Genomic DNA, 55,305 nt, shown 5'->3' on the forward strand with positions numbered 1-55,305 from the left:
GCGGGCTGCCCCGGCCTTCCGGGAACGTCTCAGCGATTTTGAGGCCACCAACACCAGCAGTTTCAGCCAGCGTGGTGAATAAATAAAAGGCAGGTCGCTCGGACCGTAGCCCGGGTAAGGCGCAGCCGCTACCCGGGAAAACTCGCGCCAACTCCCCTCTCTCCTCTGAATGCAGAAAACCCCACGATTGACAAGTGAACCGCATCACAGCGGCGAACTTTATTGATTCCTGAAAGGAAAGAACCTGCGCCAATTCACCTTTTATTATTTCCGTTCCGTGTTTTATTGCTTCACGAATCGGCCAATTGTTTAATTCATGTAACGAAGAAATAATCCAATTGTTAATAGCATTTTGCTACGAACCCTGACCCTACAGCGTGATAACAACGACAGGCTAAAGCCACCGACGGGCAACCGTGCCCAGGAGATCACTCATGTTGAGCAACGTAAAGAAAAAAGATGTGCCGCTGATTGTCATCAGCCTGGCGGCCATTGTTTTCATCGCCGCTACATTAAGTCTCTTCCCCCAACAAACCGCCCAGGCGGCTAATTCGATTTTTAACGGCGTCACCCGCCTGCTGGGTTCCGCGGTACAGGTGCTGGTGCTGCTGGCGCTGGGACTGGTGTTATATCTGGCCACCAGTAAATACGGCAATATCCGGCTCGGCGAAGGCAAAGCCGAATACAGCACTCTCTCATGGCTGTTTATGTTTATTTGCGCCGGACTCGGCTCCTCTACGCTGTACTGGGGTGTTGCCGAGTGGGCTTATTACTACCAGACCCCTGGCCTGAATATTGCGCCGCATTCAGCAAAAGCGCTGGAATACAGCATCCCCTACTCTTTCTTCCACTGGGGCATTAGCGCGTGGGCGACCTACACCCTCGCCTCGCTGATCATGGCCTATCACTTTCACGTGCGGAAAAATAAAGGCCTCAGCCTCTCCGGGATCATTTCGGCGATCACCGGCGTCAATCCGCAGGGCTTCTGGGGTCGCCTGGTTGACCTGATGTTCCTGATCGCCACCGTCGGCGCGTTAACCATTTCGTTGGTGGTCACAGCCGCCACCTTCACCCGCGGCCTGTCAGCTCTCACCGGACTGCCGGATAACTTCACCGTCCAGGCGTTTGTGATCCTGCTCTCCGGCGGTATTTTCTGCATGAGTTCGTGGATTGGTATCAACAACGGCCTGCAGCGACTGAGCAAAATGGTCGGCTGGGGAGCGTTCCTGCTGCCGTTAGTGGTATTACTGGTTGGTCCGACCGAATTCATCACCAATAACATCATCAACGCCATCGGTCTGACGAGCCAAAACTTTCTGCAGATGAGCCTGTTTACCGACCCGCTCGGCGATGGCGCCTTTACCCGCAACTGGACCGTCTTCTACTGGCTGTGGTGGATCTCCTATACCCCAGGCGTGGCGATGTTCGTCACCCGCGTCTCCCGCGGACGTAAGATTAAAGAGGTGATCTGGGGGCTTATCCTCGGCAGCACCGCCGGCTGCTGGTTCTTCTTCGGGGTGATGGAAAGCTATGCCATGCATCAGTTCGTCAACGGCGTGATTAACGTGCCGCAGGTCATGCAGACCCTCGGCGGCGAAACCGCCGTCCAACAGGTGCTGATGTCGCTGCCGGCGGGCAAGCTGTTCCTCGCCGCCTATCTGTTCGTGATGATTGTTTTCCTCGCTTCGCACATGGATGCGGTGGCCTACACCATGGCGGCGACCAGTACCCGTAACCTGCGCGAAGGCGAGGATCCGGATCGCGGCATGCGCCTGTTCTGGTGCGTGGTGATAACCCTTATCCCGCTATCGATTCTGTTTACCGGCGCTTCGCTGGAAACCATGAAAACCACCGTGGTGTTAACCGCCTTACCGTTCCTTGCCATTTTACTGATCAAGACCGGCGGCTTTGTACGCTGGCTAAAACAGGACTACGCCCACGTGCCTGTGCATCAGATAGAAACCCATACGCCCGAGCCGATCGTTAAAGCCGAGACGCTGCCGGTTGGCGCGGTACTCAAAGGCGACGGCCAGTCGCTGTAAAAAACGCTTACTGACAATAATCACAAGGTGACCCTACATGAGCAATTTAAGCCCTGACTTTACCCTGCCGATTAACTTTTGTGCCAATCCACAGGACGCCTGGACCATTCCGGCCCGTTTTTACACCGACAGCCAGGCGTTTGAGCACGAGAAAGAGCGTATCTTCGCCAATAGCTGGATTTGCGTCGCCCACGGCAGCGAAGTCGCCAGGCCGAACGATTACATTACCCGAGAGATCATCGGCGAAAATATCGTTATCGTCCGCGGGCGCGACAACATTCTGCGCGCCTTCTATAACGTCTGCCCGCACCGCGGCCACCAGTTGCTGAGCGGCGAGGGTAAAGCCAAAAACGTGATTACCTGCCCCTATCACGCCTGGGCCTTCAAGCTGGACGGCAATCTCGCCCACGCCCGCAACTGCGAAAACGTGGAGAATTTCGATAGCGATAAGGCAACGCTTGTGCCGGTTCGCCTTGAAGAGTATGCCGGCTTTGTGTTTATCAATATGAACCCGCAAGCGGAGAGCGTGGAAACGCAGCTACCGGGGCTGCAGGACAAAGTGCTGGAAGCCTGCCCGGATGTTCATGAGCTGAAACTGGCGGCCCGCTTTACCACTCTTACCCCGGCGAACTGGAAAAATATCGTCGATAACTATCTGGAATGTTACCACTGCGGCCCGGCGCACCCGGGCTTCTCGGATTCCGTGCAGGTTGACCGTTACTGGCACACCATGCACGGCAAATGGACGCTGCAGTATGGCTTCGCCAAGCCGTCCGAGCAGTCATTTAAATTCGAAGAAGGCACCGACGCCGCGTTCCACGGTTTCTGGCTGTGGCCGTGCACCATGCTCAACGTCACGCCGATCAAGGGCATGATGACCGTCATTTATGAATTCCCGGTGGATGAAGAGACCACCCTGCAGAATTACGACATCTATTTCACCAACGAAGAGCTGACCGACGAGCAGAAAGCGCTGATTGAGTGGTATCGCGACGTGTTCCGCCCGGAAGATTTGCGCCTGGTGGAAAGCGTGCAGAAGGGGCTGAAGTCCCGCGGCTATCGCGGACAGGGGCGCATTATGGCGGATAACAGCGGCAGCGGGATCTCCGAGCACGGGATCGCCCATTTCCACAATCTGGTCGCCCAGGTATTCCAGCCGTAATCATTGAAGGAGTTGGCCATGTCCGTATTTCACTCAAATCTGTTTCGCCAGCAGGCGCTGATTGCCGGAAGCTGGCGCGATGCCGCCGACGGTACGACGCTTGCCGTCAGCAATCCCTCCACCGGCGCGACGCTCGACCAAATCCCCAATATGGGACGAGCGGAAGCGCAGCAGGCGGTGGATGCCGCCGCAGCCGCGCTGCCGGCATGGCGCGCGCTTACCGCCGCCCAGCGCGCCGCGCTATTGAAGAACTGGCACCGCCTGATCCTCGAAAACAAGACCGCGCTGGCGCAGATAATGACCGCCGAGCAGGGCAAGCCGCTGGCGGAAGCGGAAGGCGAAATCGCCTATGCCGCCTCGTTTATCGAGTGGTTTGCCGAACAAGGGAAACGCGCCAACGGCGAAATAATCCCCTCCCCCGGCGCCGATAAACGCCTGATGGTGATCCGCCAGGGCGTGGGGGTCTGCGCGGCGATCACCCCGTGGAACTTCCCGGCAGCGATGATCACCCGTAAGGCCGGCCCGGCGCTGGCCGCGGGTTGTACGATGGTAATTAAGCCTGCCAACGAAACGCCGTTTACCGCGCTGGCGATGGCGGAACTGGCGAATCAGGCCGGGATCCCGCAGGGCGTCATTAACGTCGTAACTGGCCAGTCGCGTGAGATTGGCGCGGTGTTCACCGGTGATGAGCGGGTGCGTAAGCTCTCCTTTACCGGCTCGACCGAAGTCGGCCGCGTGCTGATGCGCCAGTGCGCGGAATCCATCAAAAAGCTCTCTTTAGAGCTCGGCGGTAACGCGCCGTTTATCGTCTTTGACGACGCCGATATCGATAAAGCGGTCGAGGGCGCGCTGATCGCCAAGTTCCGCAACGCCGGGCAAACCTGCGTTTGCGTCAACCGCTTCTATATTCATCGCGCCGTCTACGACCAATTCTGCGATAAGTTCGTTGCCCGCGTCGCCGCTCTGAAAGTGGGCGATGGCAGCGAGTCCGGTGTGCAGATTGGCCCGCTTATCAACGCCGACGCCGGGCGCAAAGTCCAGTCCCTGCTCGACGACGCCATGAGCCGCGGCGCCACGCTGTTAACCGGCGGAAAAGCGCATCCGCTGGGCGGTAATTTCTTCACCCCTACGGTGATCGGCGACGTACAGCCGGGGTCACTGCTGCTGCAGGAAGAGATCTTCGGCCCGGTGGCCGCGCTGGTGAAATTTGAGGATGAGCAAGAGGTCATCGAGCAGGCGAATAACACCATCTACGGTCTCGCCTCCTATTTTTACAGCAACGATGCCGCCCGTATCTGGCGCGTCTCCGAGCAACTGGAATACGGCATGGTCGGCATCAATACCGGGCTGATTTCTAATGAAGTCGCGCCATTTGGCGGAGTGAAACAGTCGGGTCTTGGCCGCGAAGGCTCGGAACACGGAATCGAAGATTACCTGGAGATGAAGTATCTCTGCCAGGGGTTGTAACTGTATTCTCCCGGCGGCGGCTCTGGCCACGCCGGGATTTTTGATGGAGTTCAGCGATGTCTGATTATCAAATGTTTGAGACGATCGTTCGCGATGTTGAACAGATCACCGCCCAGGTTAAGCGTTTTACGCTGGTATCGTCGACCGGCGCTCCGCTGCCGGAGTTCAGCGGCGGCAGCCATATAATCGTCCAGATGCAGGATGGCGAGCAGCGTTACAGCAATGCCTATTCGCTCATGAGCTCACCGCTGGATACCACCAGCTGGCAGATTGCGGTGCGTCTTGAGTCGCCTTCTAAAGGCGGCTCGCGTTTTATGCATCAGCAGGTGCGACCGGGCGATACCCTGACGGTATCCACCCCCAACAACCTGTTCGCCATCGAACCACAGGCGCGAAAACATCTGCTGATCGCCGGCGGTATCGGCATCACGCCATTCTTGTCGCATATTCCGGAACTGGAACAACAGCAGGCCGACTGGCAGCTGCACTACTGTTTCCACGACGCTGACAATAATGCTTTCGTCGATGCGCTCAGCGCCGCGCCGTGGCGCGACCGGGTCGATATTCACATATCAGCGCTCGGCAGCCGTCTCGACCTGTCGCGCCTGTTCGCCGATATCGAACCCGGCACCCACATCTATACCTGCGGCCCGGCAGCGCTTAACGAGGCGGTGAAAGCCGCCGCCGAACGGTATCAGGTTCCCGCCAGCCAGCTGCACTTTGAGCAATTTATCGTTGAAGATAAAGGCGGAGAGGCATTTACCCTGGTGCTGGCGCGTTCCGGACGCGAATTTACCGTGCCGCAGGAGATGACCATTTTGCAGGTGATCGAGAATAACAAAGCGGCGAAGGTGGAATGTCTGTGCCGCGAAGGGGTGTGCGGCACCTGCGAAACGATGATTCTGGAGGGCGAAGCCGACCACCGCGATCAGTATTACAGCGATGAAGAGAAAGCCAGCCAGCAGAGTATGCTGATCTGCTGCTCACGCGCTAAAGGCGGCCGGTTAGTGCTGGATTTATAGCTCGCTCTCCGGCCAGCGGCGCTGGCCGGAGAGACAATCACAGTTCCAGCTCGCACCGCAATAAGAATGGACTGACCCCGCGGAAATATTCCAACGACCTACCACTCCATGGCGACGAGATCAGTGGCGCGGATACTAAAGCCTTCGCTGGTAGTGTAATTAGCACAATGTGCTACATCAGCAGCGAATTAACGCATCTCCGCGCCAAATCAATTTTTATCCCGGCTGAACGTTGAGCTTTTCACCGCTATGCGCAAAATATCCGCGCCTGACCAATAACGTCCAGGCGAACCGCGGCGCCAGCTTGCCAGGCGGCCTGGCTGACGGTTTTCAGCACCAGCGGCATCGATTGCCCCGCCGCCCTCACCGTCAGCGTCGAGATATGGCCGGCGAAATCGACATCCACGATGCGAAAGGCGCTCTCCTGCGGCGCGCACGACGACACCCGCAGTTGTTCCGGGCGCAACATCACGCGCCCGCGGCCGCTGGCGTGAGGATCGTCGGTCGGCAACTCGCCGATGGCGCAACGGGCGCGCCCTTCCATGAGCTCGGCGTCGAGCACCAGCGCATCGCCAAGAAATAGCGCGGTGGCCTCGTCAACCGGACGCGAATAGACCTCGAACGGCGTCCCTACCTGAGCGAAACGCCCCTGCCGCATCACCGCGACCTGGCTTGCAAACGACAGCGCTTCAGTCTGGTCGTGAGTGACCAGGATCGAGGCTACGCCAGCCTCGGCCAGCAGATCGGCGGTGGCTTTGCGCGTCGCCGCCCGCAGCCCGGTATCCAGCGCCGAGAAAGGTTCATCCAGCAACATCAGGGATGGCCGCTGGGCCAACGCGCGCGCCAGCGCAACCCGCTGCTGCTGGCCGCCGGAAATTTCATGCGGCCAGTGGTTCGCTAATGTCGCATCTAACGCCACCATCTCCATCAGTGCGGCCACCCGACGGCGTTTCTCTTCGCGACTGCAATCGAGTCCCCAGGCAATATTGTCCGCGACGTTAAGATGGGGGAACAGCGCCCCTTCCTGCGGCACGAAACCGATCCCGCGCTGATGCGCCGGCACAAACACGCCTTCGGCAAACAGGGTGTTGCCCTGCAGAACGATTCGCCCGTTATCCGGGGTTTCAAAACCGGCAAGAATCCGCAGCAGCGTGGTTTTACCGGAACCCGACGGGCCGACAATGGCGGTACGGCTTCCCGGCGCCACTGCCAGATTAAGGTTATCGAGCACCAGCGCGTCGGCGAAAGATTTCGAGATAGAAGACAATTCCAGCATGTTACAACCCTGCAATTTTTTTCGACTGCACATAAAGAACCGCCGTCAGCGGCAGCGAAATCACGATCATCAGCATCGCATAGGGCGCCGCGGCGACGTAGTCGATCTCGCTGGTCAACGCCCAAAAACCGGTCGACAGCGTGCGGGTGCCTAACGGCGATAGCAGCAACGTCGCGGTGAGCTCGTTGCTCACGCCAAGAAACACCAGCGCGGCGCCAGCGGCCGCTCCCGGCGCGGCCAGCCGCATGGTGACGCTCCATAAGGCGCGGGCCGGGCTGCGCCCAAGGCTACGGGCGACATTTTCCAGCTCAACCGGCGCCTGGGCGATACCGGCGCGCAGGTTAATCAGCGCTCGCGGCATAAACATCAGCAGGTACGCGAGGAACAGGGTCACCTCGGTCTGGTACACCGGACGGGCATAGTGGATGGTGACCGTCACCAGCGCCAGCGCGGTGACGATACCCGGCAGTGAGCTGGTGATGTAATTACAGCCCTCCAGCAGGCGAAACAGCCGGCGCGGATAACGCACGCCGAGCCAGGCGATAGGAATCGCGCAGGCGGTGGTCAGCAGCGCGCCGCCCGCGCCCAGCATCAGGGTCTGGCGCAGCGAATGCCAGAGATCGGCATGCAGCCAGTTCTCCACCCCGCCGAGCCATAGCCAGCGGCACAGCACCAGCAGCGGGACGCCCATCGCCAGCATCACCAGCGTCAGCAGCAGCAGTTGCGCGCCCCATGCGGCCACTTTCCCCAACGGACGACGCTTCTGTTCGCGCGCCGCGCCGGCGCCGATGCGCGCGTAGCGCGCTTTACCGCGCGAAACGCTCTCCAGTAGCAGAATCGCCAGACAACACAGCGCCAGCACTCCCGCCAGCATATTCGCCGCTGGGCCGCTAAAGGTAGACTGGAACTGGTCATAAATGGCGGTGGTGAAGGTATCGAAGCGAATCATCACATACAGGCCATATTCTGCCAGCAGATGCAGCGCCACCAGCAGCGCACCGCCGCAGATAGCCAACCGCAACTGCGGCAGCACCACGCGGAAGAAAACCTTCCACGGCGGCGTACCCAACGAGGCGGCAACATCTTCCAGCGTCGGATCGAGACGACGGAGCACCGCCGCCACCGGCATGTAGATAAAAGGATAGTAGGCCAGCACCGAGAGGAACACCCCGGCGGACAGGCCGTGCAGCGAGGGAACCGCGCTGACCCAGGCATAGCTCTGGACAAATGCCGGGATAGCCAGCGGCGCGACCGCCAGCGCCGACCATAGCTGACGCCCGGCAAGCGCGGTGCGTTCAGTGAGCCAGGCCACCGCCACGCCCAGTACGATAGAGATAGGCACCGCCAGCAGCGTCAGCCACAGCGTATTGCTGAGCAGTTCAGCTACCCGCGGGCGAAACACCAGTGCTTTAATGGTCGGCCAGCCGGTCTCAATCCCCACCGCGGCCACAAAACCTAACGGCAGTAACGCCATTACTGAAAACAGTACAGCTAAGGCAACCATCGGAAATGCAGGACGCCTGCGCTCGGGCAGGCGTCCTGTTTTCTTTCCGAGTACCAGACTCAGGACAGACATAGATAAATCACTTCAGCATCAAATTACAGCAGGCCAGCCTGGGTCATCAGGTCGATCACTTTTTTGCTATTCAGCGTTGACGGCTCTACCTTCGGCGCGTCCAGCTCTTTCAGAGGCGTCAGTTTCGGGTTAGAGGCGGCATTCACGCCCACCGCATATTCGAAAGCATTATTGGTACGCAGCTCATCCTGACCCTGCTTGCCGGTGATCCATTTGATAAAGGCCTGCGCCTGCTCTTTATGTTTGCTGGACGCCAGTACGCCGCCGCCGGAGATACTCACGAAAGCGCCCGGATCCTGGTTTTTAAAGTAATACAGCCTGGTGTTTTTGCTGTTCTCGCCGGTTTTCGCCTGGTCGACAAAGCGGTAATAGTGGTAGATCACCCCACCGTCGATTTGTCCGGCGTTGACCGCTTTCATCACCGTGCTGTTGCCTTTGTAGGCCACGAAGTTCGTTTTCATCGCCTTCAGCCAGTCGAGAGTCGCTTTTTCGCCCTTCAATGCCAGCATGGCGCTGACGATGGCCTGGAAGTCTGCGCCCGATGGTGAGGCGGCCCAGCGCCCTTTCCACTCAGGTTTCGCCAGGTCCATCAGCGAATGCGGCAGCTGAGATTCGCTGATTTTCGCCGGGTTATAGACGAAAACGGTGCTGCGGGCAGCAATGCCAATCCAGCGGCCGTGCTCAGGACGATACTGCGGCGCGACCTGATTCAGCGTCGCGGCATCCAGCGGCGCAAACAGTTTGGCATTATCAACCAACACCATTGAAGGTGAGTTTTCGGTCAGGAAGACATCCGCCGGCGAGGCTGCCCCCTCCTGCACCAGTTGATTACCCAATTCGCTATCGTCGCCGTTGCGCAGCGTGACTTTAATACCGGTTTCTTTGGTAAAGCCGTCAACCCAGGATTTCACCAGGTTTTCATGCTGGGCGTTATACACCACGATGCCGTCGCCATTGTCAGCAGCCATAACCTGCGGAGCGGTAAACAGAGCCGAAGCAGCGAGCATCGCCGCGCAATATGCCGATAAGCGGAAATTCATAAGCTAATCCTTAGTATGGGTAGTCGAAAAGCCGTGGAGAAACCGGGTTGGCACGGATTAAATCACAGAGGAATGTGAATGATAATGAAAACAATTACCATCATTTTAAAAAAGTGAAAAACACCGCCAATTAGAATTTCCTGATGACAAAATGCTTATTTCAACGCGCGACCGAAACAAACATTAAGACAACATTAAGCCAGCAGGTTTAAATATTATCGCTGTTTAAAAGCTTGATCGTCTTCACAGATTCTCCCCGCGACACAGCAACGGCCAGCTGCTTACCGGGTGAAATCATCACCCTTGCCAATAATTTTAAATGAGAATGATCTTGATAATCATTCTCAATATCACATATCATCCTGTTCCAGCAGCAAGATACGAAGAAAAGACGATTAAAAAGCCGAAAATGGATATTTTATGTTTAAGGACCCCCTTTTAAAGACTCTGGTTATAGGCTGCGCGTGGTTACTGAGCGCCTGTCACAGCCCGGTTCACCCCCTCTCCCCTGCCGGGGAGCACGCGCTGGTAGAGAAGGCGAATATTCGTGATACCGCCAGCGGGCGCACCCTGACGCCGCAACAATTGCTGAACCAACTCGCCCAGGCGCCGCTGGTTATTGTTGGCGAAGAACATACCAACGCTCAGCATCACCAGATTGAGCGCTGGCTGCTGCAGAACCTCCACACCCTTCGCCCGCAGGGCAGCGTGCTGATGGAGATGATCGACCTAAGCCAGCAGGAGGCGGTCAATCGGGTCAAACGGGCCAGCCTCAGCGGGACGACCGTGAGCGCCACTCGCGCGGCGGAAACCCTGCGCTGGAACCCCGGCTGGCCGTGGGCGCTTTATCGCGACGTCGTGATGACCGCGCTGCAAGCACCTTATCCACTGCTGGCAGCCAACCTTAGCCGCCAGCAGGTGAGCGACATCTATCAGCATCCCACGTTTCCCCGCGGAACGCTCTCCAACAGCCCGCAGGTACATGAATCGCTATCGGCCATTATCTATCTGATGCATAACGGGAAAATCGATGGCGAGCAGGTTACCTCTATGCTCGCTATTCAGCAGCAGCGCGATCGCCTGATGGCGACGCAAATGCAAGCCGCACCGCGCCCGGCGCTGCTGATTGCCGGCGGCTATCATGCGGCTAAAGATATTGGCGTACCGCTGCATCTGGCCGATCTCAATGCGGAAAAACCGCTGGTGTTACTGCTGACCACCGACGGCACCACGCCGACGGCGAAGCAGGCTGATTACATCTGGTCGGTGGCGGCGGAAAAATGAATATCCCTCTCTCCACGCCATTGATAGCGTCGCGCCCTCGCTGGTTCACGGGAACAACGGCCAGCGTGCTGGGTCATCTGGCGCTGGCCGTACCTTTTATCATTCATTTCGCCTCGCCGCCGGATGCCGCCCCCCCTGCCGCGGTGATGGTGGAGTACGCGCCGGAACTGGAAGTGTCATTGATTCATCCCGAGCTGCCGCCGGGCGTCACCCAGCAGCGCAAAGTCGAGGCGATGACCGAGCAGGAAACGGCCGCGGCGAAAGAGGCGCCGAAGCTGCATATTCACGACAATGCGCAAATAAAGCTCTCCGCCAGCAAACCCGAACCGCAGCGGAAAAAGAAAATCGAGGTTAAAAAACAGTCCCGCCGTCAGCAGCAAGAGGAAAAGGGTAATTCAACCATCACCAGCTACGCCGCGCCCCCGGCGCCGGCCGTCCTCACTCAGCGCACCACCGCGCCGCTCGATAGCGATGCCGCGCGCCTGAGCGACAACAAGATCAGTTGGGAATCGCTGGTGAAAGGCAAAATCAACAAAATGCGCCACTACCCGGAAGATGCGCGCCGCCGTAAACGTACCGGTACCGTCATTATTACCTTCAGCGTCAACGAACGCGGCGAGGTGTTGCAATCGCAGCTGGCGAACTCATCAGGGACCCATTCACTGGATCGCGCCGCGCTGATGGCGCTGGAAAATGCGCGTCCACTTCCGCCGCCGCCAAAAGAGCTGCTGCGTAACGGCATAAATAAGGTCACCCTGCCGGTGGAGTTCGGCTTATTAAAAATATAAACCCAGGGTTCCCTGTTATTTATTCAGGCATCCAGGATGTTATTTATCACGGTCACTGACCGCTAATAATTTTTTATTTTGGGCAATGTGTCATCGCACTTAGCAATAAGCGCGATGCACGCTGCTGCCCTTTTTGTGCGTTAACTATTTATTACCTCAGGATTGGATTATGGAAAAATCACAAATAATCACGGGGCTCGTTACCGGGCTACTTATCGTCAACGGCCAGGCTTTCGCCGCCGAAAGCGAAGGAGAATCGGTTTTCTCTCCTATCACCATTACCGATAACCCGCTGGCGGAAAATGCCGGCCAGGTCGGCTCCTCAGAGGAGAGCTATACCCGTCCCGGCGCCTACAGTTCGCGAACGCTCAATAAGAATCTGCAAAGCCTCGATGCCTCGCTGCGCAGCATGGCGGGCACCTATACGCAAATCGACCCGCTGCAGGGCACCATCAGCGTCAATATTCGCGGCATGAACGGGCTGGGCCGGGTAAACACCATGGTCGATGGTGTCACCCAGACCTTCTTCGGCATGGCGCCAGCTAACTACCACGGCGGGGCGAATACCGCCGCCGGGGTGCCGCTGGACCCCAACTTCCTGGCCGAAGTGGATATCACCCGCGGCAACAGCGCCGGTTCGCAAGGCGTCAACGCGCTGGCGGGCAGCGCCAACCTGCACACCATCGGCATCGATGATGTGTTAAAACCGGGGCATCAGGTCGGCCTGCTGTCGCGTTTTTCCGTGGGCGATAACGGACTCGGCCGCACCGGTATGGTAACGGTAGCCGGCAAAACCGACACCTTCGATAACGGCGGCGGCCTTGGCGCGCTACTCGGCATCAGCGGCACCCGCACCTATGCGACCTATAAAAACGGCGGCGGACGCAGCAGCGAAGAGTTTATCGGCGAAGATAATAAATATTTGCGTCAGGAGCCGCGCTCGCAGCTATATAAAATCAATTTCAACGTCGATCAATTTAACCGCTTCGAGTTTTCCGGGCGTAATTACCGCAATAGTTTTACCCGTCGCGATATTAGCAGCGACGACTACTATCTGCGCTATAACTACGCGCCGCTCAATGAACTGGTCGAGTTCAATGTATTAGCCAGCACCAGCCGCGGCAATCAGGCATATAAACCGGAGTCGCTGTATAATTTTAATAACTCCTCGACCACCAATAAGTCCAACGCGCTGGACATGAACAACACCAGCCGTTTTCGTATTACCGACGATCTGTATGCCGCTTTCCAGCTCGGCGGCAAATTAATGGACACCCGCTATTCCCGCCGCTTCGTGCAGGATACCGAGACCGACCACAACGCCTTCGCCCCGGCGGGCAAGCAGAAGATCGCCTCGCTCTATAGCGGGCTGACATTAAACAAGGATATTTATCAGCTCGATCTTAATCTCAACTATACCCGCAGCCGGGTACAGGGCTATAAACCGGCCTGTGCAGATAACGAAAAATGCTTCCCGCAAGGGGCCACCCAACTCAACGTCAAAGATAACGGTTTTAATCCCTCGGCGACCTTCTCCGCTCAGGTGACGCCATGGCTGCAGCCGTTTGTCAGTTGGAGCCGTTCCTCGCGTGCGCCGAACGTTCAGGAAGTGTTCTTCGCCAACGAGGGCGGCGCATCGATGAACCCGTTCCTGAAACCGGAAAAAGCCGAGACCTGGGAGGCCGGTTTTAACGTTATCAAACAAGGATTATTGAGCGAGCAGGATAGCCTGCATCTGAAAGCTCTGACCTACCGCTCGCGGATTAAAGATTACATCACCAGCGAATCCTTCCTGCTGTGCAGCAACGGCGGGCTGTGTAAAGATGTCGCCAATGCTTCGCCGGATTTCAACGCCAATATCTCGGTTAACGTCACCTCGCCGGTGACCACCGAGGGCTATGAGATTGAAGCCGGATACGACATCGGTTTTGCCTACGCCAATGTGTCGTGGAGCAAGCAGCGCACCGATCAGCCCACCTCTATTGCCAGCACGGTCTATAGCTTCGCCTATAGCGACCTGAGCGATCTCCCCAGCAGCTACGCCACGGTGGATGTCGGCGGGCGCCTGTTCGATCGCAAACTCACCGTCGGCAGCCTGGTGAAATTCACCGGTAAATCAAAACGCCTGAGTACCGAAGGCATTAGCCTCGACACCAATACGGTGCCTAAAGAGAGCATGCCGAATATCCCGACCATTATCGACCTCTATAGCAGCTGGCAGATGACCGAGAACGTGCTGCTGCGCTTTAGCGTACAGAACGTAACGAATCGTGACTACTCCGAAGCGTTAAACCGTATGAACCAGAGTCTCGATAACGCCAAAGAGGGCGCGTCTGTTAACACCACCGCCCGCGGCCGCACCTATATTTTCGGCGGCGAAATCCAGTTCTGAGCCCTATTTGTCAACAAGGATAACCATCATGCCTAATCGCAACTTGATAAAACCGCTGGCTGCGCTACTGCTCGCCGCCCTGTTCCCCCACCCGGCTTTCGCCATCGATCCGCCGCCGCGGGAAGCGTCGCGCTTTGCGATGAAAACCAATTACCTGCAGGAAGCCAACGAAGGGGTTTATGAGCTGGCGTTCGACAACGGCGACAACCTGCTATTCGCCGCGGCCACCGACCGGGTTAACCGCACGGCCAATAAAGGTTATCTTTACGCCTTTAATCCGGCCACCCTGCAGGTTATCCAGCGCTATGATATGCCCTGGCGCGCCTTCTCGCTGGCGATGAATCAGCCGGCGCACGTGCTTTATGTCGGCCATACCCAGTCGGCTTCGCTGCGTATCAGCCAGTTCGACGCCGCCAGCGGTAAAATCACCCGCACCAGTCCGCGCCTGAGCTTCCCAACCGACGGCGCCGCCGATGCGCGCTTCGAACATCTGCGGCATATGGTATACAGCCGCGCCGCTAATCTGTTATTTGTCAGCTACAGCCATATGCTGAAAACCCAGGACGGGATGCGTCCGCTGCATAAATTGCTGATGCTCGACGGCACGACGTTGCAGCTGAAAGGGGAAGTCAAAGGCGCCTATCGCGGCACCGCCTACGGCCTGACGCTGGATGAAAAGACGCAGAAGATCTACGTTGGCGGCCGCGACTATATCAACGAGATCGATGCCAGAACCCAGCAGGTTGTCCGCACCATCCCGCTTAACGCGCCGCAGTTGGCCAGCGCGCAAAACCTGATCGTTGATTCCGACTCAGGGCGTATTTTCGTGGTCGCCTTCGATCACGACGATCGCAGCGGCCCGCACGACGGCCTGTATATTTTCGATCTGAAAGACGGCAAATCGCTGGGTTACGTGCGTACCGGAGTGGGCGCCAACGCGGTGCGCTTCAATCCGAAATATAACGAGCTGTACGTCAGCAATTTCACCAGCGGCACCATCAGCGTCGTGGATGGCAAAACCTGGCGGGTGACTCATGAATTCCGCGCCCCGGTTTATCCGAATCAAATGGTGCTGTCGCCGGACATGGATACCCTGTACGTCGGCATTAAAGAAGGGTTCAATCGCGAGTGGGATCCTGAGGTATTTGTCGAAGGGGCGAAGGAGCGCATTCTGCGCATTGATTTGCGTAAATCGTAATCCGCTAACCACCTGTCCGGCAGGTGGTTATTAGCCTTCGTTGGCCAGCTTCGCGCGCAGGCGCTTAATCGCCTGGCTGTGCAGCTGGCTAACGCGGGATTCCCCCACCTCCAGCACCGCGCCGATCTCTTTAAGGTTGAGCTCTTCCTGGTAGTAGAGGGTAAGGACCATTTTTTCGCGTTCCGGCAAGGCTTCAATGGCCTCGATGACCCGCTGGCGCAGGCTGCCTTCCAGCAGATGATGCAACGGATTGGCCTCTTCGTGCCCTTCCAGCAGTCGTTCGGCATTCTCGCCCTGTTCTTCCCGCCATTCGTCATAGGAGAACAGCTGGCTGTTATTGGTATCCAGCAGGATTTGTCGGTACTCGGCAAGGGTGATACCCAGCGTCTGCGCAAGTTCGCTTTCCGTGGCCGGGCGGCCAAGATGCTGCTCCAGCTTCTGCATCGCCTGGGCGACTTCGCGGGCGTTACGCCGTACGCTGCGCGGCACCCAGTCGCGGCTACGCAGTTCATCGAGCATTGCGCCGCGGATACGTTGCACCGCATAGGTGGTAAAGGCCGTTCCCTGTAGCGAGTCGTAACGCTCGATGGCGTTCAACAACCCGATTCCCCCGGCCTGCAATAAATCGTCAAGCTCGACGCTGGCGGGCAGCCTGACCTGCAGGCGTAACGCCTCGTGCCGCACTAACGGAACGTAGCGCAGCCAGAGGGAATTTTTGTCCATCACGCCTTCGGCGGTATACAAATCGCTCACTATTTCTGAAACCTGCGGATAAGAGAGTCAGCGCTATTATGCGCAGGGGCAAAAATGCCAATCGCCGGAAAAACCGCATAAAAGCGTCTCTATTTACGACATGCTTTCTCATTCAGCCGTTTTGCCAGGCGGCTATGGGCAAAAAGCAAAAACCCCGCCGAAGCGGGGTTACGATGCGACAGTAATCAGGCGTGCGATTAACGCAGCAGAGACAGGACGTTCTGAGTCGACTGGTTAGCCTGCGCCAGCACGGAGGTACCCGCCTGCTGCAGGATGTTCGCGCGGCTCATGTTGGACACTTCGGTCGCGTAGTCAGCATCCTGAATACGGGACTGGGACGCGGACAGGTTGTTCACGGTGCTGTTCAGGTTGTTGATAACAGAATCGAAACGGTTCTGTACCGCACCCAGGGAGGAGCGCAGGGAATCAACTTGGGACAGGGCATCATCCAATTGTTTTAATGGATTAACCACATTCTTGTTTTCAGTGGTTGCAGTAACAGTACCATCACCCGCTACTGTAGCGTCTTTATAGATGGTCTTGCCTTCGGCATCGGTGGTTTTAACTACATATTTAGATGCGCCTGTACTGTCAGTAAAGGAATGCAATTCTTCACCTGAAGCCAGCCCCTTGACCGTTACATTTTTACCAGTTTGAATATCAACATCGGTGGCAGCAGCATATCCACCAGTAGGTGCTGTAGTAATTTTATTACCGGCGCTGTAGTCAACGGAAACTTTGCCGTCAGAACCCAGAGTTGCTTTGTAGTAAGTTTGTGTGGTGCCGTCGTCCGTCTTTACAGCATATTGTGTGGCGCCCGATGCATCTTGATAAGTTTGAATAGTTTTTGCCCCTGCCGCAGCGGTCCCCGTTTCTGTGCCAATAGTTGGGGTTACAGACTTAGTTTCAGCTACGCTATTAAGCACCGCACCAACTTTATTAGTTTTATCAGAAACGTCGAAAGAGGACAGATTCAGAGTATCTTTATTAATATTTTTCAGATCGATACTGATAGTTTCACCATCATTAGCTCCCACTTGAATAGTTAAAGACTGATCTTTGCTTAACACTTTCACACCGTTAAAATCGGTCTGCTGAGAAATACGATCAATTTCAGACAGACGCTGGGTGATTTCATCCTGGATGGATTTCAGATCGCTATCGGAGTTAGAACCGTTCTGCGCCTGCACAGTCAGACGACGGATGTTCTGCAGGTTATCGTTGACTTCGTTCAGCGCGCCTTCGGTGGTCTGCGCCAGGGAGATACCGTCGTTAGCGTTACGGGAAGCCTGAGTCAGGCCTTTGATGTTAGCGGTGAAACGGTTGGAGATCGCCTGACCCGCGGCATCGTCCTTGGCGCTGTTGATGCGCAGACCGGAAGACAGACGCTCAATCGCCGTGCCCAGGGAAGACTGGGATTTGTTCAGGTTATTTTGCGCCATCAGCGACAGGCTGTTGGTATTAATTACTTGTGCCATTATATGCATTCCTTACGAGTCAGTTGCGTTCTGTGCAACGTGGTTAAAAGGTTCGGGCTTGCTTGCCCACGGCGTCAACCACCGTCCCTTCTGGTATCGACGTATCCTCTGCAACCTTTAGCCATTTTTTGAAAAATTTTTGCCCCTCCGCCAATGGCGAAAATAACGCGCTTTTTCCCTCTTCTATTACGCCATCGCCTTTTTCACTTTTTCGGTAAACTTTTTCTCCACTGGGCCGATAACGCAATAAGCGAATAACGTCATTAGTAAGGAGAAACACCAATGGCATCGATCAGTTCCTTAGGCATCGGCTCAGGACTCGACCTCAACGGTTTACTGGACAAACTCAGCAAGGCGGAACAACAGCGCCTGACGCCGTATACCACTCAGCAAACCAGCTATAACGCGCAGCTAACGGCTTACGGCACGTTAAAAAGCTCGCTGGAAAAATTCGATAACCTGAGCAAGGAGCTGGCCAAGCCGGAGTTTTTCAACAGCACCACCGCCACCAAGCACGACCAGTTCACCATCACCACCACCGATAAGGCGGTGCCGGGCAACTATAGCGTTGAAGTGCAGAAGCTGGCGCAGCCGCAAACCCTGACCACCCAGGCGACGATTACCGATCAACAGGAAAAACTGGGTACCGCTGGCAATAGCGATCGTTCCATTACGATCACCGCCGGTAATCCGCCGAAAGAGACCACGATTCCGCTGAGCGACGACCAGACCTCGCTGCTGGAGATGCGCGATGCCATCAACGGCGCCAAAGCCGGCGTTACCGCCAGCATCATGCGCGTCGGCGACAATGACTATCAGCTGGCGCTGAGCTCCACCAGCACCGGCGAGAAAAACACCGTGTCGGTGCAGGTGAATAACGACGATAAGCTCGGCGCCATCCTCAACTACGACAGCAATAGCAAAAGCGGCGCGATGAAGCAGACCGTTGCCGGACAGGATGCGGAGATTATCGTCAACGGCACCAAAATTAAGCGCAGCACCAACTCGATTGCCGATGCGCTGCAGGGCGTCACCATCGACCTGAAAACCACCACCAAAGCCGGCGAACCGCAAAACCTGGTGATCGGCATCGATAAAAGCGGCACCGCCGACAAAATTAAATCCTGGGTGGATAACTACAATTCGCTGCTCGACACCTTCGGCTCGCTGACTAAATACACCCCGGTGAAAAGCGGTGAAGCGCAAAGCGCCAAGAACGGCGCGCTGCTGGGCGATAACACCCTGCGCGGCATTCAGTCGTCGATTAAAAGCGCGCTCAGCGCCGCTCAGGACAACCCGGAGCTGAAAGGCCTTGGCAACCTCGGGATCTCAACTAATCCCAAAACCGGCAAGCTCGAAGTCGACAGCACCAAGCTCAATAAAGCGCTCGACGAGAAACCGGATCAGGTCGCCAACTTCTTCGCCGGCAACGGGACAGACACCGGGATGGCCACCGAAATCCATAATGAAATCCAGAACTATATTAAAGCGGGCGGCATCATCGAGAACTCGACCAAAAGCATTAACACCAATCTCGATCGCCTGAATATCCAGATCGACACCGTTTCCGATAGCATCCAGAACACTATCGATCGCTATAAACAACAGTTTGTTCAGTTGGATACCATGATGTCCAAGCTGAGCAGCACGGGTAACTACTTACAACAGCAGTTCTCGTCCCAGTAACCCTTAATCAGGTAATGAAACAGCATGTATAACCGTAGCGGCACGCAAGCCTACGCACAGGTCAGTCTGGAAAGCAGCGCGATGAGCGCCAGTCCGCACCAGTTAATCGTAATGTTGTTCGACGGGGCGCTTAACGCCCTGCTTCGCGCACGCATCCTGATGAATCAGGGGGATATCGCCGGTAAAGGCCTGGCACTGTCGAAGGCAATCAACATCATCGACAACGGGTTGAAAAGCGGCCTCGACCACCAGCAAGGCGGCGAAATCGCCGATAATCTGGCGGCGCTGTACGATTATATGAAGCGACGCCTGATGCAGGCCAACCTGCATAATGACGAAGCGGCGATCGTCGAAGTGGTCAAGCTGCTGGAAAATATCGCCGATGCCTGGCGGCAAATTGGGCCAAACTATCAACCTGCTCAGGGTACATTGTGATGGAACGCCAACAGCAGCTTTTAGCCGCCTATCAGCAGATCCATACCCTGAGCAGCCAGATGATTGCCCTGGCGCGCGCCGGGCAATGGGAAGCGCTGGTGGAAATGCAGTTTGCCTACGTGACGGCGGTTGAGAAAACCGCCGAATTTACCGGCAAAGCGGGGCCATCGCTGGCTCTGCAAGAGATGCTCAACGCTAAGTTGCAGCAGATTATCGACAACGAAGGGGTATTGAAAGGGCTATTGCAGCAGCGGATGGAGCAATTAAAAACGCTGATCGATCAATCCACTCGCCAGAACGCGGTCAACAACGCTTACGGCCAGTTCGACGATCGCTCGCTCCTGCTTGGCGAACTGCAGTCCGATAATGTGGTCGCCATCAAGAGCAAAAGCGAAGAATTACAATAACAACAACAGCCTCACAGCCAGATATTCCGGCCAGGAAGCGCATGATGGGTCTCACCAGGGCAATGCAGAGTGTTGCCTGGTAAGCCATCAGCGGATTTTACAGGAGTGAATAAGCAATAATATATAATCAATTATTTCATTTACGCTTCATACATTCATCAATTAAATATTCTAAACATCGCGACAGCTAAAATAAGCCACTCACAGGCTTAGGGAAATATGCCTGTAAAATACTCTGTGTTATCTTGACCGGGTTAATCTGATATCTGTCACGAGGATAAAATATGGATGTATTCCTCTGGAAATGAGCGCCCCTGCGTTGGCTCTTAAAGGTGTTTCATCAACGGTAAAAGGAATACAAATAGGCAATACCATATATGAAATTGATAATAAGTAATCACTCGATTTTCAAGTAGATAAGATAAGCTTTAAAAGCCATCGGGAAAGGTGTTAATTTCCAAACAGCAATCAGGATAAAAATAATGATTAGCGGATAAGTAAAATCATTACTTTCGAAGTTAAAAATCCACGAAACGACTATGGCAAAGGCAATACAAACAACAATAACGCCGCCCCAAAAACGTTTTCGTAAACTGTCGATCAAAGTAGCATAGGTTTCATTGTTACTTTCTTGCCGCGTCATGATTTCACGTAAGCGGGCAATCTCTTTATCGGTGAAGCCATGTTCACGAAGATCATCTTCTGTTAGCTGCTTTCCCACGCCAGGCTCCTCCATGCTGGTTATATATTTGTCCAACGTTTCCGACTGAAGATACTCGTTATATCGCTCAACCAAATGCTCAGGTGTCATGCAGACAGCCGGGTTTACCACAGTCCGTGGAATATTGCCCCTGAAGTTGCCAGGGGTCAAGCGCGCGCGTTCATGCCATACAACGATTTCACGCCTGAGCCGCCAGGATGCTGTCAGTTTAAAAGAGATGCGTTACGCTACCGCCCCGCCTTCATCTTCCCAACGGCAGACCATATGGTACATTTCCCGCTCGTCGTATTCATCGTGGAATCTATTCACAACACCCTCCAGAAGACCGTTAGCCATGCTCTAAGTTTAGTCACTGTTAAGGAGGGAGACAGATCAGAGGAAGTTGAAACGGCGGTTACTCGCTATCCTGTCGCCAGGTTTCATGAAACATCGCTATCGCGACAAAAGCTAAAACGACAAAAAATACAACGGTCTGAAGCCACAGCATAACGCCTCCGCGGAGCAAAATTTGCGCAGATTATTTGCCACCGGGCCGGGAAACGATAGTGAATTGCCATCCAAATTTAAATTTTCACCTTTCGCCGATAATACAAAGCAGATCTTTCTTGTACCTGACGGGGAGATACTAAATAACAGTAGAAACTTTTGGCGCTAAGCCAACGCTAAGGTAACAATCGTCGCAATGGTTCCCCAAAAGACCAACAAACCGAGAAAAATCCCAATCCAAACCTTACGCCGCAACTGATAGTCTACTTTTCCGGACATCTGCTATTCCAAATTAGAATTATTTTGGCAAGACCATACAGTTTGTAGTGGTAGTAGTCAGATCGTTTGTGTCGATCGATGAACAGCTATTGATCTGTATCCCCTATCAATAGTAATGATACTTCAGGCCCATTCATTCACCGGGTGAAAGAGCAAAATCAATGCAGAGGCGAGCAGTTTTTTGCCGTTATCGCCGTAAATAGACAAAACCGCCAGCGTTAGCATAGCGGTTTGCAGGAAGAAATTGCGCCGGGATTGTATAACTAAACCGGCATATTCATAATGTCCTGATAGGCCGCCACCAGCTTATTGCGCACCTGTACGCCCATCTGCAACGAAACTGAAGATTTCTGTAAATCGACCATCACATCATTCAGACTGATACCCGGCACGCCCAGCTCGAAGTTTTGCGCCTGTTGACGCGCGGCCTGCTGGGTATCGCTGATTTTACCCAGCGCGGCGGTCAATTCACTGGCAAAACTGACTCCCTGCGGTACGCTATTCTGCCCGTTATTTCCCGCCTGAATCGCCATCGCCTGCATCTGTTGCAGTACGCCTTCAATACCCTGAATCGCCATCTTTTCCTCAATACTGTCGTGATCGCCAGGCGCTATTTCACCCTGTACTTCTCCAATGCTGCACACCCTAACACAGCGATTTTTGCTTAAAGCGGTTAATTAGCCGCAAAAAACCCGGCTTATCGGGCAATCAGAATCATCTGATAAGACGAATAATGGCCTGCCCAGAAATGGGAGCGCCGCTATTGAGAAAAGATGTGTATCAGGGAGTCTGTTTTGTCACATAACGCTATCCATACCGTTCGTCAGCACGCCAGCGCGCGTCGCCGCCTGAACGCCAGCGAAGGATACCGCCAACCATGAGTGCCTCGTTATCCGCCGGCGAAAGCCGCGACAACGGCCTGCAGGCCATCTGGAGCCGTCTGCGCGCCAATCCAAAAATACCACTGCTGGTGGCCGCCTCCGCCGCTATCGCCATTATCGTCGCACTGCTGCTGTGGGCGAAAAGCCCGGATTATCGCGTGCTGTACAGCAACCTGAACGATCGCGACGGCGGCGCTATCGTCACCCAACTGACGCAGATGAACATCCCCTACCGCTTCGCCGAGAATGGCGCGGCGCTGATGATCCCGGCGGAGAAAGTGCATGAAACCCGTCTGCGTCTGGCGCAGCAGGGGCTGCCGAAGGGCGGCGCAGTTGGCTTCGAACTGCTGGATCAGGAAAAATTCGGCATCAGCCAGTTCAGCGAACAGATTAACTATCAACGCGCTCTTGAAGGCGAACTCTCACGCACTATCGAGTCGCTGGGGCCGGTGCAGAACGCGCGGGTGCACCTGGCGCTGCCGAAGCCCTCGCTGTTCGTCCGCGAGCAAAAATCCCCTTCCGCCTCTGTCACCCTGACGCTGCAGCCGGGCCGTGCGCTGGATGATGGCCAAATCAACGCTATCGTCTATATGGTATCGAGTAGCGTCGCCGGCCTGCCGGCTGGCAACGTCACCGTGGTCGATCAGGCAGGACGCCTGCTGACGCAGTCTGACGGCACCGGGCGCGACCTCAACGCCTCGCAGTTGAAATATGCCAGCGAAGTGGAAAGCGGCTATCAGCGACGCATTGAAACGATCCTGGCGCCGGTGGTCGGCAGCGCCAACGTTCGTGCTCAGGTGACCGCACAGATCGATTTCGCCTCCCGCGAGCAGACCGACGAACAGTACCAGCCGAACCAGCAGCCCGATAAAGCGGCGATCCGTTCGCAGCAAACCAGCAGCAACGAGCAAATCGGCGGACCGCAGGTGGGCGGTGTTCCTGGGGCGTTATCCAACCAGCCGAGCGCGCCGGCCACCGCGCCGATTGAAACCGCTAAACCGGCGGCCAATAACGCCAGCAACGCGACCAACACCCGTAGCGCCGCGGCCAACAGCGGCCCGTTAAGCACCCGACGCGACGCCACCACCAACTACGAACTCGATCGCACCATCCGCCATACCCAACAAAAAGCCGGGACGGTGGAGCGTCTGTCGGTCGCCGTGGTGGTGAACTACAGCCTCAACGCCGACGGCAAAGCGCAGCCGATGAGTAAAGAACAACTGGCGCAGATTGAAGCGCTGGTGCGCGAAGCGATGGGCTACTCCAGCAGCCGCGGCGATAGCCTGCAGGTGGTCAATACGCCATTTACCGACAATCAGATGACCGGCGGCGAGCTGCCGTTCTGGCAGAGCCAGGCGTTTATCGATTTGCTGCTCGAACTGGGACGTTATCTGCTGGTGCTGCTGGTCGGCTGGGTATTGTGGCGCAAGCTGATTAAGCCACAGCTGCAGCAGCGTCAGGCCGCACAGCAAGCCGCGGTCGCCGCCGCCAGCGCGCCGATCGCTAAAGCGAACGACAGCCATAAACCAAGCAATGAGGAGCTGGCGCTGCGCCGTAAATCGCAGCAGCGCGTCAGCGCAGAAGTCCAGAGCCAGCGCATCCGCGAACTGGCGGATAAAGATCCGCGGGTCGTCGCTCTGGTAATCCGCCAATGGATGAGTAACGAACTATGAGCCTGACCGGAACCGATAAAAGCGCCATTTTACTGATGACGCTGGGCGAAGACCGCGCGGCGGAGGTGCTCAAGCACCTCTCCTCCCGCGAAGTCCAGCTTTTGAGCGGCACCATGGCCGGCATGAGCCAGGTCTCGCATAAACAGCTCGGCGAGATCCTGTCTGAATTTGAAGACGATGCCGAACAGTTCGCCGCCCTGAGCGTCAACGCCAGCGACTATTTGCGTTCGGTGCTGGTGAAAGCGCTGGGCGAAGAGCGTGCCGCCAGCCTGCTGGAGGATATTCTCGAATCCCGCGAAACCACCTCCGGGATGGAAACGCTCAACTTTATGGAGCCGCAGAGCGCCGCCGACCTGATCCGCGATGAACACCCGCAGATCATCGCCACCATCCTGGTACACCTCAAGCGCGGCCAGGCGGCGGATATTCTGGCGCAGTTCGATGAGCGCCTGCGCAACGACGTAATGCTGCGTATCGCCACCTTCGGCGGCGTGCAGCCGGCGGCGCTGGCGGAGTTGACCGAAGTACTCAACAACCTGCTCGACGGCCAGAACCTCAAGCGCAGCAAAATGGGCGGAGTGCGTACCGCCGCCGAGATTATCAACCTGATGAAAACCCAGCAGGAAGAAGCCGTTATCGACGCGATGCGCGAATACGATGGCGAGCTGGCGCAGAAGATTATCGACGAGATGTTCCTGTTCGAAAACCTGGTGGAGGTCGACGATCGCAGTATCCAGCGCCTGCTGCAGGACGTGGACAGCGAATCGCTGCTGATTGCTCTGAAGGGCGCCGAGCAGCCGCTGCGCGAGAAGTTCCTCAAAAACATGTCCCAGCGCGCGGCCGATATTCTGCGCGACGATCTCGCCAACCGTGGGCCGGTGCGCATGTCGCAGGTGGAAAACGAACAGAAAGCGATTCTGCTGATAGTCAGACGGCTGGCGGAGAGCGGCGAAATGATTATTGGCGGCGGCGAGGACACCTATGTCTGATCGCATTAATTCCATGCCCTGGCAGCCCTGGTCACTCAACGACCTCGGCGACGCGGCGCCAGCTTTTGAACCGCCGCTACCGACGTTGGATAACGAAGCCTTGCAGCCTGACGCTCAGGCGGAACTGCAGCAGCAGCTTGCCGCCCTGCGCCTGCAGGCCGAGCAGCAAGGTCAGCAATCCGGTTATGCCGATGGCCAGCAAAAAGGCTATGAAGCCGGATTTCAGCAGGGACTTGAGGAGGGCCGCCAGCAGGGGCTGCTGGAAGCACAGCAGCAGCAACAGCCGCTGACCGACCACTGGCAGCAGCTGGTGAGCGAGTTTCAGCACACCCTTGATGCGCTCGATTCGGTCATCGCCTCACGCCTGATGCAGCTGGCGCTAACCGCCGCGAAACAGGTGCTTGGCCAGCCGCCGGTCTGCGACGGCACTGCCCTGCTGACGCAAATTCAACAGTTGATCCAGCAAGAACCGATGTTCAACGGCAAGCCGCAGCTGCGCGTACACCCGCAAGATTATGAGCGCGTTGAACAGCAGCTAGGCACCACCCTCAGCCTGCATGGCTGGCGGCTGCTGGCGGACGGCGATCTGCATCCCGGCGGCTGTAAGGTCAGCGCCGAGGAGGGCGATCTCGACGCCAGTCTCGCCACCCGCTGGCACGAATTGTGTCGCCTCGCCGCGCCGGGAGATCTGTGATGACCGCCCGTCTCGGCCGCTGGCTGAATTCGCTTGAAGCGCTGGAGCAGCGTATCGCCCGTACGCCGACCGTACGACGCTATGGCCGTCTGACCCGCGCCACCGGTCTGGTGCTGGAGGCCACCGGCCTGCAGCTGCCGCTCGGCGCAACCTGCCTTATCGAGCGTGACGGCGGCGGCGGCGTGCAGGAAGTGGAAAGCGAAGTGGTCGGCTTTAACGATCAGCGGCTGTATCTGATGCCGCTGGAAGAGGTCGAAGGGATTGTGCCAGGGGCGCGGGTTTACGCCCGCAGCGCGGCGGACGGCCAGCACGCTGGTAAACAACTGCCGCTGGGCCCGGCGCTGCTGGGACGCGTGCTCGACGGCGGCGCCAGACCGCTTGACGGTCTGCCCGCGCCGGAAACCGGCTATCGCGCGCCGCTGATTACCGCGCCGTTTAACCCGCTGCAGCGTACCCCTATCGAGCAGGTGCTGGACGTCGGCGTGCGCACCATCAACGGCCTGCTGACCGTTGGGCGCGGCCAACGTATGGGACTGTTCGCAGGCTCCGGCGTCGGTAAAAGCGTGCTGCTGGGCATGATGGCGCGCTACACCCAGGCCGACGTTATCGTCGTCGGCCTGATCGGCGAACGCGGCCGGGAAGTCAAAGACTTTATCGAGAATATTCTCGGCGCCGAAGGCCGCGCGCGTTCAGTGGTGATCGCCGCCCCGGCGGACGTATCGCCGCTGCTGCGCATGCAGGGCGCCGCTTACGCCACCCGCATCGCCGAAGATTTTCGCGATCGCGGCCAGCACGTGCTGCTGATCATGGATTCGCTCACCCGCTATGCGATGGCGCAGCGTGAAATCGCGCTGGCGATCGGCGAACCACCGGCTACCAAAGGCTATCCGCCATCGGTATTCGCCAAACTGCCGGCGCTGGTTGAACGCGCGGGCAACGGTATCAGCGGCGGCGGTTCGATCACCGCCTTCTATACCGTACTTACCGAAGGGGACGATCAGCAGGATCCGATCGCCGATTCGGCGCGCGCGATCCTCGATGGTCACGTGGTGCTGTCCAGACGGCTGGCGGAGGCCGGTCACTACCCGGCCATCGATATTGAAGCCTCGATCAGCCGCGCGATGACGTCGCTTATCGATGACGAACATTATCGCCGGGTACGCACCTTTAAACAGATGCTGGCCAGCTTCCAGCGCAACCGCGATTTAATAAGCGTCGGCGCCTATGCCGCCGGTAGCGACCCGCTGCTGGATAAAGCCATTACCCTGTATCCGCAAATGGAGACCTATCTGCAGCAGGGAATTTTCGAGCGCTGCGGTTATGACGAAGCCTGTCTGCAGCTACAGCAGTTGATTGTTTAACGCCATCGGAGACGCCACGCGATGAAAGCACAGTCCCCTTTGATTACCCTGCGCAATCTGGCCCAGGAGGCCGTCGAACAGGCGGCGCAGCGTTTGGGCCAGGCGCGCCAGGCGCAACAGGCCGCCGAGCAACAGCTGACGATGCTGCTTAACTATCAGGACGAGTACCGGCAGAAGCTCAACAGCACCCTTTCTGGCGGCATGGAAAGCTCGCGTTGGCAGAATTACCAGCAGTTCATTGCCACCCTCGAACAGGCTATCGAACAACAGCGCCAGCAGCTGCTGCAGTGGGGACAAAAGGTGGATCACGCCGTGAAGCAGTGGCAGGACCATCAGCAGCGGCTGAACGCCTACGATACCCTGCACACGCGCGCGCAAAACGCCGAACTGCAGTTGGAAAACAAACGTAATCAAAAATTGATGGATGAGTTCGCGCAACGCAGTACACAAAGGAATACCGCTTCATGAATCTCAATGCTTTGCCCGCCCTTAGCCTGCCCGGCGACACCAGCGCCCTGGCGGATCTGGCTCTCGATGACGCTCAGCTGTCATCTGCCTTTGCGCAACTGCTTGGCGCGCGCTTCACGCCCGCGCAAAGCGGCACGCTGCCGCCGCCGGCGCTGAGCGCCGACGATGAAAGCGCCCCGCCGCTAAGCCGTAACCAGCTTAACCAGCTGCTGGCCGCGCTTGGCGAACGCGGTGCGCTGCTGGTCAATGCGCTACCGGCATCGGCGGAAAACACCGTCGACGCAACAGCGAAAAAAGAGGATACGCGCCCGGATACGCCGCCGCTCAGCGAGGCGAAAACTTTAGATCCGGCGACGCTGCAGGCACTGTACGCCATGCTGCCGACGGCAATCGTCGCCCCGCCGCCGCAGACCGCGCTACCGCAGGCTCAACAACCAGCACCCAGCGGCGATAAAACCGCGCTCCGCATCGGCAACGCGGCGACTCAGCATGTCGTGAACCTGCCGGAAGGCGAGCCGGCGGCGAAACCGCAGCCGGGCACGGATCCCCTTAGCGGGCAAAATCTGCCTTCTCCTGTTGCGCAGGCCGCGGCCACGCCGCAGCACGATATGGCCGAACGTCCGGCGGAGAATACTTCGGCACAGCCAGCCGCCGTCGCTTTCGCCGCCGCCAGCCCCAGCCAGAGCGCCACGCCCGCCAGTGCGCTGGTAACCGCGCCGCCGACGCCGCAGCTTAATGCCCAGCTTGGTAGCCCGGAATGGCAGCAGGCGCTGAGCCAGCAGGTGCTGATGTTCCACCGCAACGGCCAACAGAGCGCCGAACTGCGCCTGCATCCGCAAGAGCTGGGGGCGCTGCAGATCACCCTGCAGCTCGACGATAAACAGGCGCAGCTGCACATCGCTTCCGCACACGGTCAGGTACGCGCGGCGGTCGAGGCGGCTATGCCGCAGCTACGTCACGCGCTGGCTGAGAGCGGAATCAACCTCGGTCAGAGCAGCGTTGGCGGCGAGGCGACGCCGCAGTGGCAGCAGCAAAACGGTAACGGTGAAGGCCGCGCCAGCTACGCTGAACGCCATGGCGGCGGCAGCGATGCCGCGCCGATTGAGCCAGTCAGCGCCCCGGCAGCCCTGCAGCGAATGGCCAACCAGCTCAACGGTGTCGATATTTTCGCCTGAGGGGCGCTAAACGGCCAATCTGGCCCCCATTTGCCCGTTTATTCCGGCTATTGCCTCGCGCGTTAGCCGCGATAATACCTTTATATGTCATACGTGCGGCGCCGCCGCGCGTGATGCCCGTCAGCAACGCGGCGGGCGGAACAACAGGAATTTGATTTGGCTATGTCTCAAAACTCCCTTCCGGCAACCGCGCCCAAACGCCCCTTACTGATCATCCTGCTGACGATCGTCGCCGTGGCCGCCTGCGCAGCCGCAGGTTACAGCTGGTGGCTGCTGCAACAGCGCGACGGCGGCGCGCAAACCGCCATCGAAAAGGAAAAACCGCCCGCGCCGCCAGTATTTATGCCGCTGGATACCTTCACCGTCAATCTGGTGACCCCGGACAACGATCCGGACCGCGTACTGTATATCGGCCTGACGCTGCGCCTGCCGGATGAAGCAACCCGCCGCCAGCTTAATGATTTCCTGCCGGAGGTACGCAGCCGCCTGCTGATGCTGCTTTCGCGTCAGGAGGCCGGTCACCTGGCGAATGAGCAGGGCAAGCAGCAGCTGGTCGCGCAGATCAAAGAGACGCTGAGCGCGCCGCTGGTTAAGGGACAACCGAAGCAGGTGGTCAGCGATGTGCTGTTCACCGCCTTCATACTGCGGTAATCACCATGGGCGATAGCATTCTTTCACAGGCAGAGATCGACGCCTTGCTCAACGGCGACAACACGGGCGACGAGCCCGAGACGGTTGTCGGCGGTAAAGAGAGCGAGGTTAAGCCTTACGATCCGAATACCCAGCGCCGCGTGGTGCGTGAACGCCTGCAGGCGCTGGAAATTATCAACGAGCGTTTTGCCCGGCAGTTCCGCATGGGATTGTTCAACCTGTTGCGCCGCAGCCCGGACATCACCGTCGGGCCGATTAAAATTCAGCCGTACCACGAGTTTGCCCGCAACCTGCCGGTGCCGACCAACCTTAACCTGGTACACCTGAACCCGCTGCGCGGCACCGCGCTGTTCGTCTTCGCGCCGAGCCTGGTGTTTATCGCCGTCGATAACCTGTTCGGCGGCGACGGGCGTTTCCCGACCAAGGTCGAAGGCCGCGAATTCACGCCCACCGAACAGCGGGTCATCAAACGCATGCTGCGCCTGGCGCTGGACGCCTACGGTGACGCATGGAGCGCAATCTATAAGATTGACGTCGAATATGTGCGTGCGGAAATGCAGGTCAAATTCACCAACATCACCACCTCGCCGAACGATATCGTGGTGACCACGCCGTTCCAGGTGGAGATTGGCGCGCTAAGCGGTGAATTCAATATCTGTATTCCTTTCGCCATGATTGAGCCGCTGCGTGAACTGCTGACCAATCCGCCGCTGGAGAATTCCCGCCAGGAAGATAGCCAGTGGCGCGAAACGTTGGTCAAGCAGGTGCAGCACTCTGAGCTGGAGCTGATTGCCAACTTCGTCGATATCCCGATGCGCTTATCGAAAATACTTAAGCTGCAGCCAGGCGACGTTTTACCGATAGATAAACCGGATCGCATTATCGCCCATGTCGACGGCGTGCCGGTGCTGACCAGCCAATATGGCACCTTAAACGGGCAGTACGCCCTTCGTGTTGAACACTTGATTAACCCTATTTTGAATGCTCTGAGTGAGGAACAGCCCAATGAGTGATCCTAAGCAACCGTCTGGCGCAGGAAAGGAATCCGTAGACGATCTGTGGGCTGATGCGCTTAATGAACAACAGTCGTCTGAGAAATCCAGCGCCACCACCGATGGGGTGTTCAAATCGCTGGAGGCCCAGGATGCGCTCGGCAGCCTGCAGGATATCGATCTGATCCTCGATATTCCGGTGAAGCTGACCGTTGAACTGGGGCGCACCAAAATGACGATTAAAGAGCTGCTGCGCCTGTCGCAGGGATCGGTTGTCGCGCTGGATGGCCTGGCGGGCGAACCGCTGGATATCCTGATCAACGGCTATCTGATAGCCCAGGGCGAAGTGGTGGTGGTGGCCGATAAATTCGGTGTACGCATTACCGATATCATTACCCCGTCCGAACGTATGCGTCGGTTGAGCCGCTAATGACCGCCCCCGTTACCGTGCAGGCCAGCCAACCGGTTACCGAACCGGCAGTATCCGGCGGCGCGGCGCTCATGCAGGTAAGCAGCGCGCTCGGCGCGATTCTGCTCCTGATCCTGCTGGCCGGTTGGTTGTTCCGCCGTCTCGGCTTTGCGCCGCAGGCGCGCAACGGCCGGTTGCTTCACCTGCGCGCCAGCTGCCAGGTTGGCCAGCGCGAGCGCGTGGTGGTGGTAGAAGTCGATAATACCCTGCTGGTGCTGGGCGTCACCGCCCAGCAGATCACCCCGCTTCATCAGTTCCCGGCGCCGCCGCGCGATGAAAATACTCCGGCGGTCACGCCTGCGAACGACTTCCGCCAGCTGATGCAAAACGTCCTCAAACGCCCGGAAAAATAGCCATGTTCCCTACTCTGTTCGCTTGCCTTCGCCGTCGGGCGCCGTGGCTCGCCGCCGCGTTACTGCTGCTGAGCCCTGCCGCCTTCGCACAGCTGCCGGGGCTTATCAGTCAGCCGCTGGCCAACGGCGGCCAGAGCTGGTCGCTGCCGGTACAGACGCTGGTGCTGTTGACCTCGCTGACCTTCCTGCCGGCGATGCTGCTGATGATGACCAGTTTTACCCGCATCATCATCGTACTGGGTCTGCTGCGTAACGCGCTGGGCACGCCTTCCGCGCCGCCGAACCAGGTGATGCTCGGGCTGGCGCTGTTCCTGACCTTCTTTATCATGTCGCCGGTGTTCGACAAGGTCTATCAGGAGGCGTACCTGCCCTTCAGTCAGGACAAGATCGGCCTTGATACGGCGCTGGATAAAGGCGCGCAGCCGCTGCGCGAATTTATGCTACGCCAGACGCGCGAAAGCGACCTGGCGCTGTACGCTCGTCTGGCCAACCAGCCGCCGCTGGCCGGGCCGGAGGCGGTACCGATGCGTATTCTGCTGCCCGCTTACGTCACCAGCGAACTGAAAACCGCCTTCCAGATTGGTTTTACGGTGTTTATTCCGTTCCTGATTATCGATTTAGTGGTCGCCAGCGTGCTGATGGCGCTGGGGATGATGATGGTGCCGCCGGCGACGATCTCGCTGCCGTTTAAGTTAATGCTTTTTGTGCTGGTGGATGGCTGGCAGCTGCTGCTGGGCTCGCTGGCGCAGAGCTTCTATTCCTGAACCGCGGAGAACAATCATGACGCCGGAATCCGTGATGGCCATTGGCACCGAAGCGATGAAGGTCGCCCTGGCGCTGGCCGCCCCGCTGCTGCTGGCGGCGCTAATCAGCGGGCTGGTGGTCAGCCTGCTGCAGGCCGCCACCCAGATTAACGAGATGACCCTATCGTTCATCCCCAAAATTCTCGCGGTAGTGGCGACGATTATTATCGCCGGACCGTGGATGCTGAACCTGCTGCTGGACTATATGCGCACATTATTCAGCAACCTGCCTAATATTATCGGCTAGCCGTGATCCCCTTTGACAGCGCCCAGCTTAGCGAATGGCTCAGCCAGTATTTCTGGCCGCTGCTGCGTATTCTGGCCCTCATCAGCACCGCGCCGGTGTTGAGTGAAAAGCAGATAAGCAAAAAGGTAAAAATCGGCCTCGGCGGCCTGATTGCGATACTGATCGCCCCAACGCTGCCGGCCAACACGATCCCCATTATCTCTGCTGCCGGTTTATGGCTGGCGATTCAGCAGATCCTGATCGGCGCGGCGCTGGGGCTAACGATGCAGCTGGCTTTCGCCGCGGTACGCCTCGCCGGCGAAGTCATCGGCATGCAGATGGGGCTATCGTTCGCCACCTTCTTCGACCCCAGCGGCGGCCCCAATATGCCGGTGCTGGCGCGGCTGCTGAACCTGCTGGCAATGCTGCTGTTTTTAAGCTTTGACGGCCACCTGTGGCTGATCTCGCTGCTGGCCGACAGTTTCCATACCCTGCCGATCCAGAGCCAGCCGCTGAACGGCAACGGTTTCCTGGCGCTCGCCCAACTGGGTTCATTAATCTTTATCAACGGTATGATGCTGGCGTTACCGCTGATTTGTCTGTTGCTCACGCTCAATATCGCCCTGGGTCTGCTCAACCGTATGACGCCGCAGCTATCGGTATTCGTGATCGGTTTCCCGGTGACCATGACCTTTGGCATTATGACCCTCGGCATGATGATGCCGATGCTGGCCCCCTTCTGCGAACACCTGTTTGGCGAGATGTTCGATCGCCTGGCGGCCGTTATCGGCGGTATGACGTTTTAACCTTGCCGTTATTTCCCTCTTTTTCGCCGGACAAAATGGCAATAAAAACCGTTTACTGGGATAAAAGCCTGGAAAAACGTTTTTATTGCTACTAAGGTCCGAATGTTCATAGCGGCTTGAATTAAAAAATAGCCACCCTACAATAAAGCCTGAATTTAATTGTTAGTGAATTTTATTTTTTAGAAAAATTGAAACCTCGGGAAACGCAGAATATTTTCATGCGTGGGTTTAGTGCATCTTTAATAAAATAAGGAGCGACATCATGATTAAGGCGAAAGGTAACCGTATAGCGCGGCGCATATTAGGCCTGCCCCACTGGGAAAGTAACCGATTTAAAATCGTGCTGGCCGACACTGCAGCTGGCGGAAAATGGAAAGTGGTGAAGAAAAAGAAATAATCCTGACTGGCAATTGATCTATTCGCAACATAATTCCAAATTGCACAGTGCGGTAGCCCCGGTAAGCGCTAGCGCCACCGGGGATTTTGAGGCCACCCACACAGGCAGTTTCAGTTCGCAATGGTACGTTCCGTAGGTCGGGTAAGGCGTTAGCCGCTACCCGACAAAAATATTCCTGCCGGTTTCCATTCTAAATTTGACCATCAAAGATATAGATATTGCCTGATTCGGAAAAATAAAAGAGTTAATAATATAGTCAAGGAAAAACAACGCCTCTTTACTCTATAATTGCTTTCTTTAAACGAATACGCTCACACAGCATGACGCAGCGCCCGTATTCCCTTTCCAGTCTGACGACGCAGCAGCGCAAGCAGCGTTGACACTTCCGAATAACCCACGTCAGCGGTAATCGTCTCAATATCTTTCCCCTCGGCAAGCAGCTGCTTTACTCGTTCGACCCGCAATTGCTGAAAAAAAGCCAACGGTGATTTACCCAGCGCGGCCTCCGTTCTGCGCTGCAAGGTTCGTGGATGCACGTTAAGCGCACCGGCGGCCGCCTGCAGGGAAAATCCCTGCGCCAGATGCGCCCGCGACCAGTGCTCAAAGCGGTTTATCAGGTCATCGGCATGCTGAGGATAACCTGCCGGCAGGCGTGAAACCTGAGGATGGCGGATATCAGCCGCCATCGCTGTCGTCAGCAAATCCGCAAGCGGCGGGCTGCTCTGGCGAATCAACCACAGCGCCAGCTCCACATGGCCCATCATAGCGCCGGGAAGCATTGGCGGGGCCGCATTGAGCCATGACGTTGTGGCGGCCTGCTCATTGAGCAAACGGCTATCAGCCAGGATGAAGGTATTTAAACAGGCAGCGGCAATTTTAACGCCGTGCTTCGCCATGTTTTGCAAAAACCGCTTAGCGGCAGCAATTTCGTGCCAGCCATCCGGTGGCGATTGTCGTGCGTGAACGTTGATCGCCGGCACCACAATCCAGTCGGGATAATCCAAACCCGATGCCTGATGAGCAGGAATACTCAGCCCATGGGCTGATTTAACCTGCCCGGTCATTGCAATCATTTGCACCTCAAAGCGAGAAATATTCATGCTCTGGCGTCGCGCCATATCATTGGCCGCGGCGAACGTATCCAGCAACGTCGCTAAGCCGGTGTCGAAAACGCCATCCAGAGCCAGAATATTTATCTTCATGTCGTTAATGGTATTGAAATTGTCATTTTTGCATATGGTTCTATTTTAACCTTAGCCATAGACTTTCCTCTATCGTTATTAATTACCAGAGCCAAATAACATGAAAAATAACCCTGAACTGCTTATCCTTACGTTAATTTGTCTGCTAACGGTTATGATGTGGATCCCCTATATTATTGCCAGAGTCACGCGTGCTAACGTCGCGCCCGCAGCGGGTAATGGCCATTCGCCATCAATCGGGACGGCGCCCTGGGCGCAGCGTGCGCAAAAGGCGCACGCCAACGCGGTAGAAAACCTCGTTATTTTTGCCCCACTAGTTGTGGCCGCCGCGTTGCTTAACGTCAATAACGCCATAACGTTAATTGCGGCTAAAATTTATTTGCTCGCGCGCATCGTCCATTATATTGCGTATACCGCCGGGATCCCCGTTATCCGGACTCTCGCCTTTCAGACCGGTTTTGTCGCGACGGTTACTATTGCGATAGTTATTTTAAGTTCCGTTTTTTGAGGTTAAAAACTCCCGGCGTTCTCTGCCAACGCCAGGCTTTGTAGCGCCGTCTTCAGCCATTTGGTTGCCCCTCGCTGGCCGCCGCGTTTATGGGAATAGATCTTCACGGTGAACGGGCTGATGGCGAACGGCAAAGGAAAAATCGCGATCGGGGCGGCATGAAGGAACTTCTCTGCGGCATAACGAGGAATCGCCATTAACAGATCGCTTTGCGCCACAATAAACGGCGCGCTAAGCATTGAGGGGGTTTTGAGCGCTATCTGCCGGGTATAGCCTAATTCCTGCAGACGTAAATCCAACACCCCCTGCTTTTCGTTCCACGGCGTGACCACCAGATGGCGCGCGGCGAGATAATCCGCCAGCGTCAGCGCCGTGCGACGGGTATGGCTGATAACCACATACTCATCCTCAAACCAGTCAATTTCCTCGAGTTCATGATGACGAATATCTTCAGCGGTGCTGAAGCCCAGCGCCAGATCCACCTCCCCCGCCAGTAGCTCCGTCAGCGCCGGGCTATGTGGCAAATAACGGAGCTCAAAACGCAGGCCCGGCGCTTCATGCTGCAGCTTTTGCATTAGCGCAGGGAAAATGCATAACGCGGTGAAATCGGTAATGGCTATCTGGATCCGCTCTGTGCTGTCGGCGGCACTAAACTCTGGCTGTCGCGTGAGTTCCTGATTAAGCAATTTTAATACTGAAGCGATGGAGGGCGCGAGCTGCGTGGTATAGACGCTCGGGCACATCCGATGCCCTTCGCGAAAAAACAACGGATCGTTCAGCGCCACGCGCAGCCGCGACAGCGCGTGGCTCAACGCGGAGGTACTCATCGCCAGCTCATCGGCGGCGAGACGAACGGAACTGTGGCGATAGATGGCATCAAAAACAAGCAACAGATTGAGATCGAGGCGTCTGAGCGCCGGATGCATAATATTCATCATTGGGTGATTTCATTGCACTTAATTCTTCTGACAATACCCCCTATGCTTAGCGTCATCAATATCATTAACGTGTGAATACGACAGGAACAATAATGAGTATTACGATTCGACAGGCCCGTCCGGACGATGCTTCTGCCATCTACAACATGATTTATGAGCTGGCGGTGTATGAAAAAGCCCCGCAGGAAGTGGTTACTACCCCCGACGAGATCCGCGAAACCTTGTTTGGCGACGACAGTAAGACCGAAGCGCTGATCTGCGAAATTGACGGTAAAACGGCGGGCTATGCCGTGTTCTTCACCAGCTATTCAACCTGGCTCGGACGCAACGGTATTTATATGGAAGATTTGTATATCTCACCGGATTATCGCGGCCAGGGCGCGGGTCGAGCGCTGCTAAAAACCATTGCCCGGTATGCGGTTGCGCGCCGCTGCGGACGCCTTGAGTGGAGCGTGCTGGACTGGAACCAGCCGGCCATTGATTTTTACCTCAGTATTGGCGCCGCGGCGCAAAGCGAATGGGTCCGCTATCGCCTCGATGGCGAAGCGCTGGTTAATTTTGCGGAGCAATAACATTGCTCACAGCATCACTCAGCTTGCTCTTTGCAAAAAGCACAGCAGCCCCGAAAGAGCGGAGCTGCTGGAAGACAAGTTAGTACGCTGTTTCAGTCTGCGATGAATCCTGCACTACCTGTAGAATATTGGCCGCGGCGGCGGTACCCATTTTGACGTAAGAGGCGTCGCTTACGCCGCCAACGTGCGGAGACAGAATGACATTTTCGACCCGCTCCCAGATGTGCGGCGTAGTGAGTGGTTCGTTGTTAAAGCTATCGAGCGCCGCCCAGCGCAACGCCCCCCCTTTTAATGCCGCTGCCAGCGCTGCATCGTCGATTAATCCGCCCCGCGCGGTATTAACCAGGATGGCGCCGGGTTTACACTGTGCCAGCGTAACGGCATTTATCATTCCCCGATTTTGCGGCGTTAAGGGACAATGAAGGGAGACAACATCAGCCTGCGCGAGAAGGTCTTCGAGTACATCAACACGTTCGCATCCGGGAGGAACCGTGGCGGCATAAGGATCGTAAGCCAACACCTTCATACCGAAGGCGCCGGCAATTTTCGCCACCCGACTGCCAATCGCCCCCAGACCAATCAGCCCCAGCGTTTTGCCTTCCAGTTCGAGCGATTTATGCGTCGATTTATCCCAGTGCCCTTCGCGCAGGCGGCGGTCAAGCGGAATGATTGACTTGGCACAGGCCAGAATTAATGCCCAGGCGTGTTCTGAAACCGCCGCGGCGTTAGCGCCTGTCGCCGCGCGAACCATGATGCCGCGCGCCGCCGCCGCTTCGACGTCAATGACATCAATGCCGCTGCCATGCTTGGAAATGACCTTCAACGCCGGAGCGGCATCCATCACAGATGCCGTAATCTTGCCATAGCGCACTAATATGGCGACCGGATTATGCTGCTGACATAATTCTGTCAGTTGGTTTTCTGTTGGTTGGCGGCCAGCAAACACGAGCTCATAATCTTCCAGCATGCCGAGCGCCGCTTCGGCCAAATCGCTGCCGGTTACCAGTACGACTTTTTTAGCGCTCATGGCAATGCCTCCCCTTCGCTCAGCATACCCGCCTGACGCAACGCATTCTCCAGCCAGTGTGGGCGAAGATCGCCATCGTGGATAGCCGACAGACGTTTGACTTCCCCTTCCAGTTTACCTTTCGCCAGCTCAATGATGGTGCCTACTTCATCGCGGGGGATAACCACCACGCCGTCAATATCCCCTACCACCAGGTCACCCGCCTGCACTGCGGCGCCCGCGACCGAAATAGCATGATTGACCCGGCCTGGAATGAACTTGGTGGGACCACACGGATTAAGACCGGCTGCGAAAACAGGAAAGCTTTGTTTACTTAAGGTTTCAGCATCGCGAACTGCGCCGTCAATGATGATACCTGCGATGCCGCTGGCCTGCGCCTGCGTGGCCATGATCTCACCCAGTAAAGCGCAGGAGAGATCGCCCTTGCCGTCTATCACTAACACATCGCCAGGTTTGGCGACGGCCATCGCCGCGTGAATAGCCAGATTATCTCCCGGACGGACCTCTACGGTAATCGCCGGGCCGGCCACTGCCATGTGTGGCGCCAGTGGCTTGATACGGCCATGTAATGTGCCGCGTCGTCCGGCCACGTCGGCGAGAATCGCCGCCTGATATTCAGCGGCCTGACGGACCTCCTCCGCGCTAACGCGTTCAATATCCACATTGATTAATTTCTGTTGTGATGCAGGCATGGTTAGTCTCCATTTGTTTTACTATGTACAACACATATGTACTATATAAAACAACTATACGAGCATTGCTTCTCTTTTCGCCAGCGCTGAGAGCGTGTTTGTGATGTAAACACGATGTTAATCACAAAATTCAGGTACAATTTTGTTCGGCCAAAAGGAGAAAATGATGGGGAATGAAGGCGTAATTGCCGTTGAAAAGGCGCTCGCTTTACTGGATTGCTTCCGGCCCGGTAATGACAGCCTGACGTTAACTGAGCTGGCGCAGCTTTCGGGATACCACAAAACCACCGTTTATCGCTTAATGAATTCGCTTGAGCGTATGAACTACATTATCCGGCATGATGATGGCACCTATACGCTCGGCCACCGTCTGCTCTATCTCGGCAAGCTTTATGAGCAATCATTTCAGCTTGCGAGAATTGTACAACCGGAATTGCAGGCGCTGTCTCAGGCCTCCAGTGAAAGCGCGAGCTGGTATGTGATAGAGGGCGGCCAACGCCTGTGTCTGTTCCGCGCCGAAGCGTCAGAGGGATTACGCCATAGCAACCTGCCCGGCAGTCAATTTCCACTGGATGGCTCCGCGATCAGCAAAGTTTTACGTCATTGGGGACTGGGTGAGGCGCTGTCGGAAGACGAAGAAACGCTGCCGTTCTATACCTCTGGCGCGCGCGATCCGCACACCGCGGCCTTCGCGATGCCGGTTTTTGGCGTCCACGATAACCCCATCGCGGCACTGGCGCTGACAGGACCGTCATCGCGTCTGACTGCGGACCGCAAAGAGAGCGGCCTCAGCCAGCTAATGCGCGAGACGGCCAACCGCCTGTCGATCAAGTTAGGAGCCAGTAAATCCTTCTGCGAGACGTTTTACGATATAAAAGAATAACGTATGTTGAAAAGGCGGGAAAAATCCCGCCTTTGCTTATTAATGGGTGACCGGTTTTTCCTGACCGGCAGGCTGCGAGTAACGGCGTCCCATGATCAGCACCGCGATACCGCCTGCCAGGCACAAGCCAGCCAGTGGTAGCATCGCCAGCGTATGGCTTCCTGTCTGTTCGCTAATCACACCATAGGCATTCACCATCACCACTCCGCCAATCAGATTAGCTATCGCGCCGATTGCCGCCAGCCCCGCGGCGGCTGAGGTGCTGCTCATCCAGCCTGAGGCCAGCGCCCAGAATGGCCCCTTCGCCGAATAAGCGCCAATTAATATGGTACTGAGAATAACAATGGTAATCGGCAGCGAGAGATTGATGAACGCCGCGAACACGCCAGCCGCAATCATAAAGAGGGTGAGAGCCGTGTGCCAGCGACGTTCATTAGTGCGATCCGAACTCCGACCCCAGACAATCATCAGCACCGAGGCCAGGCCATAGGGGATAGCATTAAGCAGCCCGGTAGTCAGGTTATCAAGATGGAAAGACTTCAGTAGCTGTGGCGACCAGACGCTAAGCGTGGTGCCAGCAGACGACGCGCCGGCATAAATCAGCGCCATGAGCCAGATTTGGCGGTGCTTCAACAGCTGCCATGTGCTGATGTGGCCGATCTGTTTCTGCTGTTGACGCTCTGCCTGAAGGGTGTTTTCCAGCCACGCTTTCTGCCGCTCGTTCAACCAGCCAGCCTGATGTGGGCGGTCCCGCAGGATAAAAAATGCGGCTATCCCCAGCAGCACCGCAGGCAGCCCCTCAATAATGAATAACAGATGCCAGCCGCGCAGCCCAAACCAGCCATCCAGCGTCAGGATCAAACCTGAAAGCGGTGAGCCAATAAAGTTAGCCAGCGGAATGGCCACCATAAAAGAGGCAATAATACGCGCACGGTAACGCGAAGGGATCCACCAGGTAAGATAGAGCACCACGCCTGGGAAAAAGCCCGCTTCCGCCGCTCCCAGCAGAAAACGCACGATATAAAGGGAGGTTGTATTTTGCACCAGCGCCATACACATCGATACCACTCCCCAACTGATCATAATCCGCGGGAGCCACAATCTTGCCCCGACCTTCTGCATCGCCAGGTTGCTGGGTACCTCAAATATAAAGTAGGCGACAAAATATAAGCTGCTGGCGAAGCCAAAAGCCGCCTTGCTCAGGCCCAGATCTTCATTCATCTGTAGCGCAGCCATACCTATATTGCCCCGGTCAATAATCGAGACCAGATAGCTTACGACCAGAAAAGGCAGGATGCGCCAGATAACCCGCCGCATGGTCTCTTTTTCCAGCGCATCGTTGTCGATAGCGCTATTCGGTGATTGATCGGTCATTGTTTCCTCGCAGGGTTTCATTATGTTTATCAGGAAAACGATGTAGAGATATCATGCCTTACTTCAGCTTGACGCCTCTGGTTTCTGGCGCCAGCCACACCACCACCATTGCCGCCAGGAAGGCGACCACGGTAGTCGCCAGTCCCGCAGTGAAACCGCCGGCGCTGGCCACAGCGCCGATGAGCAGGGGCGCGATAAATCCGCCCAGCCGGCCTCCGTTGTAGGCGAGCCCCATCAGGAAGCCACGCGATGACGTGTCTCCGATGATTTCTGCAAGGAATGGTCCAGATCCGGCAAAAATCCCGTTAACACCAAAACCAGCCATGAAAATCGCCAGCATCAGAATGAAGGGTTGAGTGGTCACAAGGTAAAGCGCGACGGCAATGGCGCCCGTTAACAGATAAATCAGGAACATCGGACGGCGTCCCCATTTATCCGCCAGTACTGAAAAGACCAGAAAACCTGCGATCGCCCCGACCTGCAGCGCGAGCACAAATTTCAGGCTATGTAGAAAATCCAGATGTTTTACTTCTCGTAGATAGGTGGGTGTCCAGGTAAATACCCCCCAGAATAGATACTGAATAAAGAAGATAAAGACGAAAGCCAGCAGTAGGCCTTTCAGATTGTGTTTGCCCAGCTTCGAGGCAGGTTGAGTGCGCTTAGCTTTCCCCTGCTGTCGTGCAAGCCAAACCTGTGATTCCGGCGTGAACCAGGCCACCACGCTCATAATGAATACCGGCAGCGCGCCGATCATAAACAGATAGCGCCATGCACCCTGCTCCAGGCCGCCGTTAACCGAGCTCACGATTGCCGTCAGGCTGATAGCCAGAATAGCGCCAACGGGTAAGCCCATTTGCATCAAAGCACCGCCGCGCGCGCGCCGCTCTGGCCGCCAGGTTTCAGCAATCAGCGCCGCACCTGACGTCCACATTCCGCCCATACCCAGCGCACCGCAAAAACGCAAAAGTGCGAAATGCTGTTGATCGTGCGTAAAGGCTAACAGTCCGGAAAAGAGTGAATAGATGGCGATACAGGTCATGGCCGTTTTTACCCGACCAATTTTATCGGCGATAAAACCAAACAGGATCCCGCCGATGATCTGTCCACCGGCCGTGACGCTGATAAACAGTCCAAGTTCGCTTTTATTCACGCCAAACACCACTCCTAATACCGGCAATAATAATGAGAGTAGAAATGAGTCGTAGCTTTCAAATGCCCAGCCAAGGCCGCCCAGCGCCAGAGTTCGTTTCTCAGCCACGTGCTGAGGCAAAGCGTCAGGCGTCGCTTTAGTCGCAGTAAACTGCTTGAGCTCGCTTTTACTGGTCATTGATATTCTCCACAGAGGTTATCCGGTAGCAGGTTGCGGCAGTGCGCCAGAACAACTGCGCCTGTTCATCAGGGGAAGCCTGTTGCGCCAGGCGTTTGCAGGCATTCCAGAAGACGCCGTAGCTGAACATGCCTTTGTCGACCGGAAAGTTACTCGCAAACATGCAGCGTTCCGCACCGAAAAGAGCAATGATGGTCTCAAACCACGGTTGCCATGCCTGTGCCAGCATTTGCGAATCCGGCGGCGTTTCTGCCGCTGCGAAGGGAAATCCCCTGACCGTCATACCAAATCCGCTAATTTTTACGCATACGTTCGGCAGTTCCGCCAGATGTCGCATACTGCTTCGCCACTGCTGAAACATGTCAGGATCTCTTTCTGAATAAGGCCCTACGCCGACAGGCCCGCCGCAGTGATCGAGCACAATCTGTAGCGTTGGTATTTGCCACGCCAGCTCGGCAATTTCATCCAGTTGCGTGTGGTAAACCCACACATCAAGCGACAATCCATTTTGTGCGAGGCAGGCAGCGCCCCGGCGGAACGGTTCGCTCAGGGCCAGTCCTGCCGGTGGTGTAACCGGGCTGGACGTGACCCGCGGATCCGGATGCCAGGCCAATGGATTACGCATTCCGCGCAACCGCCCACCTGATAAAGCCAGCGCGCTCTCGATGGCAGGCTGCATCGCATCGCCCGCCAGCAAGTTCAGGCCGCCGATGATGGCTTCACATCCAAGAGCGTTTGCATAATGTCCGCTGGCGAACATCGCGGCTATTCCGCTGGCAAACTCAATTTCACCAAGCGGTTTCAACGTTTCCGGCCCATGGCGACGCAACATAGAGCGGCATTGCACATAGACCGAGGAGAAAACGCGATGCCCTGAGGTCTGGATATCGTCGCTGAACTCATGGGTGAGATAGCGTCCGGTTTGCCGATCCCAGAGATGATGATGCGCATCAATAATGGGCAGCTCGGGTTGTAGTGGCGGCTCACGATGTAACGCAAGCCACTCGTTTCTGACCGCAAGATGCGGTGCGGTAACGATCTCCATGAACACCTCGCAATTGTTGTACCATGTACAACCGTGTTTTATTTTACAAAACTACTATAACGAGGCTGGCGTGTTTTTATCCAGTTAACGATTGGTTTAAATGATGTAAATAAGAGGTGAATCACAGATGTTTTAAAGTCGCTAAAGAAGGAGAACGTTGAGAAAAAACAAAAATAAATTTAATTTCAATAAGTTATAATGTTATACCGCTCGTCGCAGCCAGATATCTGGCAAACCTTACGTCTGCCAGACCCATTCACTCTGTCCATTTACCGATGACTATTCGATGAGTAAAGCGTTATATCGCCATGGGACTTTTCAGCTTCCAGACCAGCGCCATACCGCAGATCATCGCCACCGCCGCCAGTAACGGCAGTGACGAAAGACCAAGCTTTGCCGATACCAGGCCGCCGACAAGCGCGCCAGTACCGATGGCGGCATTGAAAATGGCGACGTAGATCGCGGATGCCGGCTGCGTCGCCTCCCCTGCGCTACGCAACAGCCAGGTTTGCAAACCAACGAACACGATAGCCATGCCCGCGCCCCATACGCCGAGCAATACCGCGACGAACCAAACAGGAAGTGCTGACCCACCCCTGATACTCAGCATCCCCAGCGCGCCTGCGCTGAGCAGCAGTGATGTCATAATCAGCACTCGGATATGTCGATCGATGAGTTTGCCGGCGATGAGATTTCCCAGCAACCCGGAAAGTCCTGACATCAATAACAGCGCGGAAATCGTTGATGTCGGTATACCACGGGTTTGCGTTAGCAACGGCTCAAGATAGGTGAAGGCAGCAAAATGCGCGGAAATAATGCAAGCTGTAGCGCCGAACAATGAAAGCAGTAGCGGATTTTTAACTATCCCAACGTAAACCTTCAGCCTCAACGGCTGCGGAGCCGCCAGCGTGGGAAGCGTCCAGAGCAAAGCCACGGCGGCGGCTAATGAGAGCAGTGAAATCGCACTGAATGCCTGTCGCCAGCCGACCATGTCGGCAATAAAGCTCGATAGCGGCACGCCCAGCACGCTGGCCGCCGAAACACCGGCGAAAATCACCGAAGTGGCCAGTCCCAGTTTATCAACCGGTACCAGTTGTACGGCCACGCTGCCTATTAGCGCCCAGAATGCGCCATGCGCCAGCGCCCCTGTCATCCGCGCCGTCATAAACGTCTGCATGGTGTGCGACTGCGTCGCCGCCAGACAAGAAAATGCGAGGATTAACATCAATACAATCAATAGCGCCTTCCGTGAAATCCGGGCGGGGATCGCGCCGGCCAGTAAAGCGGCCAGCGCGGCCACCCAGCCATAAGCGGTGACGGCAAGACCCGCTCCCGCCTGCGACTGATGCAAATCGTTCGCCAGCGCGCTGAGCATACCGACCGGCGCCAGTTCGCTGGTCACAATCGAAAATGCGCTGACTCCCAGCGCAGCTACGGCGAGCCATGCGCGCACTGGCGTAGGGTTGGCCTGTAAAACGAGGTCGTTCATGTCTTCTGTATCCCTGGGTAAATGGCTAAAAAAGAGTTGGCTTGCCTGATACGGTTGAAGTTCCGCGTCGTTGCTTATTGCCTTCTCTTGAGGTGAAGTGCAGTATCATTCCAGGAGAAGTGATAAAACAGACATGAAAACGGAGAGCCGTTTTCCAAAAATGGAAAATAATGAAAGCAGATTTTAACTGGGATGATACGCGGATTTTTCTGGCTGTGGCCCGCTCAGGTACGCTAAGCGGCGCGGCAGAAACTATGGATATGGGCATCGCAACCCTGTCACGAAGACTCGACCGGCTGGAAAAATCATTGGCTGTCCCCCTTTTCAGCCGGCATCAAAGCGGCTACCGGCTAACGGATGATGGCGAGGCGCTGCTGGCGCGAGCAGAGGCGCTTGAGCATGCAGGGCTCGCTTTTGGCGAGACGGCGAGGCTGCAGGGGAACGTGGCCGGACTGGTCCGGCTGGCTACCTCGGACAACCTGGCGGCGCATTTTATTCTGCCTTCACTCAACGGCTTGATGGAAAAATATCCCGACCTGCGGGTCGAGGTGCTCAGCGGCGTGCAATCCGTCAACCTGCATCGACGGGATGCCGATTTAGCCATTCGAATGGTCAAACCGGAAAGCGGCAACCTGACGCTGAAGCGTCTCGGGAAGGTGGGGTTTGGTCTGTACAGCGCCGATACCGGGCTAGAAGGCTCTACCGACGTCGCGTTCAATCATGCTCAGTACATTGGCTGGCCAGAATCACACCAGCATTTGCCCGCCGCGCGCTGGATAACTCGGACGCTTCGCGGCAGGCCGTGCCGGGTGGAAGCCAACACGCTGCTGGCGCAGCTTTCGGCGGTTTCAGCCGGCCTGGGGCTGGGCGTGTTGCCACACTTTATGACGCGGAAAAATGGCCTGCAGTGCGTGAATGCGGATATCGGCGTCGACCAAACCCTATGGCTGGTGATGCATTCCGATTTAGCCCATTCGCGGCGCGTCAGAGTGGTGGCCGATCATTTAATTGCCCTGTTTGATGAGATTAAAGATCAGCTGACATCGCCATAACTCTATAAGCGCTCGCCGCCAGATACAGCCCGATGCCGTAGGCCAGGTGCGCCAGCAGGCTCAGCGAACGCGCCAGCCATGGTCGGGGAGTCCGTGAGGCCGCGACGCCAAAACCAAATGCGGGCTGCAGGATCAAGAACGGCGCGAATAAGGTTACGACCCCTGACAGCAGCGCTGTCGCCAGAGTGGGGGCATAAAACCAATCGGCGCCGCTCAACACAAGCGGCACCGCCGCAAAAGCGATACCGATCAGATAATGACATAACCAGCCGATAAAACGCTCCCCCTCTAGCGGAGGGGTTGCGGCGATGGTGTTATGCCGCACTTTCCCTAGCGAAAGCCATAACGCCCAGCGCCCGACCAGCGCATAGTTCAGCGGCGCAATCTTGAGTATGTGCTTCTGAAAGAGCGACCATAAATCCATGACTAACGTCGCGCCGATCCCCGTTACTAAAATTTGCACAACAACCATGATATTCAATTTCTTCTTCCTTTTATGCGTCAATGCTACTCTGTCGACGAGTGTGCAACTTAAAGCGAGGTTTAAGTCAATCATGAAAGAACTGGATATCCGCGAGGTCGCGACGCTGTCCGGCATTACGCCTTCAGCGCTGCGTTTTTATGAAAAGAAAGGTTTGATCAAACCGATTGGTCGTCATGGCCTGCGAAGGCAGTACCATGAAAATGTGCTGAATAAGCTGGAACTGATCGTGCTGGGACAGGCCGCCGGCTTTTCGCTTTCTGAAATAGCCGGGATATTTAACGCTGACGGCAAGATAGCCATTGATAACCACCGGCTTGAGCAGCGCGCGCAGGAAATTGATAACACCATTCGTCGGTTACAGCTGTTAAGCCAGGGGCTAAAACACGCTGCCCGCTGTACTGCGCCGGAACATATGCAATGCCCTGAATTTAAAAAAATTGTGGCAAAGGGCATTAGATTGTTTAAATAAACACTCCAGCACTATGGCTTGATGGATGAGAATTAGCGCATTGAGGCGCAAACCATTATCGCCACGCCTTGTTCTGGAGTACCACCCTATAGCCATCTGGATCAACGAACGTTTGGCCATTGATATCCCAATAAGGGTTAAAAGAACTCGTCATGCTGAAACCTGCTTCGCGCATTCTGGCGCAAGCATCTGACCACGCCTTCTTATCCGGATAATACAGCACGAGTAGATCCTCCTCCGTCTGCAAGGGTTGTACTGGATGATACTGGCACCAGGTGAATTCTATATGCCAGCCCAATTCCTCTCGCCCTAACATTATTCCATTAAAACCATCGTGATCGTTGAATTCAGCAATTTTGTGTAAGCCCAATCCCTGACAATACATCAAACAGGACCTTGCAAGATCGGTTACGGGTTTGGCGATACGCATATGAGTAAACATCCGGAATTCTCCTTGAGAGGATATGGTGTGAGGGTTGGGATCCGGTTTGAGTTTACACGCTATGATGTGGTGAATTTGTCGCTGAGAGCCCCCCACTTCCGCCTGATAAAAAAAGGGCACCTCACCCCGCGTACACAGAGAGAACGGGATGAGGTGCCAAGGTGCTAAATGAAAAAGCGGTTATTCGTGATTAGCGATTCATCTGAAACAGCGACATGCCCTGCATATCGCTGAAGGTTTTATAAGATGCCTGCAGCGCCGCCTGCTGCATAAAATAAGAAGAGATAGATTCCGCAAGGTCAGCATCGGTCAGGGCGCTCATCTGCAGCTGGTTGGTCATATCACGCTCTTTACCGATGCTATCGAGCTGATCCATCTCCTGCAGCTGGTTACCCAGCTCGGCGCGCACGCTCAATACCTTGTTGTAGGAGTTATCGAGGCCGCGGTTGGCCTTCGCCAGCGCATCGTTCACCTGCTGTTTGGTGGCGTCATCGGCCCCCTGCAGCGGCGTTTTCAACGCCTCCAGCGCAATATCGATACTGGCGAACACATCGGCGACCGGCGCACTGCCGTCCGGTTCCGGCTTCGGATTGCTGGTCAGCGCCATAAATACCGAATTACCGGTATGGCCGATGGTCATCGTACGGTTGGCGTCAACCTTCTGTTCCACGGTTTTATTGCCGCCCTGATAGCTAATCTTGCCGTTAGTATCGACAAACGGCGGCTTATCATTCTCATAGCCGCCAAACAGGTAGCGTCCGTTGCCATCGGTACTGTTGGCCTGGTTGAGCAGTTGATCCTTCAGCCCCTGTAGCTGGGTCGCCAGCGAATCGCGGTCGTTATCGCTCTCGGTGCCGCCGGCGTTAACGATCAGCGCCTTGATATCAGATATCGTCGAGGTGGCTCCGGAAAGCACGGTCTCTTCCATTGATACGCTCTGGCGGGCGAAGGTGCGCGCCAGGGTGTACTGATTGTTCTCGGCCTGCGATTGCGACAGCATCACCGCCCGCGATGCCGCCAGCGGATCGTCGGAGGGATTAATCACCTTCTTGCCGGTTGAAAGCTGCTCGGCGGCCTTCATAAACAGCGACTGATTGCCGGTGATGCCGGTCATGTTCTGTTGGTACATCATGCTGGTGCTCATGCGCATGCTGTCAGTTCCTCAATACTATCAACGAATATTCAGCAGCGCGTCGAACAGCGAGCTGGCGGTCTGGATCACCTGGGCGTTCGCCATGTAGTACTGCTGGAAACGCAGGAGCTCGCCATACTCTTCGTCGAGGTTTACCCCGGAGAGCGACTGTTGTTGACGGGCCAGTTGGGTGACGATACTGGACTGCGATTCGCTGCTCACCTTCGCGGCGGCGGTCTGGTTGCCCACGCCGCTGACGATCCCGGCGTAGGCGCCGCTAAGCGTCGCTTTGCCATCCACCAGGTTTTTGGTCTGCAGATCGAGCAGTTTTTTAGCGTTATCGTTATCGCCGCGGCCGCTGTCATCTTTACCGGCAGCGGCGATTTTCGCTGAATCGGTAATCGCCACTTTCAGGTTGCCCGCCACGTCGCTGACCGGCTTCACCGTAAAGCTATCTTTCTGCTGCGGGTTGCCATCAATACTAACTTCGAGACCATCAAAGCTCAGCGTCGGGTTACCGGCTGCATCTTTACCAGCGGTGGCGTTGACTTTGACGTTGTCGGGCAGACGGCTGACCTGCCAGTTGGCGCCGTCATACTCTACGCGGTAATCGTTGGCTTTTACCTTGCTGGTATCGGTGTACGACACCGACAGCGAGGCATCGCCGGTATTGCGCGTGTTATCAACCACCCGCGCGCCGCTGAAGCTGAAGAAATCGCCCCCCTGCTCACCGTTGAGATCGAAGCCCTCGCGGTGCTGCTGGTTAAAGCTATCGGCCATCGCCAGCGCCAGTTGGCCGAGCTGATTGCGCACGCCGTCCAGCGTCTCGCTGCGAAAACGCAGCACGCCGCTCAGGCTGCCGCTGGTGATCTGCCCTTCCGGCACTTCGCTGGCGCCGCTGCCGCGGTTATAGCCGAGAGTCAGGCGCGAAGGGTCGCTGCTGGAAGGGATCGCTTCCACCTGATAGCTGTTGTTGCCCTGCACCAGGGTCAGGCCGTTGGCGAAGGAGACGGTATAGGCGTCGCCGTCCTGCTGGGTTACCTGAACGCCCACCAGTTGGTTGAGTTCGCTGACCAGCTGATCGCGCTGATCGAGCAGCGCGTTCGGTTCGCCGCTGGCGCTGCCGCGCAGGCGGGTAATCTCATCGTTAAGACGGGCAATCTGCTGGCTATAGCTGTTAATTTGCTGGGCGGTGTCGTTAATTTGCTGATTAACGCCGCTATCCATGTCGCGCAGATATTTATCGGTATTATTAAACTGGTTAACCAGGCCGTTAGCCTTGCCCAGCACCGTCTGGCGCGCCGCGTCGTCGCCGGCGTTGCTCACCAGGTTCTGCAAATTGGTGAAAAAATCCTGCAGGCTGCCCGACAAGGTATTGGTTTTGCTGGCCAGCAGATTATCGATCTGCGAAATCTTTTCGTAGTAGGCGTTCTGCGAACCGGCCGCGCTCTGCGCGCCGCGCAACTGATTAGTGATGAACTGGTTATATTCGCGGTTCACGCTGGTCACGGTGACGCCGTTACCGATAAAACCGTTCATAGTGGCCAGGCCGCCGTTTTGGGCCAGAATCGCCGTCTGCCGGTTATAACCCGCCACGTTGTAGTTAGAGATATTGTTGCTGACGGTACTGAGCGCCACCTGCGCCGCATTCAGTCCGCTCATCGCCGTATTGATTAAGCTATTGGACATCAGGGTTCCTTATGCTGCCAAGTCAATTCGCTCAGCTTGCCCTTGTTATCGACCGGAGAAGTAAAAACTTGAGTAAATCTGCCTGCAAAATTCCGCAGCCGCTTTTATGCCGGATGGCGCTACGCTTATCCGGCCTACGCGCTGTGCGATTTGGTAGCCCGGAGAAGGCGCGACCTCCGAACCTAGAACAGATCGTTAATATCCGCGTCATAGGCTTTCACCGCCTGCGCCCCGGCGTGCTTCATCTGCTGAATCACGCTGACCAGCTTGCTGGCGTACTGCGGGTCGGTGGCGTAACCTGCGCGCTGCAGCTCGTGCGCCGCCTGCTCCGGAGTGGACGCTTCGGCAACCGAGGCATAGCGCGGGTTGTTGGTCAGCAGCTTGACGTAATCAGCAATCGCCGAGAAGTAGGAATCGTAGACGCGGAATTTGGCCTTCACCTTCTTCGCCACCCCCTGTTCAAACTCAGTGGTGGTGATCTCGGTAACCGGCCCCTTCCAGTTGCCCCCGGCTTTAATACCAAACAGGTTGTAGCTCGGCGAGCCGTCGGCGGTCGGGATTTCGCGCTGCCCCCAGCCGGATTCCAGTGCCGCCTGGGCGACAATCAGCTGATGCGGGATTCCGCTCTGCTCGCTGGCGGCGCGCGCCGGCATTGACAGACGGGCAACAAAATTACCGTTGTTGAGCGATAACGGCGCGGCGGCCGGCGGCGCTTTCGGCACCGCCCGGCGGATCATCTGCTCCAGCGCCTGATTCGGCAGCGTCTGCAGCACCTCATTATCCAGCGCCATCGGCGCGGTGCCCGCCGTTTCGCTGGGGACTGCGTTGGCGTTGCTCATCTGCTTGACCATCATGTCGGCCAGCCCTAATCCCTTTTGCGACATCTGCTGAGCAATCTGCTGATCGTACATCGAGGTGTAGAGCCGGGTCTGGTCGCTGCTGAGTACGCCATCCTGCGGTAGCGCGGCGCGCATGCTCTTTAGCATCATCTGAACAAACATGCCTTCGACCTGCTGCGCCACCTGCTTAAGGTTGCCCTGCGGATCGGCGGCGGCATCGCGCTTCAGGCCGTTCAGCGCCTGGGCGTCATAGGCGGCGCCCGACATCGCCATAACATCGCTGGCCATTAGATAATTTCCAGTTTGGCGCGCAGGCAGCCGGCGCTTTGCATGGCTTGCAGAATCGACATCAGGTCGATTGGCGTCGCTCCCAGCGCGTTCAGCGCGCGCACCACATTGTTGAGGTTGGCGCTGGCGTTGATTTTCTGCAGTGAACCGCCCTGCTGCTGCATTGAAATCTGGGTATTCGGCGTCACCACCGTCTGACCGCCGCCAAACGGCGTCGTCGGCTGGCTGACGCTGGTTTGTCTGTCGACCACCACCGACAGGTTACCCTGAGCCACCGCGCAGGAATCAAGGATCACCTCGCGATTCATCACCACCGAACCGGTACGCGAGTTGATGATCACTTTGGCGTCCATGGCGCCAACGTTAACGTTGATATTCTGGATCTCAGCGAGGAAACGCACCTGCGAGCTATTGCCCTGCGGCACCAGTACCTGAATGGTACGCGCATCGAGCGGCGATGCGGTGCCGCCGCCGCGCTGGCGATTAATCGCATCGCTAATCTGCTGCGCGAGGGTGAAATCTTCATCATTGAGCTGCAGGTTGAGCACCCCACCGCTGCCGAATGTGGTCGGCAGTTCGCGCTCGATGGTGGCGCCGTTGCTGATGCGTCCGCCGGCCAACTGATTGACCTGTACGCTGCTGCCACCCGCCGCCGCGCCGGCGCCGCCCACCAGCACGTTGCCCTGGGCCAGCGCATAAACCTGGTTATCCACCCCTTTGAGCGGCGTCATCAGCAAGGTCCCGCCGCGCAGGCTTTTGGCATTGCCCATTGATGAGACCACCACATCGATATTCTGCCCCGCGCGCGCGAAAGGCGGCAGCTTCGCCGTGACCATCACCGCGGCGACGTTCTTAAGCTGCATGTTGGTGCCCGGCGGCACGGTAATGCCGAGCTGCGATAGCATGTTGCTCAGGCTTTGGGTGGTAAACGGCGTTTGCATGGTCTGGTCGCCGGAGCCGTCGAGCCCCACCACCAGGCCGTAACCGATTAAGGCGTTATCGCGCACGCCCTGTACCGTCACCAGATCGCGAATACGCTCCGCCGTCGCCGGTAAGCTGGCCGCGCCGATTAATAGCGCAATGATGAGTTTTTTAACCATGTGAATCTCTTTTCAGTAACAGCGCAAATGGCCCGCTCATTAGTACGGGGAGACGTTGAGGAAGAACCGCTGCAGCCAGCCCATCGTCTGCGCTTCATTGATGTAGCCGTTGCCGACATACTCGATGCGCGCGTCCGCCACCTGCGTTGAGGTAACCGAGTTGCTACCGCTGATGGTGCGCGGGTTAACCACCCCGGAGAAGCGGATGAACTCGGTGCCCTGGTTAATGGCGATCTGTTTTTCCCCCACCACGTGCAGGTTGCCGTTGCTCAACACCTGATTAACGGTGACGGTAATGGTGCCGTTGAAGGTGTTATTGGCGTTCGCCCCGCCTTTACCGCCGAAACTGTTATCGCCGGAAATATCCATATCGGCGCGGGCGTTGCCCAGCAGGCCGTCTAAGTAGCGCGGCGCGGTGGCGACGCCAAACTTGCTGGAACCGTTACGGCTGGCATTGGCGGAAGAACTCTTGCTGGCGCTGACGTTTTCCTGCAGCACGATGGTCAACGTGTCGCCAACATTGCGCGGGCGGCGGTCTTCAAACAGCGGCTGATAGCCGTAGTTCATCGGCTGCGCGGCCTGAAAAATTGAGCCGTTCGGTACCGGCGCGGTCGGCGGCGCGGGCTGCGCCGAGGTCGAACCATCGACCAACGGTTTATGCGGAATGTACGCGCAGCCGCTCAGCGTCAGCATCACCATGCCCGCCAGCAAGCGTTGTCCCTGGCGCGGCAGGGTGGCCATCGAATGTGTGGTTACCACGGGGTATCGCCTTTGTTACACCAAAAAAGCGACGGGCGCGGCAGGCGACGCCCGTCATCAAACATTACAGCTGGGTCAGTTTCTGCAGCATCTGATCCGACGTCGAAACCGCTTTGCTGTTGATCTCATAGGCGCGCTGGGTCTGGATCATATTAACGAGCTCTTCCGCCACGTTGACGTTAGAGGTCTCGACATAACCCTGGTAGAGCATACCGGCGCCGTTCAGGCCCGGCGTGCTCTCATTCGGCGCGCCGGAGCTTTCAGTTTCCTGGTACAGGTTCTCGCCCACGCTTTCGAGGCCGCTGTCGTTAATAAAGGTGGTTAACGTCAGTTGCCCGACCTGCTGGGCGGCGGTCTGACCCTGCTGGGTGACGCTCACGATGCCATCGCGGGCGATGGTAATGGTCAACGCGTTGGCCGGTATGGTGATCGCCGGCTGCACCTGGAAGCCGCTGGCGGTCACCAGTTGGCCGTTCTGATCGATCTGGAACGAGCCGTCGCGGGTGTAAGCCTGGCTGCCGTCCGGCAGCAGCACCTGGAAGAAGCCCTGGCCTTTAATCGCCACGTCTTTGCTGTTGTTGGTCTGCGACAGGTTGCCCTGGCTATGCAGACGCTCGGTGGCGACCGGGCGCACGCCGGTACCGATCTGCAGACCGGAAGGCAGCGTGGTCTGCTCGGAGGACTGCGCCCCCGGCTGGCGCATGGTCTGATACAGCAGATCTTCAAACACCGCGCGCTGGCGTTTAAAACCGTTGGTGCTGACGTTCGCCAGGTTGTTGGCGATCACGTCCATATTGGTCTGCTGCGCATCAAGACCGGTTTTCGCAATCCATAAAGAGGGAATCATTGGTTATTTCCTTTGGCCGCGGGCCGACTGGCTATCAGCTGACTGACAGCAGAGAGTTCGCCCGCTGTTCGTTCTCATCCACGCTGTGGATGACCTTCATTTGCATTTCAAAGCGACGGGCGTTGGCGATCATATCGACCATGGTCTCCATCGGCTTGACGTTACTGCCCTCCAGCACGCCCGGCATGACCCGCACCTGCGGGTCGTTGGCCAACAGATTGCCGCGGCGCTGCTGGGTTTCCGGGGTCAGGCGGAACAGGCCGTCATCGCCGCGCATCACTTCGCGCGCATCGGCTTTCACCAGCTTCAGGCGGCCAATCTGCGCGATGGTGTTCGGTGGGTCACCGGGGTTCAGCGCCGAAATGGTGCCGTCGGCCGCGATAGTGATTTCCGCCGATGGCGGTACCTCAATCGGCCCGCCGTCGCCCTGCAGCGGCATTCCCTGCACCGTCAACTGACCGTTAGCCGAAACCTGAATGCTGCCGTTGCGGGTATAGGCTTCGCCGCCGCCCGGCAGGCTGAGCGCCAGAAAACCGTCCTGCTGCAGCGCCACGTCCAGCGGGCGCCCGGTGTAGTTCAGCGCCCCCTGGCTCATATCGGCGCCCGGCGTCGAGGCCGCCACCAGCGTGCGGGTGGCGAGGCTCGGCCCGTCAACCGGCACTGCGCGCAGCGCGGCGAGCTGGGCGCGAAAGCCCGGCGTCGAGGCGTTGGCGAGATTGTTGGCGGTAATCGACTGTTGCTCCAGCGTCTGGCGCGCGGCGCCCATCGCGGTATAAATCGCGTGATCCATAACTCAGTTCCGTTAGCGCAGGCTGACCAGCGTCTGCAGGATCGAATCCTGCGTCTTGATGGTCTGGGCGTTGGACTGATAGTTACGCTGGGCGACAATCATGTTCACCAGCTCCTGGCTCAGGTCGACGTTGGAAGACTCCAGCGCGCCGCTGGTCAGCTTGCCAAAACCGCCGCCGCCGGAGAGTCCCACCCGTGGCTGGCCGGAGGCGCCGGTCTCCTGCCAGACGTTATCGCCCTGCGACGCCAGCCCTTCCGGGTTGGAGAAGTTGGCCATCACAATCTGCCCCAGGACCTGGGTCTGTTGGTTGGAATAGATACCGACGACGGTACCGTCATCGTTAATCTGGAAGTTGGTGTATTCACCGGCGGCATAACCATCCTGCGCCACTTTACTCACCGAATCGCTACCGACGTTCTGCTGCATACTACCGGCGAAGCTGAGCGTGAAGTTCTGCGCCGGGGCGCCGTCTTTCACGCTCATCGGAATGGTCATGCTGAACTCGCCCGCCTGGCCGTTAACGCTGACCAGGTTGCCGCTGGTATTGAACTCCATGGTGCCCGCGCTGACCGCAGCCGCGCTGCCGTCCTGGGTATAGACCTGCCATTTGTTATCGTCGGTTTTCACGAAATAGGCGTTGATGTTGTGGGCGTTACCCAGCGAATCGTAGGCGGTGATGGTGTTGACGTAGTTATAGCTGTCCTGCTTCGCCGGGTCGAAGGTCTTGTTCTCCGGCACTTTATGCGTCGACTTTAGGTTGGCGACCATTTCGCCGGAAGTCGATGCTTTGGCGTTCATCATCCCTTCGGGAATGCTCAGCGGTACCGGGTTGGCACCCTGCTGAATGGTCGGCGGCGTGCCGGCGGCCGGATAGCCGGTCAGCTGCAGCCCCTGCATATTGGTCAAATTACGGTTTTCGTCCAGCTT

The 55,305-nt window shown here is 56.9% G+C and carries 56 protein-coding genes (1 of these 56 only partly in view); 30 read left to right on the forward strand and 26 right to left on the reverse strand.

Going from position 1 to position 55,305, the window contains the following annotated elements; translation table 11 throughout:
* Positions 1–434: 434 nt before the first annotated feature.
* From ABLU78_RS20905 to ABLU78_RS20920, 4 genes are read left to right on the forward strand one after another with little or no spacing between them, the layout of a single operon-like run.
* On the forward strand, positions 435–2,042 hold the full coding sequence (locus ABLU78_RS20905; RefSeq protein ID WP_046884184.1) for a BCCT family transporter: 1,608 nt from the start codon (positions 435–437) through the stop codon (positions 2,040–2,042).
* Between the two features lie 37 nt (positions 2,043–2,079).
* Positions 2,080–3,204, forward strand: a complete 1,125-nt coding sequence (gene yeaW, locus ABLU78_RS20910; RefSeq protein WP_020079182.1) for a carnitine monooxygenase, oxygenase subunit YeaW — start codon at positions 2,080–2,082, stop codon at positions 3,202–3,204.
* An 18-nt stretch (positions 3,205–3,222) separates the two neighbouring features.
* Entirely contained in the window at positions 3,223–4,671 is a 1,449-nt protein-coding gene (locus ABLU78_RS20915) for an NAD-dependent succinate-semialdehyde dehydrogenase (protein ID WP_048228635.1), read from the forward strand.
* Positions 4,672–4,727: 56 nt separating this feature from the next.
* On the forward strand, positions 4,728–5,693 hold the full coding sequence (locus ABLU78_RS20920; RefSeq protein ID WP_048228634.1) for a PDR/VanB family oxidoreductase: 966 nt from the start codon (positions 4,728–4,730) through the stop codon (positions 5,691–5,693).
* Positions 5,694–5,940: 247 nt separating this feature from the next.
* Here ABLU78_RS20920 and ABLU78_RS20925 read toward each other — a convergent pair whose 3' ends face one another.
* Genes ABLU78_RS20925 through ABLU78_RS20935 form a run of 3 tightly spaced genes read right to left on the reverse strand, consistent with a single transcriptional unit; the run spans position 5,941 to position 9,552 of the window.
* On the reverse strand, positions 5,941–6,969 hold the full coding sequence (locus tag ABLU78_RS20925) for an ABC transporter ATP-binding protein (protein WP_048228633.1): 1,029 nt from the start codon (positions 6,967–6,969) through the stop codon (positions 5,941–5,943).
* 1 nt (position 6,970) lies between these two features.
* Complete coding sequence (locus ABLU78_RS20930) at positions 6,971–8,545, reverse strand: iron ABC transporter permease (protein ID WP_048228632.1); 1,575 nt, start codon at positions 8,543–8,545, stop codon at positions 6,971–6,973.
* A gap of 23 nt (positions 8,546–8,568) precedes the next feature.
* Complete coding sequence (locus tag ABLU78_RS20935) at positions 8,569–9,552, reverse strand: iron ABC transporter substrate-binding protein (protein WP_224108172.1); 984 nt, start codon at positions 9,550–9,552, stop codon at positions 8,569–8,571.
* A 453-nt stretch (positions 9,553–10,005) separates the two neighbouring features.
* On the opposite strand from ABLU78_RS20935, the gene ABLU78_RS20940 reads away from it, so the two are divergent.
* From ABLU78_RS20940 to ABLU78_RS20955, 4 genes are all read left to right on the forward strand, one after another.
* Positions 10,006–10,869: a ChaN family lipoprotein gene (locus tag ABLU78_RS20940; RefSeq protein ID WP_048228631.1), complete on the forward strand. Its 864-nt coding sequence runs from the start codon at positions 10,006–10,008 to the stop codon at positions 10,867–10,869.
* Positions 10,866–11,657 carry a TonB family protein gene (locus ABLU78_RS20945; protein ID WP_226925548.1) on the forward strand — a complete coding sequence of 264 codons (792 nt, stop codon included), beginning with the start codon at positions 10,866–10,868 and terminating at the stop codon, positions 11,655–11,657. The genes ABLU78_RS20940 and ABLU78_RS20945 overlap by 4 nt, the downstream gene beginning before the upstream one ends.
* A gap of 169 nt (positions 11,658–11,826) precedes the next feature.
* On the forward strand, positions 11,827–14,049 hold the full coding sequence (locus ABLU78_RS20950) for a TonB-dependent receptor (RefSeq protein WP_048228630.1): 2,223 nt from the start codon (positions 11,827–11,829) through the stop codon (positions 14,047–14,049).
* A gap of 28 nt (positions 14,050–14,077) precedes the next feature.
* Positions 14,078–15,247, forward strand: coding sequence for a TieB (locus ABLU78_RS20955; protein WP_048228629.1), 1,170 nt, complete (start codon positions 14,078–14,080; stop codon positions 15,245–15,247).
* Positions 15,248–15,277: 30 nt separating this feature from the next.
* Here the strand turns inward: ABLU78_RS20955 and ABLU78_RS20960 are convergent, their stop codons facing one another.
* The 3 genes from ABLU78_RS20960 to ABLU78_RS20970 all read right to left on the reverse strand — a co-directional run bounded on the left by ABLU78_RS20960 (position 15,278) and on the right by ABLU78_RS20970 (position 17,767).
* Entirely contained in the window at positions 15,278–16,000 is a 723-nt protein-coding gene (locus ABLU78_RS20960; protein WP_015704963.1) for an RNA polymerase sigma factor FliA, read from the reverse strand.
* A 197-nt stretch (positions 16,001–16,197) separates the two neighbouring features.
* The gene (locus ABLU78_RS20965; protein WP_032714213.1) at positions 16,198–17,478 is read right to left on the reverse strand and encodes a flagellin FliC; all 1,281 of its coding nucleotides are present in this window, start codon (positions 17,476–17,478) and stop codon (positions 16,198–16,200) included.
* Between the two features lie 43 nt (positions 17,479–17,521).
* Positions 17,522–17,767 (reverse strand): hypothetical protein, encoded by a 246-nt coding sequence (locus tag ABLU78_RS20970; protein WP_015367282.1) that lies wholly within the window; start codon positions 17,765–17,767, stop codon positions 17,522–17,524.
* On the opposite strand from ABLU78_RS20970, the gene fliD reads away from it, so the two are divergent.
* The 3 genes from fliD to fliT are packed head-to-tail and all read left to right on the forward strand — an operon-like array spanning position 17,761 to position 20,006.
* Positions 17,761–19,164 (forward strand): flagellar filament capping protein FliD, encoded by a 1,404-nt coding sequence (fliD, locus tag ABLU78_RS20975; protein ID WP_032714212.1) that lies wholly within the window; start codon positions 17,761–17,763, stop codon positions 19,162–19,164. The genes ABLU78_RS20970 and fliD overlap by 7 nt on opposite strands.
* Positions 19,165–19,188: 24 nt before the next feature.
* Complete coding sequence (gene fliS / locus ABLU78_RS20980) at positions 19,189–19,599, forward strand: flagellar export chaperone FliS (RefSeq protein ID WP_015704959.1); 411 nt, start codon at positions 19,189–19,191, stop codon at positions 19,597–19,599.
* Positions 19,599–20,006 carry a flagella biosynthesis regulatory protein FliT gene (gene fliT, locus ABLU78_RS20985; RefSeq protein WP_032714211.1) on the forward strand — a complete coding sequence of 136 codons (408 nt, stop codon included), beginning with the start codon at positions 19,599–19,601 and terminating at the stop codon, positions 20,004–20,006. The genes fliS and fliT overlap by 1 nt, the downstream gene beginning before the upstream one ends.
* Positions 20,007–20,403: 397 nt before the next feature.
* Here fliT and ABLU78_RS20990 read toward each other — a convergent pair whose 3' ends face one another.
* Entirely contained in the window at positions 20,404–20,727 is a 324-nt protein-coding gene (locus tag ABLU78_RS20990; RefSeq protein ID WP_046884172.1) for a hypothetical protein, read from the reverse strand.
* Between the two features lie 1,028 nt (positions 20,728–21,755).
* Positions 21,756–22,070 (reverse strand): flagellar hook-basal body complex protein FliE, encoded by a 315-nt coding sequence (gene fliE, locus ABLU78_RS20995; protein WP_015367290.1) that lies wholly within the window; start codon positions 22,068–22,070, stop codon positions 21,756–21,758.
* Between the two features lie 299 nt (positions 22,071–22,369).
* Here fliE and fliF point away from each other — a divergent pair, with 299 nt between their 5' ends.
* From fliF to sra, 14 genes are all read left to right on the forward strand, one after another.
* On the forward strand, positions 22,370–24,046 hold the full coding sequence (fliF, locus tag ABLU78_RS21000; RefSeq protein WP_032707714.1) for a flagellar basal-body MS-ring/collar protein FliF: 1,677 nt from the start codon (positions 22,370–22,372) through the stop codon (positions 24,044–24,046).
* Positions 24,043–25,035 carry a flagellar motor switch protein FliG gene (gene fliG / locus ABLU78_RS21005; RefSeq protein WP_015367292.1) on the forward strand — a complete coding sequence of 331 codons (993 nt, stop codon included), beginning with the start codon at positions 24,043–24,045 and terminating at the stop codon, positions 25,033–25,035. The genes fliF and fliG overlap by 4 nt, the downstream gene beginning before the upstream one ends.
* Entirely contained in the window at positions 25,028–25,729 is a 702-nt protein-coding gene (gene fliH, locus ABLU78_RS21010; protein WP_015704954.1) for a flagellar assembly protein FliH, read from the forward strand. Before fliG ends, fliH begins: the two co-directional genes overlap by 8 nt.
* A complete protein-coding gene (gene fliI, locus ABLU78_RS21015) occupies positions 25,729–27,090 on the forward strand; it encodes a flagellar protein export ATPase FliI (protein WP_015704953.1) in 1,362 nt (453 codons plus the stop codon). Before fliH ends, fliI begins: the two co-directional genes overlap by 1 nt.
* Positions 27,091–27,111: 21 nt before the next feature.
* A complete protein-coding gene (fliJ, locus tag ABLU78_RS21020; protein ID WP_015367295.1) occupies positions 27,112–27,558 on the forward strand; it encodes a flagellar export protein FliJ in 447 nt (148 codons plus the stop codon).
* Positions 27,555–28,733 (forward strand): flagellar hook-length control protein FliK, encoded by a 1,179-nt coding sequence (locus ABLU78_RS21025; RefSeq protein WP_048228628.1) that lies wholly within the window; start codon positions 27,555–27,557, stop codon positions 28,731–28,733. Before fliJ ends, ABLU78_RS21025 begins: the two co-directional genes overlap by 4 nt.
* A 162-nt stretch (positions 28,734–28,895) precedes the next feature.
* Complete coding sequence (fliL, locus tag ABLU78_RS21030; RefSeq protein WP_015367297.1) at positions 28,896–29,384, forward strand: flagellar basal body-associated protein FliL; 489 nt, start codon at positions 28,896–28,898, stop codon at positions 29,382–29,384.
* Positions 29,385–29,389: 5 nt separating this feature from the next.
* Positions 29,390–30,397: a flagellar motor switch protein FliM gene (fliM, locus tag ABLU78_RS21035; RefSeq protein WP_015367298.1), complete on the forward strand. Its 1,008-nt coding sequence runs from the start codon at positions 29,390–29,392 to the stop codon at positions 30,395–30,397.
* Positions 30,390–30,806 (forward strand): flagellar motor switch protein FliN, encoded by a 417-nt coding sequence (gene fliN, locus ABLU78_RS21040; RefSeq protein WP_015367299.1) that lies wholly within the window; start codon positions 30,390–30,392, stop codon positions 30,804–30,806. Before fliM ends, fliN begins: the two co-directional genes overlap by 8 nt.
* Positions 30,806–31,198 (forward strand): flagellar biosynthetic protein FliO, encoded by a 393-nt coding sequence (gene fliO, locus ABLU78_RS21045; protein WP_042892813.1) that lies wholly within the window; start codon positions 30,806–30,808, stop codon positions 31,196–31,198. The genes fliN and fliO overlap by 1 nt, the downstream gene beginning before the upstream one ends.
* A 2-nt stretch (positions 31,199–31,200) precedes the next feature.
* The gene (gene fliP / locus ABLU78_RS21050; RefSeq protein WP_020079205.1) at positions 31,201–31,962 is read left to right on the forward strand and encodes a flagellar type III secretion system pore protein FliP; all 762 of its coding nucleotides are present in this window, start codon (positions 31,201–31,203) and stop codon (positions 31,960–31,962) included.
* Positions 31,963–31,978: 16 nt separating this feature from the next.
* Positions 31,979–32,248: a flagellar biosynthesis protein FliQ gene (gene fliQ / locus ABLU78_RS21055; RefSeq protein WP_015367302.1), complete on the forward strand. Its 270-nt coding sequence runs from the start codon at positions 31,979–31,981 to the stop codon at positions 32,246–32,248.
* Between the two features lie 2 nt (positions 32,249–32,250).
* Positions 32,251–33,033, forward strand: a complete 783-nt coding sequence (gene fliR / locus ABLU78_RS21060; protein WP_015367303.1) for a flagellar biosynthetic protein FliR — start codon at positions 32,251–32,253, stop codon at positions 33,031–33,033.
* 262 nt (positions 33,034–33,295) lie between these two features.
* The gene (gene sra, locus ABLU78_RS21065) at positions 33,296–33,430 is read left to right on the forward strand and encodes a stationary-phase-induced ribosome-associated protein (protein ID WP_015367304.1); all 135 of its coding nucleotides are present in this window, start codon (positions 33,296–33,298) and stop codon (positions 33,428–33,430) included.
* A 311-nt stretch (positions 33,431–33,741) separates the two neighbouring features.
* Here sra and ABLU78_RS21070 read toward each other — a convergent pair whose 3' ends face one another.
* Positions 33,742–34,632, reverse strand: coding sequence for a helix-turn-helix domain-containing protein (locus ABLU78_RS21070; protein ID WP_142966259.1), 891 nt, complete (start codon positions 34,630–34,632; stop codon positions 33,742–33,744).
* A 100-nt stretch (positions 34,633–34,732) separates the two neighbouring features.
* Here ABLU78_RS21070 and ABLU78_RS21075 point away from each other — a divergent pair, with 100 nt between their 5' ends.
* Positions 34,733–35,140 (forward strand): MAPEG family protein, encoded by a 408-nt coding sequence (locus ABLU78_RS21075; RefSeq protein WP_048228626.1) that lies wholly within the window; start codon positions 34,733–34,735, stop codon positions 35,138–35,140.
* A gap of 2 nt (positions 35,141–35,142) precedes the next feature.
* Here ABLU78_RS21075 and ABLU78_RS21080 read toward each other — a convergent pair whose 3' ends face one another.
* A complete protein-coding gene (locus ABLU78_RS21080) occupies positions 35,143–36,078 on the reverse strand; it encodes a LysR family transcriptional regulator (protein WP_048228625.1) in 936 nt (311 codons plus the stop codon).
* 92 nt (positions 36,079–36,170) lie between these two features.
* Between ABLU78_RS21080 and ABLU78_RS21085 the strand changes: the two genes are divergently transcribed.
* Positions 36,171–36,650 (forward strand): GNAT family N-acetyltransferase, encoded by a 480-nt coding sequence (locus ABLU78_RS21085; RefSeq protein WP_015704946.1) that lies wholly within the window; start codon positions 36,171–36,173, stop codon positions 36,648–36,650.
* Between the two features lie 79 nt (positions 36,651–36,729).
* Here the strand turns inward: ABLU78_RS21085 and ABLU78_RS21090 are convergent, their stop codons facing one another.
* Positions 36,730–37,677, reverse strand: a complete 948-nt coding sequence (locus tag ABLU78_RS21090; protein ID WP_015704945.1) for a hydroxyacid dehydrogenase — start codon at positions 37,675–37,677, stop codon at positions 36,730–36,732.
* Positions 37,674–38,369, reverse strand: coding sequence for a demethylmenaquinone methyltransferase (locus ABLU78_RS21095; protein ID WP_015367310.1), 696 nt, complete (start codon positions 38,367–38,369; stop codon positions 37,674–37,676). The genes ABLU78_RS21090 and ABLU78_RS21095 overlap by 4 nt, the downstream gene beginning before the upstream one ends.
* A gap of 166 nt (positions 38,370–38,535) precedes the next feature.
* Here ABLU78_RS21095 and ABLU78_RS21100 point away from each other — a divergent pair, with 166 nt between their 5' ends.
* A complete protein-coding gene (locus ABLU78_RS21100; protein WP_015704943.1) occupies positions 38,536–39,252 on the forward strand; it encodes an IclR family transcriptional regulator in 717 nt (238 codons plus the stop codon).
* A 39-nt stretch (positions 39,253–39,291) separates the two neighbouring features.
* Here ABLU78_RS21100 and ABLU78_RS21105 read toward each other — a convergent pair whose 3' ends face one another.
* The 4 genes from ABLU78_RS21105 to ABLU78_RS21120 form a co-directional block, all read right to left on the reverse strand.
* A complete protein-coding gene (locus tag ABLU78_RS21105; RefSeq protein WP_032711338.1) occupies positions 39,292–40,626 on the reverse strand; it encodes an MFS transporter in 1,335 nt (444 codons plus the stop codon).
* Between the two features lie 58 nt (positions 40,627–40,684).
* Positions 40,685–41,953 carry an MFS transporter gene (locus ABLU78_RS21110; RefSeq protein WP_015704942.1) on the reverse strand — a complete coding sequence of 423 codons (1,269 nt, stop codon included), beginning with the start codon at positions 41,951–41,953 and terminating at the stop codon, positions 40,685–40,687.
* Positions 41,943–42,998 carry an amidohydrolase family protein gene (locus ABLU78_RS21115; RefSeq protein WP_323806245.1) on the reverse strand — a complete coding sequence of 352 codons (1,056 nt, stop codon included), beginning with the start codon at positions 42,996–42,998 and terminating at the stop codon, positions 41,943–41,945. The genes ABLU78_RS21110 and ABLU78_RS21115 overlap by 11 nt, the downstream gene beginning before the upstream one ends.
* A 298-nt stretch (positions 42,999–43,296) precedes the next feature.
* Complete coding sequence (locus ABLU78_RS21120) at positions 43,297–44,487, reverse strand: MFS transporter (protein WP_048228624.1); 1,191 nt, start codon at positions 44,485–44,487, stop codon at positions 43,297–43,299.
* Between the two features lie 170 nt (positions 44,488–44,657).
* On the opposite strand from ABLU78_RS21120, the gene ABLU78_RS21125 reads away from it, so the two are divergent.
* Positions 44,658–45,539: a LysR family transcriptional regulator gene (locus tag ABLU78_RS21125; RefSeq protein WP_048228623.1), complete on the forward strand. Its 882-nt coding sequence runs from the start codon at positions 44,658–44,660 to the stop codon at positions 45,537–45,539.
* Here ABLU78_RS21125 and ABLU78_RS21130 read toward each other — a convergent pair.
* Entirely contained in the window at positions 45,514–46,020 is a 507-nt protein-coding gene (locus ABLU78_RS21130) for a DUF2938 domain-containing protein (protein ID WP_080940466.1), read from the reverse strand. The two genes, ABLU78_RS21125 and ABLU78_RS21130, sit on opposite strands and share 26 nt — an antisense overlap.
* 73 nt (positions 46,021–46,093) lie before the next feature.
* Here ABLU78_RS21130 and ABLU78_RS21135 point away from each other — a divergent pair, with 73 nt between their 5' ends.
* Entirely contained in the window at positions 46,094–46,492 is a 399-nt protein-coding gene (locus tag ABLU78_RS21135; protein ID WP_048228622.1) for a helix-turn-helix domain-containing protein, read from the forward strand.
* A 55-nt stretch (positions 46,493–46,547) separates the two neighbouring features.
* Here ABLU78_RS21135 and ABLU78_RS21140 read toward each other — a convergent pair whose 3' ends face one another.
* The 9 genes from ABLU78_RS21140 to flgE form a co-directional block, all read right to left on the reverse strand.
* On the reverse strand, positions 46,548–46,934 hold the full coding sequence (locus tag ABLU78_RS21140; RefSeq protein ID WP_020079218.1) for a VOC family protein: 387 nt from the start codon (positions 46,932–46,934) through the stop codon (positions 46,548–46,550).
* 190 nt (positions 46,935–47,124) lie between these two features.
* Positions 47,125–48,084 (reverse strand): flagellar hook-associated protein FlgL, encoded by a 960-nt coding sequence (gene flgL, locus ABLU78_RS21145; protein WP_015704938.1) that lies wholly within the window; start codon positions 48,082–48,084, stop codon positions 47,125–47,127.
* A gap of 21 nt (positions 48,085–48,105) precedes the next feature.
* On the reverse strand, positions 48,106–49,755 hold the full coding sequence (gene flgK / locus ABLU78_RS21150; RefSeq protein WP_020079220.1) for a flagellar hook-associated protein FlgK: 1,650 nt from the start codon (positions 49,753–49,755) through the stop codon (positions 48,106–48,108).
* A 182-nt stretch (positions 49,756–49,937) separates the two neighbouring features.
* Entirely contained in the window at positions 49,938–50,882 is a 945-nt protein-coding gene (flgJ, locus tag ABLU78_RS21155; protein WP_348820659.1) for a flagellar assembly peptidoglycan hydrolase FlgJ, read from the reverse strand.
* Positions 50,882–51,982, reverse strand: a complete 1,101-nt coding sequence (locus ABLU78_RS21160; RefSeq protein WP_015367323.1) for a flagellar basal body P-ring protein FlgI — start codon at positions 51,980–51,982, stop codon at positions 50,882–50,884. Before ABLU78_RS21160 ends, flgJ begins: the two co-directional genes overlap by 1 nt.
* A gap of 39 nt (positions 51,983–52,021) precedes the next feature.
* Positions 52,022–52,723, reverse strand: a complete 702-nt coding sequence (flgH, locus tag ABLU78_RS21165; protein WP_015367324.1) for a flagellar basal body L-ring protein FlgH — start codon at positions 52,721–52,723, stop codon at positions 52,022–52,024.
* 82 nt (positions 52,724–52,805) lie between these two features.
* Positions 52,806–53,588, reverse strand: a complete 783-nt coding sequence (gene flgG / locus ABLU78_RS21170; RefSeq protein ID WP_015367325.1) for a flagellar basal-body rod protein FlgG — start codon at positions 53,586–53,588, stop codon at positions 52,806–52,808.
* Between the two features lie 34 nt (positions 53,589–53,622).
* Entirely contained in the window at positions 53,623–54,378 is a 756-nt protein-coding gene (locus tag ABLU78_RS21175) for a flagellar basal body rod protein FlgF (RefSeq protein ID WP_015704934.1), read from the reverse strand.
* Between the two features lie 12 nt (positions 54,379–54,390).
* Positions 54,391–55,305 carry the 3' portion of a flagellar hook protein FlgE gene (gene flgE, locus ABLU78_RS21180; protein ID WP_048228621.1) on the reverse strand. Its footprint extends 300 nt past the window's final position, so the window shows 915 of its 1,215 coding nt (coding positions 301–1,215); its start codon lies off the right edge, out of view — the gene reads right to left on this strand; its stop codon occupies positions 54,391–54,393.

The sequence above is a fragment of the Klebsiella sp. JN_Kp122 genome, from assembly GCF_040062085.1.
In the GTDB taxonomy this organism is placed as follows: domain Bacteria; phylum Pseudomonadota; class Gammaproteobacteria; order Enterobacterales; family Enterobacteriaceae; genus Klebsiella; species Klebsiella aerogenes.

What these genes read in the sequence shown, in the direction of transcription:
- ABLU78_RS21080 (WP_048228625.1), bottom strand. Translation starts at nt 36,078, where the DNA reads ATGATGAATATTATGCATCCGGCGCTCAGACGCCTCGATCTCAATCTG.
- ABLU78_RS20945 (WP_226925548.1), top strand. Translation starts at nt 10,866, where the DNA reads ATGAATATCCCTCTCTCCACGCCATTGATAGCGTCGCGCCCTCGCTGG.
- ABLU78_RS21085 (WP_015704946.1), top strand. Translation starts at nt 36,171, where the DNA reads ATGAGTATTACGATTCGACAGGCCCGTCCGGACGATGCTTCTGCCATC.
- ABLU78_RS20970 (WP_015367282.1), bottom strand. Translation starts at nt 17,767, where the DNA reads ATGCCATTGGTGTTTCTCCTTACTAATGACGTTATTCGCTTATTGCGT.
- ABLU78_RS21095 (WP_015367310.1), bottom strand. Translation starts at nt 38,369, where the DNA reads ATGCCTGCATCACAACAGAAATTAATCAATGTGGATATTGAACGCGTT.
- ABLU78_RS21125 (WP_048228623.1), top strand. Translation starts at nt 44,658, where the DNA reads ATGAAAGCAGATTTTAACTGGGATGATACGCGGATTTTTCTGGCTGTG.
- ABLU78_RS21090 (WP_015704945.1), bottom strand. Translation starts at nt 37,677, where the DNA reads ATGAGCGCTAAAAAAGTCGTACTGGTAACCGGCAGCGATTTGGCCGAA.
- fliM (WP_015367298.1), top strand. Translation starts at nt 29,390, where the DNA reads ATGGGCGATAGCATTCTTTCACAGGCAGAGATCGACGCCTTGCTCAAC.
- ABLU78_RS21070 (WP_142966259.1), bottom strand. Translation starts at nt 34,632, where the DNA reads ATGAAGATAAATATTCTGGCTCTGGATGGCGTTTTCGACACCGGCTTA.
- flgL (WP_015704938.1), bottom strand. Translation starts at nt 48,084, where the DNA reads ATGCGCATGAGCACCAGCATGATGTACCAACAGAACATGACCGGCATC.
- ABLU78_RS20935 (WP_224108172.1), bottom strand. Translation starts at nt 9,552, where the DNA reads ATGCTCGCTGCTTCGGCTCTGTTTACCGCTCCGCAGGTTATGGCTGCT.
- flgJ (WP_348820659.1), bottom strand. Translation starts at nt 50,882, where the DNA reads ATGGCCAGCGATGTTATGGCGATGTCGGGCGCCGCCTATGACGCCCAG.
- fliO (WP_042892813.1), top strand. Translation starts at nt 30,806, where the DNA reads ATGACCGCCCCCGTTACCGTGCAGGCCAGCCAACCGGTTACCGAACCG.
- sra (WP_015367304.1), top strand. Translation starts at nt 33,296, where the DNA reads ATGATTAAGGCGAAAGGTAACCGTATAGCGCGGCGCATATTAGGCCTG.
- ABLU78_RS21105 (WP_032711338.1), bottom strand. Translation starts at nt 40,626, where the DNA reads ATGACCGATCAATCACCGAATAGCGCTATCGACAACGATGCGCTGGAA.
- fliN (WP_015367299.1), top strand. Translation starts at nt 30,390, where the DNA reads ATGAGTGATCCTAAGCAACCGTCTGGCGCAGGAAAGGAATCCGTAGAC.
- fliT (WP_032714211.1), top strand. Translation starts at nt 19,599, where the DNA reads ATGGAACGCCAACAGCAGCTTTTAGCCGCCTATCAGCAGATCCATACC.
- fliD (WP_032714212.1), top strand. Translation starts at nt 17,761, where the DNA reads ATGGCATCGATCAGTTCCTTAGGCATCGGCTCAGGACTCGACCTCAAC.
- yeaW (WP_020079182.1), top strand. Translation starts at nt 2,080, where the DNA reads ATGAGCAATTTAAGCCCTGACTTTACCCTGCCGATTAACTTTTGTGCC.
- ABLU78_RS21075 (WP_048228626.1), top strand. Translation starts at nt 34,733, where the DNA reads ATGAAAAATAACCCTGAACTGCTTATCCTTACGTTAATTTGTCTGCTA.
- ABLU78_RS21135 (WP_048228622.1), top strand. Translation starts at nt 46,094, where the DNA reads ATGAAAGAACTGGATATCCGCGAGGTCGCGACGCTGTCCGGCATTACG.
- ABLU78_RS20955 (WP_048228629.1), top strand. Translation starts at nt 14,078, where the DNA reads ATGCCTAATCGCAACTTGATAAAACCGCTGGCTGCGCTACTGCTCGCC.
- flgK (WP_020079220.1), bottom strand. Translation starts at nt 49,755, where the DNA reads ATGTCCAATAGCTTAATCAATACGGCGATGAGCGGACTGAATGCGGCG.
- fliP (WP_020079205.1), top strand. Translation starts at nt 31,201, where the DNA reads ATGTTCCCTACTCTGTTCGCTTGCCTTCGCCGTCGGGCGCCGTGGCTC.
- fliS (WP_015704959.1), top strand. Translation starts at nt 19,189, where the DNA reads ATGTATAACCGTAGCGGCACGCAAGCCTACGCACAGGTCAGTCTGGAA.
- ABLU78_RS21140 (WP_020079218.1), bottom strand. Translation starts at nt 46,934, where the DNA reads ATGTTTACTCATATGCGTATCGCCAAACCCGTAACCGATCTTGCAAGG.
- ABLU78_RS20915 (WP_048228635.1), top strand. Translation starts at nt 3,223, where the DNA reads ATGTCCGTATTTCACTCAAATCTGTTTCGCCAGCAGGCGCTGATTGCC.
- ABLU78_RS21110 (WP_015704942.1), bottom strand. Translation starts at nt 41,953, where the DNA reads ATGACCAGTAAAAGCGAGCTCAAGCAGTTTACTGCGACTAAAGCGACG.
- fliI (WP_015704953.1), top strand. Translation starts at nt 25,729, where the DNA reads ATGACCGCCCGTCTCGGCCGCTGGCTGAATTCGCTTGAAGCGCTGGAG.
- ABLU78_RS20920 (WP_048228634.1), top strand. Translation starts at nt 4,728, where the DNA reads ATGTCTGATTATCAAATGTTTGAGACGATCGTTCGCGATGTTGAACAG.
- fliE (WP_015367290.1), bottom strand. Translation starts at nt 22,070, where the DNA reads ATGGCGATTCAGGGTATTGAAGGCGTACTGCAACAGATGCAGGCGATG.
- fliJ (WP_015367295.1), top strand. Translation starts at nt 27,112, where the DNA reads ATGAAAGCACAGTCCCCTTTGATTACCCTGCGCAATCTGGCCCAGGAG.
- fliF (WP_032707714.1), top strand. Translation starts at nt 22,370, where the DNA reads ATGAGTGCCTCGTTATCCGCCGGCGAAAGCCGCGACAACGGCCTGCAG.
- flgH (WP_015367324.1), bottom strand. Translation starts at nt 52,723, where the DNA reads ATGGCCACCCTGCCGCGCCAGGGACAACGCTTGCTGGCGGGCATGGTG.
- ABLU78_RS21115 (WP_323806245.1), bottom strand. Translation starts at nt 42,998, where the DNA reads ATGGAGATCGTTACCGCACCGCATCTTGCGGTCAGAAACGAGTGGCTT.
- ABLU78_RS20925 (WP_048228633.1), bottom strand. Translation starts at nt 6,969, where the DNA reads ATGCTGGAATTGTCTTCTATCTCGAAATCTTTCGCCGACGCGCTGGTG.
- fliG (WP_015367292.1), top strand. Translation starts at nt 24,043, where the DNA reads ATGAGCCTGACCGGAACCGATAAAAGCGCCATTTTACTGATGACGCTG.
- ABLU78_RS21120 (WP_048228624.1), bottom strand. Translation starts at nt 44,487, where the DNA reads ATGAACGACCTCGTTTTACAGGCCAACCCTACGCCAGTGCGCGCATGG.
- ABLU78_RS20940 (WP_048228631.1), top strand. Translation starts at nt 10,006, where the DNA reads ATGTTTAAGGACCCCCTTTTAAAGACTCTGGTTATAGGCTGCGCGTGG.
- fliL (WP_015367297.1), top strand. Translation starts at nt 28,896, where the DNA reads ATGTCTCAAAACTCCCTTCCGGCAACCGCGCCCAAACGCCCCTTACTG.
- ABLU78_RS20930 (WP_048228632.1), bottom strand. Translation starts at nt 8,545, where the DNA reads ATGTCTGTCCTGAGTCTGGTACTCGGAAAGAAAACAGGACGCCTGCCC.
- ABLU78_RS20905 (WP_046884184.1), top strand. Translation starts at nt 435, where the DNA reads ATGTTGAGCAACGTAAAGAAAAAAGATGTGCCGCTGATTGTCATCAGC.
- ABLU78_RS21175 (WP_015704934.1), bottom strand. Translation starts at nt 54,378, where the DNA reads ATGGATCACGCGATTTATACCGCGATGGGCGCCGCGCGCCAGACGCTG.
- fliH (WP_015704954.1), top strand. Translation starts at nt 25,028, where the DNA reads ATGTCTGATCGCATTAATTCCATGCCCTGGCAGCCCTGGTCACTCAAC.
- fliQ (WP_015367302.1), top strand. Translation starts at nt 31,979, where the DNA reads ATGACGCCGGAATCCGTGATGGCCATTGGCACCGAAGCGATGAAGGTC.
- flgG (WP_015367325.1), bottom strand. Translation starts at nt 53,588, where the DNA reads ATGATTCCCTCTTTATGGATTGCGAAAACCGGTCTTGATGCGCAGCAG.
- ABLU78_RS20950 (WP_048228630.1), top strand. Translation starts at nt 11,827, where the DNA reads ATGGAAAAATCACAAATAATCACGGGGCTCGTTACCGGGCTACTTATC.
- ABLU78_RS21100 (WP_015704943.1), top strand. Translation starts at nt 38,536, where the DNA reads ATGGGGAATGAAGGCGTAATTGCCGTTGAAAAGGCGCTCGCTTTACTG.
- ABLU78_RS20965 (WP_032714213.1), bottom strand. Translation starts at nt 17,478, where the DNA reads ATGGCACAAGTAATTAATACCAACAGCCTGTCGCTGATGGCGCAAAAT.
- ABLU78_RS21160 (WP_015367323.1), bottom strand. Translation starts at nt 51,982, where the DNA reads ATGGTTAAAAAACTCATCATTGCGCTATTAATCGGCGCGGCCAGCTTA.
- ABLU78_RS21025 (WP_048228628.1), top strand. Translation starts at nt 27,555, where the DNA reads ATGAATCTCAATGCTTTGCCCGCCCTTAGCCTGCCCGGCGACACCAGC.